This window comes from Methanoregula sp. PtaB.Bin085, from assembly GCF_002067035.1.
GTDB lineage: Archaea > Halobacteriota > Methanomicrobia > Methanomicrobiales > Methanospirillaceae > Methanoregula.
In genome coordinates, this window is the sequence record NZ_MVQB01000046.1 from 113865 (window position 1) to 169732 (window position 55868).

The 55868-nt window shown below is 58.0% G+C and carries 56 protein-coding genes and 2 tRNA genes (2 of these 58 cut by a window edge); 31 read left to right on the forward strand and 27 right to left on the reverse strand.

Annotation, left to right across the window (positions count from 1 at the left end; all coding sequences use genetic code 11):
* Positions 1–514, forward strand: the 3' portion of a protein-coding gene (locus A4E33_RS10235) for a hypothetical protein (RefSeq protein WP_292347843.1). It extends 242 nt beyond the left edge of the window; 514 of the gene's 756 nt are visible here — the last part of the coding sequence; its start codon lies beyond the left edge, outside the window; its stop codon occupies positions 512–514.
* A 143-nt stretch (positions 515–657) separates the two neighbouring features.
* Here the strand turns inward: A4E33_RS10235 and A4E33_RS10240 are convergent, their stop codons facing one another.
* From A4E33_RS10240 to A4E33_RS10260, 5 genes are all read right to left on the reverse strand, one after another.
* A complete protein-coding gene (locus A4E33_RS10240) occupies positions 658–2496 on the reverse strand; it encodes a threonine--tRNA ligase (protein WP_292347845.1) in 1839 nt (612 codons plus the stop codon).
* A 437-nt stretch (positions 2497–2933) separates the two neighbouring features.
* Positions 2934–3491 (reverse strand): dCTP deaminase, encoded by a 558-nt coding sequence (gene dcd, locus A4E33_RS10245; protein WP_292347846.1) that lies wholly within the window; start codon positions 3489–3491, stop codon positions 2934–2936.
* A 187-nt stretch (positions 3492–3678) separates the two neighbouring features.
* Positions 3679–4656, reverse strand: coding sequence for a hypothetical protein (locus A4E33_RS10250; protein ID WP_292347848.1), 978 nt, complete (start codon positions 4654–4656; stop codon positions 3679–3681).
* A gap of 287 nt (positions 4657–4943) precedes the next feature.
* The gene (locus A4E33_RS10255; RefSeq protein ID WP_292347850.1) at positions 4944–5702 is read right to left on the reverse strand and encodes an RNA methyltransferase; all 759 of its coding nucleotides are present in this window, start codon (positions 5700–5702) and stop codon (positions 4944–4946) included.
* Positions 5703–5708: 6 nt separating this feature from the next.
* Positions 5709–6395, reverse strand: a complete 687-nt coding sequence (locus tag A4E33_RS10260; protein WP_292347852.1) for a phosphoglycerol geranylgeranyltransferase — start codon at positions 6393–6395, stop codon at positions 5709–5711.
* Positions 6396–6610: 215 nt separating this feature from the next.
* Here A4E33_RS10260 and A4E33_RS10265 point away from each other — a divergent pair, with 215 nt between their 5' ends.
* Positions 6611–6994 (forward strand): response regulator, encoded by a 384-nt coding sequence (locus A4E33_RS10265; RefSeq protein WP_292347854.1) that lies wholly within the window; start codon positions 6611–6613, stop codon positions 6992–6994.
* 17 nt (positions 6995–7011) lie between these two features.
* On the opposite strand, the gene A4E33_RS10270 is transcribed toward A4E33_RS10265, so the two are convergent.
* Genes A4E33_RS10270 through A4E33_RS10290 form a run of 5 tightly spaced genes read right to left on the reverse strand, consistent with a single transcriptional unit; the run spans position 7012 to position 13882 of the window.
* The gene (locus tag A4E33_RS10270; protein WP_292347855.1) at positions 7012–9834 is read right to left on the reverse strand and encodes a DNA topoisomerase I; all 2823 of its coding nucleotides are present in this window, start codon (positions 9832–9834) and stop codon (positions 7012–7014) included.
* A 3-nt stretch (positions 9835–9837) separates the two neighbouring features.
* On the reverse strand, positions 9838–11292 hold the full coding sequence (gene gatB / locus A4E33_RS10275) for an Asp-tRNA(Asn)/Glu-tRNA(Gln) amidotransferase subunit GatB (protein ID WP_292347857.1): 1455 nt from the start codon (positions 11290–11292) through the stop codon (positions 9838–9840).
* 1 nt (position 11293) lies between these two features.
* Positions 11294–12592, reverse strand: coding sequence for an Asp-tRNA(Asn)/Glu-tRNA(Gln) amidotransferase subunit GatA (gatA, locus tag A4E33_RS10280; protein WP_292347859.1), 1299 nt, complete (start codon positions 12590–12592; stop codon positions 11294–11296).
* A complete protein-coding gene (gatC, locus tag A4E33_RS10285; RefSeq protein ID WP_292347861.1) occupies positions 12592–12861 on the reverse strand; it encodes an Asp-tRNA(Asn)/Glu-tRNA(Gln) amidotransferase subunit GatC in 270 nt (89 codons plus the stop codon). The genes gatA and gatC overlap by 1 nt, the downstream gene beginning before the upstream one ends.
* Complete coding sequence (locus A4E33_RS10290; RefSeq protein ID WP_363054210.1) at positions 12851–13882, reverse strand: asparagine synthase C-terminal domain-containing protein; 1032 nt, start codon at positions 13880–13882, stop codon at positions 12851–12853. The genes gatC and A4E33_RS10290 overlap by 11 nt, the downstream gene beginning before the upstream one ends.
* 113 nt (positions 13883–13995) lie before the next feature.
* On the opposite strand from A4E33_RS10290, the gene A4E33_RS10295 reads away from it, so the two are divergent.
* From A4E33_RS10295 to A4E33_RS10310, 4 genes are all read left to right on the forward strand, one after another.
* Positions 13996–14190: a hypothetical protein gene (locus A4E33_RS10295; RefSeq protein ID WP_292347862.1), complete on the forward strand. Its 195-nt coding sequence runs from the start codon at positions 13996–13998 to the stop codon at positions 14188–14190.
* An 86-nt stretch (positions 14191–14276) separates the two neighbouring features.
* Positions 14277–14477, forward strand: a complete 201-nt coding sequence (locus A4E33_RS10300; protein WP_292347864.1) for a hypothetical protein — start codon at positions 14277–14279, stop codon at positions 14475–14477.
* Positions 14478–14599: 122 nt separating this feature from the next.
* A tRNA-Leu gene (locus A4E33_RS10305) sits at positions 14600–14684 on the forward strand.
* A gap of 182 nt (positions 14685–14866) precedes the next feature.
* Complete coding sequence (locus tag A4E33_RS10310) at positions 14867–16312, forward strand: tetratricopeptide repeat protein (RefSeq protein ID WP_292347866.1); 1446 nt, start codon at positions 14867–14869, stop codon at positions 16310–16312.
* A 23-nt stretch (positions 16313–16335) separates the two neighbouring features.
* On the opposite strand, the gene A4E33_RS10315 is transcribed toward A4E33_RS10310, so the two are convergent.
* Together A4E33_RS10315 and A4E33_RS10320 are read right to left on the reverse strand one after the other, a co-directional pair.
* Entirely contained in the window at positions 16336–16575 is a 240-nt protein-coding gene (locus tag A4E33_RS10315) for a YwbE family protein (RefSeq protein ID WP_292347868.1), read from the reverse strand.
* A 60-nt stretch (positions 16576–16635) separates the two neighbouring features.
* A complete protein-coding gene (locus A4E33_RS10320; protein WP_292347870.1) occupies positions 16636–17361 on the reverse strand; it encodes a hypothetical protein in 726 nt (241 codons plus the stop codon).
* Positions 17362–17531: 170 nt separating this feature from the next.
* Between A4E33_RS10320 and pyrC the strand changes: the two genes are divergently transcribed.
* From pyrC to A4E33_RS10345, 5 genes are all read left to right on the forward strand, one after another.
* Entirely contained in the window at positions 17532–18797 is a 1266-nt protein-coding gene (gene pyrC, locus A4E33_RS10325) for a dihydroorotase (RefSeq protein WP_292347871.1), read from the forward strand.
* 303 nt (positions 18798–19100) lie between these two features.
* A complete protein-coding gene (locus A4E33_RS10330; RefSeq protein WP_292347873.1) occupies positions 19101–19415 on the forward strand; it encodes a DUF167 domain-containing protein in 315 nt (104 codons plus the stop codon).
* A 148-nt stretch (positions 19416–19563) separates the two neighbouring features.
* Entirely contained in the window at positions 19564–20793 is a 1230-nt protein-coding gene (gene dnaG / locus A4E33_RS10335) for a DNA primase DnaG (RefSeq protein WP_292347875.1), read from the forward strand.
* 216 nt (positions 20794–21009) lie between these two features.
* Entirely contained in the window at positions 21010–21291 is a 282-nt protein-coding gene (locus tag A4E33_RS10340) for a UPF0058 family protein (RefSeq protein WP_292347877.1), read from the forward strand.
* A 134-nt stretch (positions 21292–21425) separates the two neighbouring features.
* A complete protein-coding gene (locus tag A4E33_RS10345; RefSeq protein WP_292347879.1) occupies positions 21426–22361 on the forward strand; it encodes an ornithine cyclodeaminase family protein in 936 nt (311 codons plus the stop codon).
* 237 nt (positions 22362–22598) lie between these two features.
* On the opposite strand, the gene A4E33_RS10350 is transcribed toward A4E33_RS10345, so the two are convergent.
* The gene (locus tag A4E33_RS10350; protein ID WP_292347881.1) at positions 22599–22913 is read right to left on the reverse strand and encodes a hypothetical protein; all 315 of its coding nucleotides are present in this window, start codon (positions 22911–22913) and stop codon (positions 22599–22601) included.
* Entirely contained in the window at positions 22886–24349 is a 1464-nt protein-coding gene (tes, locus tag A4E33_RS10355) for a tetraether lipid synthase Tes (protein WP_292347883.1), read from the reverse strand. Before tes ends, A4E33_RS10350 begins: the two co-directional genes overlap by 28 nt.
* A 141-nt stretch (positions 24350–24490) precedes the next feature.
* Between tes and A4E33_RS10360 the strand changes: the two genes are divergently transcribed.
* From A4E33_RS10360 to argF, 4 genes are read left to right on the forward strand one after another with little or no spacing between them, the layout of a single operon-like run.
* Entirely contained in the window at positions 24491–24991 is a 501-nt protein-coding gene (locus A4E33_RS10360) for a CDP-2,3-bis-(O-geranylgeranyl)-sn-glycerol synthase (protein ID WP_292347884.1), read from the forward strand.
* On the forward strand, positions 24985–25509 hold the full coding sequence (gene pyrE / locus A4E33_RS10365) for an orotate phosphoribosyltransferase (RefSeq protein ID WP_292347886.1): 525 nt from the start codon (positions 24985–24987) through the stop codon (positions 25507–25509). The genes A4E33_RS10360 and pyrE overlap by 7 nt, the downstream gene beginning before the upstream one ends.
* A 24-nt stretch (positions 25510–25533) precedes the next feature.
* Positions 25534–26823, forward strand: a complete 1290-nt coding sequence (purD, locus tag A4E33_RS10370) for a phosphoribosylamine--glycine ligase (protein ID WP_292347973.1) — start codon at positions 25534–25536, stop codon at positions 26821–26823.
* Positions 26820–27731: an ornithine carbamoyltransferase gene (gene argF, locus A4E33_RS10375; RefSeq protein WP_292347888.1), complete on the forward strand. Its 912-nt coding sequence runs from the start codon at positions 26820–26822 to the stop codon at positions 27729–27731. The genes purD and argF overlap by 4 nt, the downstream gene beginning before the upstream one ends.
* Positions 27732–28089: 358 nt before the next feature.
* Here the strand turns inward: argF and A4E33_RS10380 are convergent, their stop codons facing one another.
* The gene (locus A4E33_RS10380; RefSeq protein WP_292347890.1) at positions 28090–28338 is read right to left on the reverse strand and encodes a hypothetical protein; all 249 of its coding nucleotides are present in this window, start codon (positions 28336–28338) and stop codon (positions 28090–28092) included.
* Positions 28339–28350: 12 nt separating this feature from the next.
* Positions 28351–29850, reverse strand: coding sequence for a methanogenesis marker 14 protein (locus A4E33_RS10385; RefSeq protein ID WP_292347892.1), 1500 nt, complete (start codon positions 29848–29850; stop codon positions 28351–28353).
* Positions 29851–30043: 193 nt separating this feature from the next.
* Here A4E33_RS10385 and A4E33_RS10390 point away from each other — a divergent pair, with 193 nt between their 5' ends.
* A complete protein-coding gene (locus A4E33_RS10390) occupies positions 30044–30448 on the forward strand; it encodes a pyridoxamine 5'-phosphate oxidase family protein (protein ID WP_292347893.1) in 405 nt (134 codons plus the stop codon).
* A gap of 4 nt (positions 30449–30452) precedes the next feature.
* Here A4E33_RS10390 and A4E33_RS10395 read toward each other — a convergent pair whose 3' ends face one another.
* From A4E33_RS10395 to carA, 4 genes are all read right to left on the reverse strand, one after another.
* Complete coding sequence (locus A4E33_RS10395) at positions 30453–31649, reverse strand: argininosuccinate synthase (RefSeq protein ID WP_292347895.1); 1197 nt, start codon at positions 31647–31649, stop codon at positions 30453–30455.
* A 184-nt stretch (positions 31650–31833) separates the two neighbouring features.
* On the reverse strand, positions 31834–32340 hold the full coding sequence (locus A4E33_RS10400) for a hypothetical protein (protein WP_292347897.1): 507 nt from the start codon (positions 32338–32340) through the stop codon (positions 31834–31836).
* Positions 32341–32479: 139 nt separating this feature from the next.
* Positions 32480–35647, reverse strand: a complete 3168-nt coding sequence (carB, locus tag A4E33_RS10405) for a carbamoyl-phosphate synthase large subunit (protein WP_292347899.1) — start codon at positions 35645–35647, stop codon at positions 32480–32482.
* Positions 35647–36702 (reverse strand): glutamine-hydrolyzing carbamoyl-phosphate synthase small subunit, encoded by a 1056-nt coding sequence (carA, locus tag A4E33_RS10410; RefSeq protein WP_292347901.1) that lies wholly within the window; start codon positions 36700–36702, stop codon positions 35647–35649. Before carA ends, carB begins: the two co-directional genes overlap by 1 nt.
* A 176-nt stretch (positions 36703–36878) precedes the next feature.
* Here carA and A4E33_RS10415 point away from each other — a divergent pair, with 176 nt between their 5' ends.
* The 4 genes from A4E33_RS10415 (at position 36879) to A4E33_RS10430 (ending at position 39001) form a co-directional block, all read left to right on the forward strand.
* On the forward strand, positions 36879–37376 hold the full coding sequence (locus A4E33_RS10415) for a ferritin-like domain-containing protein (protein ID WP_292347903.1): 498 nt from the start codon (positions 36879–36881) through the stop codon (positions 37374–37376).
* A 118-nt stretch (positions 37377–37494) separates the two neighbouring features.
* On the forward strand, positions 37495–37776 hold the full coding sequence (locus A4E33_RS10420) for a glutaredoxin family protein (protein WP_292347905.1): 282 nt from the start codon (positions 37495–37497) through the stop codon (positions 37774–37776).
* Entirely contained in the window at positions 37773–38300 is a 528-nt protein-coding gene (locus A4E33_RS10425; RefSeq protein ID WP_292347907.1) for a ferredoxin-thioredoxin reductase catalytic domain-containing protein, read from the forward strand. The genes A4E33_RS10420 and A4E33_RS10425 overlap by 4 nt, the downstream gene beginning before the upstream one ends.
* 362 nt (positions 38301–38662) lie before the next feature.
* Positions 38663–39001, forward strand: a complete 339-nt coding sequence (locus A4E33_RS10430) for a hypothetical protein (protein WP_292347909.1) — start codon at positions 38663–38665, stop codon at positions 38999–39001.
* Between the two features lie 9 nt (positions 39002–39010).
* Here the strand turns inward: A4E33_RS10430 and A4E33_RS10435 are convergent, their stop codons facing one another.
* Positions 39011–39592, reverse strand: a complete 582-nt coding sequence (locus A4E33_RS10435) for a carbonic anhydrase (protein ID WP_292347911.1) — start codon at positions 39590–39592, stop codon at positions 39011–39013.
* Between the two features lie 441 nt (positions 39593–40033).
* Between A4E33_RS10435 and A4E33_RS10440 the strand changes: the two genes are divergently transcribed.
* The 8 genes from A4E33_RS10440 (at position 40034) to A4E33_RS10475 (ending at position 48811) form a co-directional block, all read left to right on the forward strand.
* Positions 40034–40678 carry a GNAT family N-acetyltransferase gene (locus A4E33_RS10440; protein ID WP_292347913.1) on the forward strand — a complete coding sequence of 215 codons (645 nt, stop codon included), beginning with the start codon at positions 40034–40036 and terminating at the stop codon, positions 40676–40678.
* Between the two features lie 116 nt (positions 40679–40794).
* Complete coding sequence (locus A4E33_RS10445) at positions 40795–42735, forward strand: proton-conducting transporter membrane subunit (protein ID WP_292347915.1); 1941 nt, start codon at positions 40795–40797, stop codon at positions 42733–42735.
* A 1-nt stretch (position 42736) separates the two neighbouring features.
* Entirely contained in the window at positions 42737–43678 is a 942-nt protein-coding gene (locus A4E33_RS10450; RefSeq protein ID WP_292347917.1) for a respiratory chain complex I subunit 1 family protein, read from the forward strand.
* Entirely contained in the window at positions 43675–44367 is a 693-nt protein-coding gene (locus A4E33_RS10455) for a hydrogenase subunit (RefSeq protein WP_292347919.1), read from the forward strand. Before A4E33_RS10450 ends, A4E33_RS10455 begins: the two co-directional genes overlap by 4 nt.
* Complete coding sequence (locus A4E33_RS10460) at positions 44364–45845, forward strand: proton-conducting transporter membrane subunit (RefSeq protein WP_292347920.1); 1482 nt, start codon at positions 44364–44366, stop codon at positions 45843–45845. Before A4E33_RS10455 ends, A4E33_RS10460 begins: the two co-directional genes overlap by 4 nt.
* Complete coding sequence (locus tag A4E33_RS10465; protein ID WP_292347922.1) at positions 45845–47425, forward strand: NADH-quinone oxidoreductase subunit C; 1581 nt, start codon at positions 45845–45847, stop codon at positions 47423–47425. Before A4E33_RS10460 ends, A4E33_RS10465 begins: the two co-directional genes overlap by 1 nt.
* A gap of 9 nt (positions 47426–47434) precedes the next feature.
* The gene (locus A4E33_RS10470) at positions 47435–47968 is read left to right on the forward strand and encodes an NADH-quinone oxidoreductase subunit B family protein (RefSeq protein ID WP_292347924.1); all 534 of its coding nucleotides are present in this window, start codon (positions 47435–47437) and stop codon (positions 47966–47968) included.
* A gap of 57 nt (positions 47969–48025) precedes the next feature.
* Positions 48026–48811, forward strand: coding sequence for an alpha/beta fold hydrolase (locus A4E33_RS10475; RefSeq protein WP_292347925.1), 786 nt, complete (start codon positions 48026–48028; stop codon positions 48809–48811).
* 53 nt (positions 48812–48864) lie between these two features.
* Here the strand turns inward: A4E33_RS10475 and A4E33_RS10480 are convergent, their stop codons facing one another.
* Genes A4E33_RS10480 through A4E33_RS10490 form a run of 3 tightly spaced genes read right to left on the reverse strand, consistent with a single transcriptional unit; the run spans position 48865 to position 50586 of the window.
* Positions 48865–49377: a Mut7-C RNAse domain-containing protein gene (locus A4E33_RS10480; protein WP_292347928.1), complete on the reverse strand. Its 513-nt coding sequence runs from the start codon at positions 49375–49377 to the stop codon at positions 48865–48867.
* The gene (gene amrS, locus A4E33_RS10485; RefSeq protein WP_292347930.1) at positions 49343–50356 is read right to left on the reverse strand and encodes an AmmeMemoRadiSam system radical SAM enzyme; all 1014 of its coding nucleotides are present in this window, start codon (positions 50354–50356) and stop codon (positions 49343–49345) included. The genes A4E33_RS10480 and amrS overlap by 35 nt, the downstream gene beginning before the upstream one ends.
* 5 nt (positions 50357–50361) lie before the next feature.
* On the reverse strand, positions 50362–50586 hold the full coding sequence (locus A4E33_RS10490; RefSeq protein ID WP_292347932.1) for a hypothetical protein: 225 nt from the start codon (positions 50584–50586) through the stop codon (positions 50362–50364).
* A 20-nt stretch (positions 50587–50606) separates the two neighbouring features.
* On the opposite strand from A4E33_RS10490, the gene pyrH reads away from it, so the two are divergent.
* The 3 genes from pyrH (at position 50607) to nth (ending at position 52183) form a co-directional block, all read left to right on the forward strand.
* Positions 50607–51311 carry a UMP kinase gene (gene pyrH, locus A4E33_RS10495; RefSeq protein ID WP_292347934.1) on the forward strand — a complete coding sequence of 235 codons (705 nt, stop codon included), beginning with the start codon at positions 50607–50609 and terminating at the stop codon, positions 51309–51311.
* Positions 51312–51440: 129 nt separating this feature from the next.
* Positions 51441–51515: transfer RNA gene (locus A4E33_RS10500), tRNA-Pro, on the forward strand.
* An 8-nt stretch (positions 51516–51523) separates the two neighbouring features.
* Positions 51524–52183: an endonuclease III gene (nth, locus tag A4E33_RS10505; RefSeq protein WP_292347936.1), complete on the forward strand. Its 660-nt coding sequence runs from the start codon at positions 51524–51526 to the stop codon at positions 52181–52183.
* Positions 52184–52955: 772 nt separating this feature from the next.
* Here nth and A4E33_RS10510 read toward each other — a convergent pair.
* The 3 genes in view from A4E33_RS10510 to A4E33_RS10520 are tightly spaced (at most 57 nt apart) and all read right to left on the reverse strand, a layout consistent with a single transcriptional unit that may run on beyond the window.
* Positions 52956–53987 carry an inorganic phosphate transporter gene (locus tag A4E33_RS10510; protein ID WP_292347937.1) on the reverse strand — a complete coding sequence of 344 codons (1032 nt, stop codon included), beginning with the start codon at positions 53985–53987 and terminating at the stop codon, positions 52956–52958.
* A gap of 31 nt (positions 53988–54018) precedes the next feature.
* Positions 54019–54648 carry a DUF47 domain-containing protein gene (locus A4E33_RS10515; protein ID WP_292347938.1) on the reverse strand — a complete coding sequence of 210 codons (630 nt, stop codon included), beginning with the start codon at positions 54646–54648 and terminating at the stop codon, positions 54019–54021.
* Between the two features lie 57 nt (positions 54649–54705).
* On the reverse strand, positions 54706–55868 hold the 3' portion of the coding sequence (locus tag A4E33_RS10520; RefSeq protein ID WP_292347939.1) for an inorganic phosphate transporter. Its footprint extends 28 nt past the window's final position; the window shows 1163 of its 1191 coding nt (coding positions 29–1191); its start codon lies off the right edge, out of view; its stop codon occupies positions 54706–54708.

Below are 55868 nucleotides of genomic sequence, written 5' to 3' on the forward strand. Positions count from 1 at the left end.
TTATACCTTTTTTATTGCGAATAACAGCGGGATGAACGGCGAGCTTGATTCATACAGAATTCATAATTCAACGGAATTGCCTGTTCCTTCGGAAATCAAAAAATACGACATAGTCAGGATTGATACCAGATCGCTGGAAGAACAACTGAAATCCGGTAAGGAAATCACTCTCGTCCTGAAAGGAAAAGACTACCCGATGGAATTATCCCGGATCCCATCAGTAAACACGGCAAATTCTGATGATGATACCAGCATCGTAAGCTATCACGGTCATCTCAGGGGGACACAGAGTGATGTCATGCTCTTCGTAAGTCAGAATTATCTCAGTGGTTCTGTGTTACTGGGCGGCGAAACATACGGGATCGATTTCGTCTCAGGGAAAAAGGGCGGTGAGCCCGGTGAGAACCTCGCTGGATACCCATTGCACATCATCTATAATGAAAAAGATGTCGATTACCGGAATTTTTCAATCGATGCTCCGCCCCATTTTCCGCCGGCTGAATTCAAGCAGTAAAATGAGAATCTTCCGTAAATTCACGGTCTGATAAAAATAAATCCTGTTCTCCCGCTCTCATCGATTTACCCGGTTCCAGCTCCGGACTTCGATGGAAATTGAAACAGCCCTGCAGGGATAGCAGTCCGGAAAAAAAGAGATTTTCAGATATACCGCGCCTTCATCGAAAGCTTCCGCGGCGTGTACAGCGGCCGGAACGGCTTGCCCTCAACATCCTTCTTCACGGCAGTGATCAGTGCATCGACCGTCATCTGCTCCTTGAACGGCTTGTTGGGCTGCGATTTCTTCCGGACAGTGATGGTCAGCTTCTTCGAGCTCATCTCCTCGTCGCCGACAACCACCACGTACGGGACCCAGTCCATGCCGGCCTCGCGGACCTTCTTGCCCATGGTCTCGTTCCGGTCGTCCATGTCGCACCGGATATTTGCCGCGTTGATGGTCTTCACGAGATCTTCGGCAAACGCGAGGTGCTTCTCGGTGACCGGCACGACGCGGACCTGCGAGGGCGAGAGCCAGGTCGGGAGGGCGGGGACCGGCTGGGTGGAGATGTTCTCGAGGATGGCGCACAGCACGCGCTCGACGCTGCCCGTGGGCGAGCAGTGGAGGATGGGCGGGTGGACCGGGGTGCCGTCCTCCTTGTGGTATTTTATGTTGAACCGGGTCGAGCTCTCGACATCGATCTGGACGGTCGGGTTCTCGATCGGGCGCTTCTGGCCGTCGATGGCCGCAAGGTCGATCTTGGCAACCCAGTAGTGGACGCGGTCGGAGAGGATCTCAATCAGCATCGGGCAGTCGGAGTCCTTCACGATCTTCTTCACCCACGCTTCGTTCTGGGCATAGAAGTCCTTCGTGCACCGGAAGGCGGCAACGAGCTCGGTCTCGAAGTCCCTGCCGGTCTGCCAGCCCATCGCAAGCTGGTCCTCGAAGCACTTCAGGGCCTGCGGCATGTCGAGGCAGAGCGAGTGCATGTCGGGCATCGTGAACGCACGCAGGCGCTTGAGCCCGATGACCTCGCCCTTCTGCTCGTGCCGGAAGGAGTAGGTCGAGAGCTCGTACATCTTCATCGGCAGGTTGTTGGGCGAGATGTGCATGTCCCGCATGATCGAGAACATGCCGAAGCAGGCCGCGAACCGGAGCATCATATCGCGGTTGTTGGACTTGAAGCGATACTGCCGCTCGCCGAACTTGTCCGCGTGCTCGAAGATGGCCTTGTCGCCAAGATCATACATGACCGGAGTCTCGACCGGCGTACCGCCGTACTCGAGCACCATCCGGAGCACGTAGTCCGCGAGCAGGTCGCGGAGGAGCTTGCCCTTCGGCATCCAGCGCAGGCAGCCGACATCGGACGCGGGCTCGTAGTCCACGAGCTCCTTGCCCCGCATCAGTTCGACATGGGCAGGCTCGCCGCCGACCGGGGTCGCGATACCAAGCTCCTTCTTCACCAGGCACCCGAACGGGGAATCGTCGAGATACTCCTTGTAATCGTGCTTCTTGCCGTCCGGAGTGAGCACGAACCAGTCGTGGGTAACCTCCTTCTTTGCCGGCTTTGCCGCCCCTTCCTCACCACCCGGCACGATGGTCTTGGACAGCTCGGAGAGCGGGTGGCCCTTGCACGAGAGTTTGAATGCCTTGTACCAGCCGAACGGCGCACGCTTGACGGAAAGGCCGTCGGCCTCGAGCCCGGCCTTGAGCGAGTCGAGCACGGTGACGGCAGTCTTGGGCGACGCGAGATCGCTCGAGAGATGGGCGTACGGGTAGAGGAGGACCCTGTCCACGTTGACCTGCCCGGCGGTCTTTTTTATCTCCGCGATGCCCTGCAGGACAACGCCCTCAAGGTCTTCCTCATCGATCGATTCCACGGCACAGAAAACGGTGAGTGTCTCCTCGTCCCTGTCCGAGAGGACGGAACACTCCTCTGCCATCTTTGTCTTCTTTTTTGCTTCGTATTCGATGTAATCTGAATGAATGAGAAGAAGTCGCATGAATTCATCTCCGGTCCGGTAGGATCATCCGTATAAAATGGGTTTTTCTGCTATATTATAGTGGGTAATCTGTTCTGGCGGAGGAACAGTCGGATACAGATCGAGAAGAAGGAAAGAATGAGCAATAATTTCCCGAAAATTTAAAAAAATACGACTCCTCCTCGCCTCAGGGTTGCTCCGTTGGGAAAAATGTAAAAAACCCGTGGACTTATGAGCATACCCACCCCCTTCGGGGGTCGGTGCGACGCCTCGTCGGGTCGCGCTTGGGCAGATTACCAGGTCTCGTACTCATGAAGATACACGGTAATCGAAGCCGCCGCGGGGCGTCCTTTGGGGCGGCGGCCGTTCATCATAACCGGGGGTATGGGGGCATCAGCCCCCATCATTGAAAAATCAAGAAAGAATACGAAAAATAGTAGTTCCGGTCGAGTACCCGGTTATTCCTTCTTCTTGTTCGCGTGGTACCGGGAGAGCGTTGCCTGCTGCTGGTCCATGTATTTCGCATCGGCCTTACTGTAATACGGATTAACTGCCCGCTCGGTGGTGTAGAAGACGAGCTGGCCGATCGGCATGCCGGCATACACTTTCACCGGCCGGGTGTTGACATTGCACATCTCCAGCGTGATCGTGCCGCGGAACCCGGCATCGATCCAGCCACCGGTCTGGTGGAGCGTGACACCGAGCCGGGCGATGCTTGACTTGCCCTCGATGGTGGCGACAATGTTGTCCGGAAGCTCAATGCACTCCAGCGTCCGGGCGAGGACAAACGCGCCTGGCTGTATTACGAACTCGTCCGCCTCGGTCTCTTCGACACCGGTTGTGATCGATTTTTTATCGCGGGGATCGATGACCTTGTCCGAAGATTTGTACCAGATGAAGTGGTTGCCGAGCCGGATGTCGATGGAGTTCGGCTGCACCAGGCTTTTGTCGTACGGTTTGATTTTAATGTGCTCCCGTTCGATGCGGTCGAGGAGCTGCCAGTCAACGAGAATCATCGGCACATGTATGGGGTTTTTCAGGAGATAAGGGATTAGGTGCAATATCCAGGCTTTTTATCCGGTGTCTGATGAGGATTGACCCCCGCCGCCCCCGACGGGGCGCCCCCGCGGCGGGCAGATTACCGGTTTCCTCTGGCCGGCTTTTATATCTTCATTTCAGGCAGAAGAGATCTGGAAAACCCGTTCACTGCATCTTCGACGCGTATGTGTTGAGGTACACCGTCTCGACTTTGCGGATCTTCGCGATCTCAGCAACGATGAGGTACATGTGGATGATGGCAAGCTCGACATCGTCCCGCGAGAGCGGTTCGTACAGGCCGCGGAGGTTGTCGGCCGGGTGATCGGCCTTGGCAAAGATGTAACTCATCTCCGCCTCGATCATGGTGAGGAACGCGTCGCTTTTTGCGTTCTGCTCGAGATACGCAAAGATGCGGTTGAGGTACTGGTCCTGGCCGATCTTCCGCTCGCGTCCCTTCCGGTCCTTGTACTGGGATTCCTGCACGGGGACGACAGAGTCCGCGACTGCTGCAAGAATCTTCCGGACTGCGATCATGGCCTCGGAGAAGGACTCCGGGTTATAGAAGTCCAGCTGTTCGTTGATGGCAAGGAGTTCCTCGCCCACGCGGGGGCAGTGCTCGCGGATGAAGCGGTCAGCAGCCACCCGGGAATCCTCAAAAAGGCTCTCTGCATATTCCCCGACCGAGAGCGCGATGTTGACTTCGGTGACGTAGTTGTGGACCGCGGTCTTGAGCCGCTCGAAGTCGTTGAGCATTTCATGGTGCCGGTTCACAATCTGGATCTTCTGGGCATCCTGAGGCCCGAGTTTCTGGATGTTCTCCGGCAGTGTTGCCCGGATGTAGGACTCGAGCTGCGGCATACCGATGGGGCGGGGCTTGCGCATCCGGTCGTCGCGGAGGACCGGGCGATCGCTCGTGAAGTATTTCCGGCAGGTCCCGAGCTCCGCGGGATCGAAGACCGGGGGATAGCCGGTGATCTCGAAGTCAATCCACTTCTGGGCATCCGAATCGTGGAGGAGACGGGCGAGACGCTTGGTTTTCATCAGAATCTGCGATATCGGGAGCTGGTTCATCTCCAGATCTTCGAGAATAACGTCAGACAGTTCCTTTGCTGTCTTCAGGTTGGAAGTCCGCAGTTCCTCCATGCGCTTTGTAATAGTTATTCAGGGTATATTAAAAAGGGTGCGGCGATACATGGGAGGGACAATTTTTGTATGCTGCAGGTAATATTTCCCGCCAAAATAAAAAGATGCGGGCATTGACACTCCCGAATTATCCTTGTGATGAACGGCCACCGCCCCGAAGGGCGCCCCGCGGCGGCATTCAATTACCGGTTTCCTGAAACAGGAGATTGACCCGCAGTGCCCCGAAAAGGGCCTTGAGATGGGGAGCCACCATATATTGATTGGATTTTCATGAAAGGAAAGACCCGCTACTCCCTGTCTTCATCTACTCCGTCTTCCAGGTTCACCGCGCCCGTCCTGTCGCGGTCGAGCGAGGACGGGTCGATGTGCCACTCGCTCCGGCGCAGCAGGCCGTGGAGCGTACTCGCCTCCCGGCTCGTCAGGTTGCACCGGCCGAGAATGCGGCGGATGAGGATCATCGTGTTCTCGCGCTTGAACTTCGGGTGGTGGACGGTGTCGAGGTACCGGTCGATATGGTCGTACAGATACCTCATGTCGGTGGGTGATGCGAGCCGGAACGCGGGGAGCGGCAGGTCCGCAAGCTCGTAGCAGACAATGCCGACCGCGTGCGAGAGGTTCATGATCGGGTACTCCTCGTTCGTCGGGATGGTGCAGATCATGTCGCTGCGTTTCACCTCTTCGTTGTTGAGGCCCCAGTTCTCGCGCCCGAACAGGATCGAGACACGGCCGCCCGCGTCCTTCAGCCGTTCCCGAATCTCCCTGGGCGAATAGAATGGCATCCGCATGGAATGGCAGACCGACTTGCTCACGGTTCCCGTGGTCGCGATTACGATATTGCTCCGGGCAAAGACATCCCCGATGGTGCAGGTCTCGGCTGCGGCAAGCACGTCCTGCGCATGCGATGCCCGGGCTTTCGCTTCATTACCGAGCGGGCAGGGATCAACGAGCACAAGGCGTGTAAACCCGAAGTTCTTCATCACGCGGGCGCAGAACCCCACGTTTCCCTCGTAGATTGGGGCAACAAGGACGATGTCGATCTCGGGCATAAAAAATTACTGGATGGCGTCGACCGTTGCCTTCAGCACGGCAGCGCCCTGGTCGTACACCGCGTTCCCGACCACGATGGTGTCGGCATACCTGCTCATCTCGGCTGCCTTCTCCGCGGAGTTGATCCCGCCGCCGTAGTAGAGGACGGATTTGTCGAGCGCGTCCGATGCAGCCTTTACGATCGCAGGGTTGCCGTACGTGCCGCTGTATTCGATGTACACGATGGGGAAGTGGAAGTAGTGGTCGGCGACGGTGACATAGGCAGCGACCTCCTCTGCCTTCAGGTCACAGAGGGACTTGGTGACTTTGCCAACCGAGGAATTGGGATTGAGCACGATATAGGCCTCGGGCACGATGACGTCCCATGGGATCTTCCCTTTTGCCATCTGCACCCAAGCCCGGTGCTTCCCGACAAGCCATGTGACATCGGTGGTGTTCATCACGCTGGGCACGAAGACATAATCGATACCCTGCACCAGCACGGCCTCGGGGCCAGCGGGCTCCATCACGAGCGGCAGGCCGTAGGCCTTCACCTGTTTCTGGAGTTCCGCAAGGTTCTCCTGCGTCACGTTCAGGGTACCCGAGAGCATCAGGGCGTCGGTGCCGCTTGAGGCGATGGCCTCGATGTCGCCGGGCCTCAGCTGCTTGTCCGGATCGAGCTTGGTCACGTGCACCCAGTCTTTCCATTTCATCAGTATCACCAGATACGTGTGTCTTCCTTTCTCATAAACCGGTGGCATCAGCAGCACGGGGAGAAAAATTCCGCCAGCCGGAATCCGACCGGTGGTTCAGGGATTCTGGGAGAACGGCCCATTCCGGTGAGGACCGTTTTTCCGCGTTCCTGCAGGTACGACAGATATGTTTATAAATTTTAAAGATATTACAAAAAACATAATTCAATGAAATAATGGGGTGTGTATCATTGTCCGGAGCTTCGGTACTTATTGTTGAAGACGACGATATTCTCGCACGGGTGGAAGACTGGCGCCTGAAAAACCTCGGGTACATGGTCAGCGGAAGGGTCGCGACCGGTGCGGAGGCGATGGAGGTTGTCGTCAACAACCGGCCCGATGTAGTGCTCATGGATATCAACATCCGTGGAACCATGGACGGGATTGAAACGGCCCAGATGATCAAGAAAGGGTACGATATTCCCGTCATCTATATGAGTTCCCATCCCGATACCGTGACAGTCGAACGGGCGAAAGCCACAAAACCCGAAGGATTCATTGTCAAACCATTCCATGATGCCGATCTCCGGGTAGCAATCGAGCTGGCGCTGAAAAAATAGCATCCGTCATCCGGCCGTTACAGCTGGATGATCTCCTTCTTCTTTCTGAATATCGCCTGGAAGTCCCGGACCTTCTGCACGGGAATCCCTGTCTCCTTTGCCACCGCGGCAGGATCGGCGGCCGCGAGCGTTTTCCCGTCCGTGACGCCGGCAAGGATCAGTTTCCCGGCGATCTGCTCGGTTACCCCTTTGATGGTGAGGAGTTCCTTCCGCCCGCGTTCCGTCTGGGTTTTTGCAACCTTCTTCGGTGCCTGCTTTCCCAGGGCTTTGCATACCATCTCCACGTGTTTCTGTACCGTGCCAAGGGACATGCCCGTACGCTCGCTGAGCGTCTCTGGCTTCAGATCGCAGAATGCATCAGGCGTTATGAAACCGGCGGCGAGGTACTTCTTCAGGCTGACGGCGGGAATCCCCATCTCCCGCAGTACCTGTCCGTAGTAGACGCTCTTTGCCTCTGCCAGCACCTGTTCTGCCTCGGTATCGCCGATCCCGGCGGTCTTCAGGGCAGATACATCCGCTTTTGCAAGGCCTGCGAGTTCTGTGATGCCCTGCGCTTTCAGGCAGTCCATGATCTTTGCATAACTGCGGCCCTTGCGCGGGATGAGCCGGTCCCGCAGGAATTTCCGGCACTCCGACCGCTTGCGGAGCTTCTCGAGCATCGTGCCGGCATCGGCAACGACCTGTGCAGCTTCGGATACCATCAGGCCGAGCCGTTTCGCGAGATCCTCCGGTGTGCTGCGGGCGAGCTCCGCAACCGTGTAGATGTGCTGTTTCTGGAGTTTTTCAGAGAGCGCCGGTGTCATGGACGGCATCGCGGCAAGGGACTCCCTGTTGGACTCGATGTGGTGGCAGAGCGGGCAGCCGATGTCCCACGGGCGGGCGCCTTTCCGGACGAGCCGGACGAAGTTGAGGCCGTGTTTTTCGCAGATCTCGTCGATCCTGACTGCAAAGCCCCACTGGGCCATGGGAAGGCCGATGTTGAACGTGCACTCGGGATACCGCGAACAGCCGATGAACTGGGTGTTGCCCCGCATGTGCCTGATGGCGAGGGTGCCGCCGCAGACCGGGCATTTTCCGAGGTTCATCTCCTCGGCGGTACGGTTGCGGATGTCGTCGCCAATCACCTGCTCGTTTGCCTCGAGCTGGTCGAACGCCTTGTGCAGCATCTCGCGCGATTCCCTGATCACATCTTCCCGTGTCCTCTCGCTCTTCTTGATCTGTTGCATGTGGTCCTCGAGCGTCCGGGTCATGTCGGGCTTTGTCACGGTGTCGGCATGCTGCTCGAGCGACTCGGTCACAACCCTTCCGACAAGGGTGGGACGGAGCGGGTTACCTTCGACGTATTTGCGCGAGACGAGCTTTGCGATGACCTCGTGCCGGGTGCTTTTGGTGCCAAGCCCGAGTTCCTCCATCCGCTGGATCAGCTTGCTCTGTGTGTACCGGGCGGGTGGCTGGGTTTCCTTCTCGTCGAGGGTCACCTTCTTCACGGGCAGCTTCTCACCGGTCGCGAACGCGGGGAGGATAACTTCCTTTGCCTCGGAGAACGGGTATACCGCGTGCCAGCCGGGTTCGAGGAGCTGGCCTCCCGTCGTGGTGTACTCCTCGCCGCCGGCAACAAAGAGGATCTTCAGCGTCTTCCACTGAGCATCGGGAGCCAGGGTTGCGAGGAACCGGCGGAGCACAAGCTCGTAGATCCGGAACGCGTCATCGCCCAGCTGCTCGCGGGTGGCTGCACCGGTCGGGTGGATGGGGGGGTGGTCGGTGGTGGATTTCTTGCCGCGGGTTGGTTCCGCCCGGCGGTTCTTCTGGATCCATTCCACGTCCTTTCTGAACGGTGAAGAGAGCAGGGTTTTTAAAATACCGTTGATGTCGAGCGAAGCCGGGTACACGGTGTTGTCGGTCCTCGGGTACGAGATGAAACCGTTCATGTACAGGTCCTCGGCGATCCGCATGGCGTTGGCCGCGGAGAACCCGAGCCTTGCCGCTGCAACGATATAGGTCGTGGTGTCGAACGGCGAGGGGGCACGGTCCTGCTTGGTGCCTTCCCTGACCTCGGTGACAACGAGCGGATCCTTTGTCCGGTCGCGGGCAGCTTCTGCCTCCGCCTTGTCGTGGAACCGGCCGTGCGTGTGCCGGGCCTCGATCGTTTCGCCACGCTTCTCGGTCTCGAGGCCGAGCTGCCAGTACTTCTCCGGCACAAAGGCTTCGATCTCCTTCTCCCGGTCCACGATCATGGTGAGCGTGGGGCTCTGGACCCTGCCGACCGAGAGGATGTTTGCCCCGCCCCGCTTTGCAGCAAGCGAGATGAAGCGGGTGAGGGATGCGCCCCACATCAGGTCAATGGACTGCCGGGCCTCGCCCGCTGCCGCAAGCGCGAAGTCGAGTTCCGCGGTCTTTGAAAACGCGTGCCGGAGTTCCCCTTTCGTGATAGCCGAGAACCGGGCACGGTCGATTGGCACATTCTTATTGACGGCACGGATCAGCTCGTAGGCCTCCTTGCCGATCAGTTCCCCTTCTGTATCAAAGTCCGTTGCTATGGTGACGCGGTCGGCTTTCTTTGCCAGCTTCTGAAGGAGGGCGACGATCTTCTTCTCGGTCGGGACCTTGATGGTCTTTGCGTCGATGAGGCTCCGCGGAGTGTACTGCTCGCTCCGCCAGTTTGAATAGCCCGGCTCGAAGTCGATCTCGACAACATGGCCACGGAGACCGACCGTTGTCGTGTCCCCGTACGAGTACGTCGAGACACCGGCATCCCTGTGCTCGGTGATCTTCTTGCCCTCGCCAAGGATCTCCGCGATGCGCCGTGCCGAGATGTTCTTCTCCGCAACGATCAGGTGCATGGACTAGACTCCCCGCTTCTTCAGCGCTTCGGCAAGCATCGTGTTCAGGATCGCCGGGTCCGCCTTCCCCCGGGTCTTCTTCATGACCTGGCCGACGAGGAAGTTAAGGGCCTTGCCCTCGCCGTTCCGGTAATCTTCGAGTGCCTTCGGATTCTCATTGACTGCCTCTTCGATCGCGGCGATCAGGGCACCGTCGTCCCCCGCGGATTTGGTGAGCCCGAGGCGTTTCACGATCGCGTCCGGCGTTTCCGCAGCCTCCCCTTTGAGCCGCTGGTCGAGCATGACCCGCATGACCTCGACACCACTCTTGTCGGTGATGGTCCCTGCCTTCAGGAGCCGGACAAGGCCGGTCATGGCTGCCGGATCGACTCTGTCGAGGCTCATGTCCCGGTAGTTCAGTTCGCCGATCAGCGTGTCGGCGATCCAGGTTGCCGCAAGCGGGGAGAGTCCATGGGGATCCTCCCTCACAACCTGCTCGAAAAAGTTAGCCAGCTTCAGCTCGCCCGTCAGAGTCCGGGCATGGCTGAGCGAGCACCCGTACTGCTTCATGAACCGCTCGCGCCGGGCATCGGGAAGCTCGGGAAGGACGATGGAGTCAACCCACGACTTCACGCGGAGCGGGCGGAGGTCCGGTTCCGGGAAGTAGCGGTAATCGTGCTCCTGCTCCTTGGAGCGGGCCGACTGGGTGACTCCCCGCGCCTCGAGGTAATGGCGGGTTTCGCGGTCGATCTTCTGGCCGCGGCGGATCAGGTTCTTCTGCCGGGTGACCTCGAAGGTAAGCGCCTTCTCCACGCCCTTGTAGGAAGTGATGTTCTTGACCTCCACGCGCTCACTGCCTTTGATGGAGATGTTGGCATCGACACGGAGCGAACCTTCCTTCTCGGAATCGAAGACGCTGAGGTACTCCAGAGTGGCCCGGAGCTTGTTGAGGAACTTCCGCGCCTCCTTTGGTGAGCGCATGTCCGGTTCGGAGACAATCTCGATGAGCGGGATGCCCGCACGGTTGTAATCCACGAGCGAGTACTTCCCCCGCTCGGCGTTGCCCATATGGACAAGCCTGCCCGGGTCCTCCTCGACATGGATCCGCGTGAGCCGGACCTTCTTCTCGCCGCCCTCGTCGCTCTCGATCTCCAGGTAACCGCCTTCTGCGAGCGGCTTGTCGTACTGGGTGATCTGGTAGGCCTTGTCGAGATCAGGGTAGAAGTAGTTCTTGCGCGAGAACTCTGCCTCGTTCACGATCTCGCAGTTCAGCGCCTTCGCCACCTTCATCGCGTACTCGATCGCCTTTTTGTTCAGGGCCGGCATAGCGCCGGGGAGTCCGAGGCAGATCGGGCAGACATGGGTGTTGGGGCCGTCGTTCCGGTAATCGGTCGAGCACCCGCAGAAGAGCTTGCTCTTCGTGTCCAGCTGGCAGTGGACCTCGAGACCGACAATGACCTGCCCGTCAGGATCTGTCATATCAGTTCACCGCCTGCTCGTATGCGTACGCGACATCGACCACGCGCTCGTCCTCGAACATCCGGCCCATGATCTGGAGGCCGACCGGCATGCCCTGTGAGGTGCCGCACGGAACGGAGATGGACGGGATCCCGGCAAGATTGGCCGGCACCGTGAGGATGTCTGCGAGATACATGGAGAGCGGGTCGCTCTTCTCCTTCAGTTTAAACGCGATCGTCGGCATGGTCGGGCCGGCAATAACGTCCACGTCCCGGAAGATACGGTTGAAGTCCTCCCGGACATTCCTGCGGGCAACCTGCGCCTTGGCATAGTACTTCCCGTAGTACCCGCTCGAGAGCGCGAACGTGCCGAGCATGATCCGGCGCCGCACTTCGGCGCCGAACGCCGATCCCCGTACATCCTGGAAGGCATCGTGCCACGACTTTTTCCAGTCCGGTGCCGGGCCGTACCGTACGCCGTCAAAGCGGGCAAGGTTGGAGCTTGCCTCGCTCGTGCAGGTGACATAGTACGCGGCAAGGGCGTACTCCATGGAGGGGATGCTGCACGGGACGGTCGTTGCCCCGAGTTCCTCGAGCCGGCCAATCGCTTTCTTCACGACCGCAGCAACGTCCGGGTCAACACCCTTCCCGAAGTATTCCGCCGGGATGCCGATCTTCAGGCCTTTGATGTCGGCTTTGGGGGTGTGGTTGTACGGTTTGTTCTGGGAGGTGGAATCGTGGCGGTCGTAGCCCGCGATGACTCCCATGAGGGTGGAGACGTCGCTCACGGTCCTACCCAGCGGACCGATCTGCTCAAGCGAATTGGAGTACGCGATGAGGCCGTACCGGGAGACCCGGCCGTAACTTGGCTTCAGGCCGACAATCCCGCAGAACGCGGCCGGGCAGCGGATGGAGCCGCCGGTATCGGTTCCGAGCGCCACCTTCACCATGCCCGCAGCGACCGCGGCAGCGCTGCCGCCGCTTGAACCGCCGGGCACACGGGAGGTGTCGCGGGGGTTGAGGGTGGGCCCGAATGCGGAGTTCTCGGTTGTGGTGCCCATCCCGAACTCGTCAAGGTTGGTCTTGCCGGCAATGGTTGCACCGGCAGCCTTCAGGAGCCCGACAACGTGGGCATCGTAGGGGGGAACATAGCCTTTGAGGATCTTCGATGCGCAGGTCGTCTCGATCCCCCGGGTGGAGATATTGTCCTTCACGGCCACCATGACGCCGCTGAGTGTCCCGGATCCCTGTGGACCGGCGGTGGCGGTGGAGAGAAAGGCGTTGTAGCGGTCGTCCGGTTCGAATACGATCGTACCGGCCATCACATCACCCGCGGGGCCTTGATGAACCCGTCTTCCGTGTGGGGAGCATTCCGGAGCACCTCGTCCTGCGGGAGCGAAGGCTCGACCACGTCTTCGCGCAGGACATTGTAGAGGTCGCGCTCCCCCTGTCCGCTGCCCTCGACCCGGTCGAGGATATCGAAGTACTCCAGGATTGCATTGAACTGGTGCGTGAAGGTGCCCAGTTCTTCTGTGCGGATGCCGACATCGGCCAGTTCCGCGATATGCTGAACGTCTTTCTCAGTGACCATGTTCCACCCGTATGATCTGGTCTATGTAATCTTGCAGGGACGTTTTATAACCGTTTTTCCGGGCAAGCTTCCGGAGAACGCCCCATACCCCGCTCCCGTATTGCATGGCTTTCTTCTCCATCCACGCGAGATCCGGCGGAATGTGGCGCTCTGCGACCTTCCTTAACGGGATCTTCCGTCGGCCGCCCTGCACCTTCTCCTGCGCGGGGATGATCCGTGCAGCGCGCACAACGCGGAGGTCAAGGTACGGCATGGAGAGGTAGGTGCCATGCAGCGCTGCAACCGCCTGGTCGCGCCGGGCCTGCGCCTCGAGACCAAGGAAGTCCCGGGCGAGTTCCGCCTCAAGATCTTCCGATTCCTCATACCGTGCATAGCCGCCAAAGAGTTCATCCGCGCCCTGCCCGGTGAGGATCCTTGTGTACCCGTGTTCTCCCGCGAAGCGCGCAACGAAAAACTGGGTGAGGGCGATGCCGGTGTTAACCGGGTCCTTCTTCGGGATCGCTGCGACAACGCGGGGGAGCGCTGCTGCAACCTCCGCTTCCGTGATCGTGACACAGGTGCAGTCAAGGCCAAGGAGCCCGGCAGCATGACGCGCCTGCTTCAGGTCATGGGAGTTCTCCAGGCCAACGGCAACGCACTCCCGCCCGGCAAGCTTTGCCACGAGCGAGGAGTCCACTCCCCCCGAGAGGGCGGTAATCCCCTCATCGCTTCGCAGTGCCACAGCCGTGACGATTGCTTCCTCCAGCGATAGATCCGTCACCTCCGGGGAAATTGTGCCCTTTGTCACCCCGTTGCAGGCAAGTGCCCCCTTCGGCCCTGCGCCATTCAGGATCCCGAGGTGGTCGCGGGCAGTGCAGGTATCCCATGAAAGGGCAAACTCGCCGCCAAAGCGGAGGATCTCCTCCGGCCGGTCCCTGCATATCATAGAGATCTCATCGAAGGAAAGCCTGCGGCCTCCCAGTTCCACCCATCCCGAAAGTACAGGTTTCTCCATTGTCCCCCGCATGTTCTGTTCGTCCACACTCAGTGCCCCCCGCGTGAAAAAAAGGTATCGCTCCGGTCTTTCGGCTTCACCGGGAAGGATCAAAAGGTTTATTGACGAACCATCCAATCCATCCGGTAAGGTGTCTTGGCATGGATGACAATGTGCAGGTAATGCTGCTTGCAATGATCGCGGTGTGCATCGGCATACTCTTCTCCCAGCTGGGATCCGTGTCTGTCTTCATCGGTACAGTCGGTATCATGTTCATCATGGGGGCGTTCGTCATCGCGATCACTGCGTTCCTGCTGTTCCTGCGGGAATGGATCTTTGCCGGAGGAACGACCTGAACAGGGGAGTGTCTGAAAAGACTTCAGGGATTTCCGGACAATACGCTTAAGTACAATTCCGCCGTCCAATACAACAAGGATCATCCATGCAGGCTTCACTCGTTGCACTGGTTGCTGCACTCCTCGGCATTGTTCTCGAACGGTTCGGACAGGGGACACCGTACATCTCCCTCACGGGCACCGCGCTGATCATGGGAGCGTTCATCATCGCGATCACGTCGTTCCTCCTCTTCCTCAAGGAGCAGTTTTTCGGCAGGCCCGACGAGATTGTATGGAATGCCCGGTAACCCCCGGTCCCCCCAACGAAAATTTTCAGGGTCTTACTAAAGACGCCGTCCGCTCATCGGTTTCCTGCCGGAACCGGCCGGACGGATTCTTTTTTGTGATACAAGGGATAATAGTTTAGAGCGCGAGGGTAGGAAAGCCCGGCCAACTCCGACGGACTTAAGATCCGTTCCTGCAGAGGTTCATGCGTTCGAATCGCATCCCTCGCATTTCCTGAGACACAGATCCGAAAGAGGAGAAGAACGCATCAGCGTTCTTCGACCTGCGGAACTTCATCCGCTTCCGTTTACGTAAAAACCCCCTGCATCAGGCATCGCCTGTCATTTATAAAAAAGATAATTCTCCTGAAACTACCCTTTTATATTCCCGGCAGAACAGACAGACTAGTATCATGCCGGGAACCGCTCCCCCGTCCTTTGAGGAAGGCAAAACCCTGTTCGACAACCGGCAGTACGATGATGCAATCGAACGGTTCAGGAAGATCCTCAGGCAGGACCCGGCATGCTCCGGTGCCCATCACTATCTCGGCCGCTCGCTCCTGGAAAAACAGCTCGGGGATGAAGCAGTGGGAGAGTTCGTTGCCGCAATCCGGAGCAACCCTTCAGACGGGAATTCCCGCTACTGGCTTGCACAGATCCTCCTTGAACGGGGAAACGTTGCCGATGCCAGATCGCTGCTGTACGAAGCGATACGACTCGAGCCCGGCCTGCTGCACCACTTTACCGACACAATTACCTCATCCCTGATGAAGCAGTGCACCTTCGCCGAGACCGAAGATTTTTTGAAGAGCGCTGCCGCTATCCTTGCCGCAGTTCCTTCTGTCAAAGCAGGTTCGTCGGACCTGTCCCGTTCGCGTGCGCAGCTGATCGCAGCCCTTGGCGAGCTGTATTTCTCAAAAGGTCTGCTGAACGGGGCCATGCTCCAGTACCGGCAGGCAACGGAGATCTGCCCGGAAGAGCCCTCGTACCACGCGAAGCTTGCCGATATCTACTTCATCACGAACAATGACGAGGATTCGGTGACCGAGTACCGCACCGCGATTGCCCGGGACCCAAAGAATGCCGGCCTGCACAAGAGGCTTGGGGATGCACTGGTCAAGACCCGCCGGTTCATCGATGCCTTCAACGAGTACCGTGAGGCTGTCCGCCTCGAACCGGAGAACGAGTTTCTTCGGAAGGTCTTTTCCCAGTTCCGTACGCTCTTCATCGACAGCAGCGACAGCAGTGCACAGCACGAACCGGAAAAACCGGCGACCCTTCCCGTGATGCCGTCGATCGCGGACGAAACATTCCAGAAGATCATCCGCGGGGGCGAGAACGAGTTCGTGGAGTTCAAGTCCAGCGCCCTGTGGAGCAAGGCATTCTCAAAAGAGGATATCGGCGCAAGCGAATCGAGGGACGTCCATAAATACGGCCGGGACACATCGAAGATTGTCATTGCCAAGACCATCGCAGGATTCCTGAACACAGAGGGGGGGAACCTCGTTATCGGCATCCGGGAGAACAGGAGCGGTTCACCGAACGAGATCGTCGGCATTGAGAAGGACTATCCCCGGCTGAGAGACCCCTGCGCTGACGGGTACCGGCGCATGCTCATCGACGAGATCATCCGGAAATTCCTGCCGTCAGGTATATTCAACCATCTCGGAAGGTATATCCGGATCCATTTCATGAAAGCGGAGGACCACACCCTCTGCTGGCTCGAGATCAGGAAAGCGGACGATGCAGTCTTTGTAAAGATCCAGGACGACGAGCTCTTCTTTATCCGGATCGATGCCGAAACCCGGCAGATCACCGACAAGGCGCTGGTCGATTACGTGAGGAAACGGTTCCCGTAGTACGTTTAAAAAAAACCGTCCGTTCAGTGCCTTTCCTCAGATTCTTTGCTCCAGCTGTCAACCACAATCGCCGCCACCCTCCCGACGCGACCGTCTTCCAGCCGGACCTTGATCCCATGGGGGTGGGTGGCAGAACCGGTCAGGATCTCCTTTACCCTGCCCCGGGTCAGTTTTCCGCTGCGCTGGTCGGATTTCTGGACAATATCAACCAGCAGACCGGGCCTGATCGCATCCCGGCGTTTCCCGCTCCGTCCATCCGCCATACCTGATCTCGCCATCCTGAAAACCCCTACACCATAGTTGTTCAAAAAACAATCCGGGGTTCAGGAACGGATATAGGTCCCCGAGCCGCTCGTCAGCTCCCCGTCCATCGTTTCCCAGCCATGCTTTGTTCCCTTCATGCTGATGGTGACGTCCGCGTGGTACTCGTTCGAGGCCGGCTCGAGAACCTTCCAGCTGTTCCTGCCGGTGATTGCGGAAGTGATGGTCACCGTGGTATCGGAAGCCGTGCTGTACTCTGCATAAACGGCAGTTGTGTAGGAGAAGGATCGGGCCCTGCTGCCAAATCCCCGGGACCATGATGGCTGTTCTTTCAGATCCCGGACCGGCCGGAACAGCACACTGTTATTTACCGGATCGACCGTATCGATCGCGCCTTGTGACAGCGTTTCCGATGACAGGGATATCGTGAACGGATTGGCAGGTTTTGTTCCCTGCGGGGGGATGATGGCCGGGGCCGTGATCTTTACAAGAGTCGATTTCCCCGTGTCAAAGAGGGTTGTTTCCCAGCCGGACGGGATACCGGCAATCGTCCCGCTGCTGAAAGCGGCTGCCGTCGGTGAGTTCCCGGCCGTATCGACAGGCACAGGGACGAAGAGCGTGACGTTGTAAAGCGGAGCGTCTGTCGTCACCGTGCAGAGATAGGTATAGTTGCCCGAGAGGGTACTCCGGTACGCATAATCCGTAAAGGCGGAATAGCCCAGCATTGCTGTAACTGCCGCGAACACAATGATCAGGATTCCGAGGATGATTCCGAGCGTTCTGTCCATACCATGACCCGGGTGAAGGACCGGAACCCGGCCTGTCCCGGCCGGCCCTGCACTCACTCATCTCATTGACATATCCGGATTGAATACCTGCTGGTTCCCGGTTCTGGTCTTTTGCCGCGTGATCCGGCGCTTCCCATGTCTTTATGCATGAACAGGAAAAAGCAGGTACTATGGAAAAACCCCCATCCCTCGTGCTCCGGAATGTCAGCCTTCCGGACGGGCGTGTGGCCGATATCTCGACAGCTGGCGGGATCGTCACCCATGCCGGCGAAGGTGTCCCTTCTGACCGGGATATCGACTGCAACGGGATGTTCGTCCTGCCGGCAGCTGTCGACATGCATGTCCACATGAGGGGTGGTGCCCAGTCCGCAAAGGAGGACTGGGAGAGCGGGACAAAGAGCGCTCTTGCCGGCGGCGTGACCGTGGTTGTTGACCAGCCAAACACTGTTCCCCCGTTAACAACCCCTGAGGCGTTCCATGCGCGTGTCCTTGCCGCAAAGGAGTCAGCGTTCTGTACCTTCGCCGTCAACAGCGGGGTGACCCGCGACACGTCCCTTTCCGCCATGTGGAGCGCCGGGGCCATGGCGTTTGGCGAGATATTCTATGCCCCGTCCAGTTACGGCGAGGCAGTTACGCTGGAATACCTCTGTTCCGCGTTCGATCATATCCGGTCGCTTGGCGGACTGGCAACGATCCATGCGGAAGAGGTTGGGCCGGGCCCCGACACCACCCTCGAGTCCCATGCAGGATTACGGTCGCCCGAAGGGGAGCTGCGGGCAGTCCGGACGGTCCTGCAGGCCAATACGGCGGGGTGCCGTCTTCATTTCTGCCACATGAGTGCCGGGCCATCGGCCGGCGCAGCATCGCAGGGTGGGAGCGTGGAGGTAACGCCCCACCATCTCTTCCTGTCGCGTGAGATGTGTGATACCGCTGACACATTTGCAAAGGTGAACCCGCCGCTCAGGAGCGAACGGGAACGAAAGGAGCTCTTTGCACAATGGAACCGGATCGATGTCATCGCATCCGACCATGCACCCCACACCGTGGAGGAGAAACGGCAGCCGTTTGCTGACGCTCCTTCCGGTGTTCCCGGTGTCGAGACCATGGTCCCCCTTCTCCTTGCAGCGGTGCTTGAGAAGAAGATCAGCCTCCCGGACGTGATCGCGAAGACCAGCAGCAATCCTGCCGCGATCCTCAGGATCCCGCAGGCCGGTTTTGCACCGGGATCGCGTGCTGACTTTGCCCTGTACCCGAAGACAGCGGAGAAGATCGATGCCGGCAACCTGCACAGCAGGTGCGGGTGGACACCGTTCGAGGGCATGAAAGGGGTATTCCCCTCCCACGTCATCATGGACGGTACGGTCGTATTCGAGGACGGGGAGTTCTTCCGCACCGGCCCCGCATGGATACCGGGGGACGGGTACTTCCCCCGGTAACCTGACGGTCCCGTACCGGTATCCTCCCGTCCCCCGTTTTCATAGTCTTTCATCCCGTCATCGCCTCATCCCCAACTGCTAAATAATCGGACAACCGACTGACTGAGTGCCGATACATGCGCATCCATAGGTCCCCGGGAGATCGATTGACAAGCGTCTGGATATGATCCATGGGACAACCCGGATGCGCGACAGGCAGCTGCCCGGCAAGGGTTTAAACACCGGTGAAGGACGGCATCATGCCACTGGTGATCCGTGTGCGTTATTGCCGGGCAACATTCCTTTTCATCTACGGAGCGAACAATGCCTGACCTTTCCGCTGCAGTGACCGGGGAGCAGCAGGGCGTTGTCATCGCACTTGATGTATCAGCTGGTGCAAAAGCCGATCTTTTTCCCGCCGGATACAACGAATGGCGCCGGAGCATCGGGTGCCGGGTGTCCGCTCCCGCAGTTGAGGGCCGGGCGAACAAGGCAATCGTAAAACTCGTGGCCGCGACGCTGGGTGTCCCCGCATCCTCTGTCTCGATCCTGTCAGGCGCGACATCATCGCAGAAACGGGTGCTGGTTGCCGGGCTGAGCCGGGAACAGGTGCTTGGGCGGCTTTCACCCGAACACTAAGTTCCTGTCCCTGCGACCAGTCACTTCACCGCTTCTGCCCGACATGTATGGTATAAGGCACGGCTTTAAGTATACCGAGGAGATATATAATTTTTGTACCTATGATCACGCTTCACATGCTTTGCATGATACATGGGGGTGCGTTTACGTGTATTCACCGGATACTACCAAGTACCTTATTCACATCAGCCTCACTGCAGAGGGGGTGGTCGAGAAACCTGACGTAGTCGGGGCCATATTCGGCCAGACTGAAGGGTTGCTCGGCGAAGACCTCGACCTCCGGGATCTCCAGAGGACGGGGCGTGTCGGACGTATCGACGTCCAGATAACCAGCAGGAAAGGCGAAACAACGGGCGAGATCCTGATCTCATCGTCCCTTGACCGGGCGGAAACGGCGATCCTTGCGGCATCGCTCGAGACCATCGACCGCGTGGGGCCCTGCGTTGCCCACGTCACGGTTGCCTCCATCGAGGACATTCGTGTCAGCAAGCGGAAAAAGATCGTCGAGCGGGCCAAGGAAATCCTTATCGACCGGTTCGAGGACGGGGCCATCGATTCCGATGAGCTGCTTGACGACGTCCGCCAGAGCCTGCGGATTGAGAAGATCGGGTCGATCGGGGAGGAGAAGGCACCGGCGGGACCCAATGTCCTGGAGTCCGATGCGATAATCGTCGTCGAGGGGCGTGCCGATGTCCTGAACCTCCTGCGGTATGGCATCAAGAATGCGGTGGCGGTCGAGGGGACGAATATCCCGAAAACGGTTATCGACCTGTGCGAGAAGAAGACCGTGACGGCATTCTTCGACGGCGACCGTGGCGGGGAGCTGATCCTGCGGGAGCTCCTGCAGGTCGCGGATATCGATTTCGTTGCCTTCTCCCCCCGGGGGAAGAGTGTGGAGGACATGACCCGGAAAGAGGTCATCAAGACGCTCCGCAACAAGGTGCCGGTCGAGTACGTGCGCGACCAGTATTTCGAGGACTCGGCAGAACTCCCTTTGGAGCTCAGGGCGGCCCGGGCTGCAGCGGATGAAGGGGACGGGACGGAGAAGAAGATCCGGCCAGCATCCCAGAAACGCCAGAGGGAGCCCGGGAAAGGGCCCGTGACCATCAGGGACCATGCCGATGACATCAGGGGGCAGGGTCTTGCGCGGTTCCTTGCCGAGGATCTCACGGTGATAAAAGAGCTGCGTTCCGATGAGGTCGAGAAGGCCATCGATACCCTGGACACCGTACCGGGCGGCCTGGTGGTTGATCGCGCGGTTGACCAGAAACTGCTCGACCGCCTTGTCTGGAAAGGGCTCTCCTTTGTGGCGGCGCGCGATTTCAAGGGTATCATCAAGCGCCCGCTCTCCATCCGGCTCATGAAGACGGGGTCGTGAGAGGGCGGGATCTCTTTTCTTTTCCAGGGTTCTCCGACTTCCGGCTGGTTTATCAGAGCCGGATGGATGAGAAGGATTCAGCAGAGTTCTTTGACCCCCCGCACATCGAAGATTACCTGCGGTAATCTTCTCATCCCTGAAGTTCTGAAGAACCTCCCGGATACACAAATTTATTTATGCTGCTCAATTCCATTCCTCAGTCCGGGAGTTTGATGTATGCATAAGGACGAACTAATCAACCTTCACCAGATGCTGTCCGAAGTGAAAGATTACTTCGAAGAGATCAATCCTGACCTCAAGTTCTCCCAGTATACCGCACTGAAGATCACACCTTCCCAGCAGCACAAGAGCAAGATGGAGCATAAGTACGCGATCTTTGTGCTTGGCACCGAGATTGCCAATGCCATGAAGGACGTGGACTACACATCATCGAGCAGGATCTCGGCACGGATGAAGGAGCTTGCCGACAAGACATTGAAAGAGATGGACACCCAGTAATCCGCCTTGCACCGAACCATGGCGTAGAGGACCCTTCCTGTTTTATCGTACGTTCTGACATACGGTCTTTTCCCGTTTCACCCCGCTTCGCAGGGTTCGATACCTTCAAGACCGATGAGCATGGATCTTCGCTCATGCAATATCTCACCGATACCGATATGGGTCTCGACCTGTCGGAGGTAAACATGAGCGTGGAATCGGCATTCGCTGACCACGGGAGGGGTCTTGTCCAGATGCCGCCGAAAGTCTACATCACCCTGCCGGAGGGGGATTTCCGCACGATGCCTGCGTACCTCCCTTCGCTCTCAATCGCGGGAGTCAAGATTGTCAATGTCCACCCGAACAATCCACCCCGGGGTCTGCCGACGGTCATGGCCCTCACCATCATTCTCGATCTTGCAACCGGCCAGCCGGTAGCGGTGATAAACGCAACACGGCTTACGGATATGAGGACCGGTGCGGCCGGTGCAGTTGCAGCAAAGTACCTGAGTGCAAAGAAGGAGATCGTGCTCGGTGTGATCGGGACCGGGCGGCAGGCGGAGGCGCAGGTGGCGGCCATCTCCCGGGAGCTGAAGATCACGGAGATACGGGTCCACGGACGGAACCCGGTGCATGTCAGGAAGTTCGCCGATCGCTTCATGGAGTTCCCGTGCCATGCAATGACCCCCGAGAAAGCCTGCGACTGCGATGTGCTGGTGACCACGACACCTTCGACGGCACCGGTTGTAAAGAGCGAGTGGATTCATGAAGGTACCCATATCAATGCAATCGGTGCCGATGCGCCAGGCAAGGAGGAGCTCGACCCGGTCCTGCTCCGGCGGGCACAGGTTTTTGTTGACGATCCTGCACAGGCAATCCATTCGGGTGAGATTAACGTACCGATCAGCAAGGGGCTGTACCGGACAGAAGAGATTGCCGGGACGCTGGGCGAGGTCGTGATCGGGAAGAAGAAGCGGTTGTCCCCAAATGCGATTACCATCTTCGATTCCACGGGCCTTGCCATCCAGGATCTTGCCATTGCGAAGATCGCGATGCAGCACGGCCGGAAGTTCGAGCTGCCGTTCCCCTGAGTGTGTCAGGCAATGAGCAGGGAGGTCCGGCTGATACCCCCTACCCTGAATTTTTTTCAAATCATCAAACCCCCCTCCATCCGGCTGAAAATTTTTCAATCGACCCCTCAGCCCCTGTCCGGATTTTTTCAGTCGGGATCCGATTGAACGGCCGGAGCAGTCACGACGGAGAACCGGAAAAGTTGTAAAGTACGCTCTTAGTTAGTCAAGTACGTACCCGGCAATCAAGAGCGTACTTTACAACATTTTTTCGCGATGAAATTTTTTTACAGCGTTGTTGTGTTCAAAATGTGATTGAGTAGTTCCCCGAAGCAAAAAATTGTTTACCAAAACAATGATGGGGGCTGATGCCCCCAAACCCCCGGTTGCGATGAACGGCCGCCGCCCCGAAGGGCGCCCCGCGGCGGCTTTAATATCGGTTTCCCGGGCCTGCACTTGCCCCGCCGTGCGGCCACAGACAAAGTATACGGTATAAACAGGTGTTTTCACAAAAGAGTGATAGTGGAATTTTTTTAAAATAATTGTTACTTCGCCTTCGCGAACTTCTTCCACACCTGCTCGCGGTACACCGGCCCGCTGTTGTAGGTGCAGAATGGGATGAGTTTCCCGTCGGGCGTGGCATAGTGGATACAGCAGCGGCTGACCCGGTCGAGATCGTAGTTGTACCGGTCCATGAAATGCATGGTACCGATAAAGAGCGCATTCCAGTGGAACTCCCGCAGAGCCTCGAAGTTCTGGCCGATCAGGGTCTTGCCGATGATCTTCCAGAACTCGGTTGTTGCAGCCTGCTCCCCCTCCTTCACCGAGTCGTGCATGTTCTTGACACCCTCGAGAAGCGTCTTGTATTTGTTGATGGTGCCGCCCTGCCTGAGCTGGCCTGCCATCTGCTCAATCGTTTCGAAGAACTTCTCCACGTTCACCATCCGGTTGACGGGAACGATGCCGTCTTCCTGTACGAAGATATACGTTGCCGCCCCGCAGTGCTGGTGGGCGGTGAACCGCACCTGGGGCTTGCCGGTATACGCCTCGACAAGGTCGGAGAACGGCAGGACGCAGGGTACCGGATAGAAATCCTCCTTTTTCAGGATGCCGCCCATCTGTGCCTCAATCCTGTCCAGAACGTCAGGGATTGTGATCCGGGACTTTTTAAGGTCATCGTCGCTCGCAGCCCCTGTGAACGCCACCGGCTGGAAGTTCACGCCCCGGATAGTCCTCACGTTGCCTGCCGCAAACCGGATGATGTCACCGATCTCGTGGTCGTTTCGGCCCTTGATCACGGTCGGGACGAGAACGGTACCGAGGCGGACTTTTTCCAGGTTCCCGATTGCCTGCAGGTGTTTTTTCAGAAACGGGTTGGTCTCCCGCGATACCCCGTCGAAATGGAGATAGACGGTATTCAGCCCCGTTGCCTTGAGTTCCTCGGTGTATGACTGGCTGGCTGCAATCCTGATACCGTTTGTGGCGATCTGGACCTGCTTGAATCCCAGCGCCTTCGCTTCCCTGATAATTTCGAAGAGATCGTCCCGCATTGTGGGTTCGCCACCGGAGAACTGAACGGCCGGGGCAGGCACGGGCTTTTCCGATCTCAGGAGTTTCAGCATACTGACGACTTCGTCAAAGTCCGGCTCGTATACAAACCCGCAGGCGCGGGCATTGGCAAAACAGAAGTCGCAGTCAAGGTTGCACCGGTTGGTGAGGTCAATATTTGCAAGGAGCGTCTGGGAATGGTGGTTGTTGCACAGGCCGCATGCAGCCGGACATGTGTCAGCCGTGACGCGGGTAACCTGGGGGTTGGCGATCCCGTTCCCGACAACGTTATACCGGTCGAACCGGTGATAGAGTGCGGCATCCGACCAGTAAATATTCCGGAATGTTCCGTGCTCGGGGCAGTGCTGCGTCAGCCAGATCTTCCCCCCCTCTTCTTCAACTTCCGCATCGACAACGGTCTTGCATGCAGGACAAAGGCTGCGGGTCCGTTTTATCAGCATCGATGACCACCCACGGATGATACAAAATAACGATATTGAGTAACCTTAATGTTTCTATCTGCTCTTTATTACAGGTATTGGGAGTGCTTTGTTATTAGCATTGAGTTCATCACAACTCCCCTGATATGGGCGTTCTGGATCATGCTGCCCGCGTACGTCCCGAATCCGGTGGCGGCCCTCTTTGGCGGGGGTACCCCGATCGATCTCGGGAAAACATATTCAGACGGCAGGAGAATCTTTGGCGACGGCAAGACATGGCGCGGGCTCGTGGCCGGGATCGCGTCCGGGATCATCACCGGGCTTGTCCTGATCTGGGCCGCCGGCCGGTTCCCAGCCGCCGGCCTTCCCCCCCATACGCTCCTCTCGGTCATCCTTCTTGCAACGGGGGCACTCCTGGGAGATCTCGTCAAGAGTTTCTTCAAACGCAGGTTCAACCGGGAGCGGGGATCGAAATGGCCGGTTGCGGACCAGTATGATCTCGTTGCGGGGGCATTCCTTCTCCTTCTCATCGGGGACCCGGGATGGCTCTTTGCTGTCGTTACGATCCCCGTGCTTATCGTTATCCTCATTATCACCCCGGTTCTGCACCGGGCAACCAATATCATCGGGTATGTCTTCAAAGTCAAGGAGGTTCCATGGTGACACCAACCCTTCAGGAACTGCTCGTCAGGTACAAGGCCATCGAATTCGGGGATTTTACCCTTGCGTCCGGTGCAAAGAGCACCTATTATATCGATGTGAAATCTGCGGTTACCCGCCCGGATCTCCTTGCTGTCGTTGCAAAAAAGGTTGTGCAGTCCTGCGACTTCGATGTGATTGCCGGCGTGGCGGTAGGCGGGGTACCTCTCGCCGTCGCCGTTTCGCTGGCATCGAAAAAACCCTACGCAATCATCCGCTCGTCGGGAAAAGACCATGGCAAGAAAGACCTTGTCATCGGCGAAGTCCGGGGAAAGAACGTCCTCCTGATCGAGGATGTCACGACATCGGGCGGATCTGCGTTATACGGGATCGAGACACTCCGGGCCGCGGGGGCCCGGGCCGACCGGGTCGTCACGGTCGTTGACCGGGAACAGGGTGCCGCACAGCACCTGCAGGAGCACGGCGTTTCGATCTTCCCGCTGGTCCGGGTCAGTGAGCTTGTACAAAGCAGAGGTTTTTAGGGCACACGTCCTATAGGTGGGATGATGAAGATACTGGTTGTCGGCGGGGGCGGACGGGAGCACGCGATAGCTGCCGCCCTCAGCCGGAACACCTCGACTGCCATCTATTCGGTCATGGCAAAGCGGAATCCCGGCATCGATGCCCTTGCAAAAAAAGTACTCCTCTGCAGGGAGACGGATGTCGGAACTGTCGTCGGTTTTGCACAGGGCAGCGGTGTGGAATATGCCTTCATCGGCCCGGAAGCCCCCCTCGAGGCCGGGATTGTCGATGCCCTCACGGCTGCCGGTATTCCGTGCATCGGCCCGACCCGGGCAGCAGCCCGGCTGGAGACCGACAAGGCGTTCTGCCGGGAGATGATGGATTCAAACCGGCTTGATGGCTGCCCGCTGTACCGGGTCTTCCACTCCGAAAGCGATGCTGTCCGGTTCATCGAAGGCTACGACGGTGATCTCGTGGTCAAGCCCATCGGCCTTACCGGGGGCAAAGGCGTCCGCATCATGGGCGAGCAGGTGGACCGCGCCGGTGCGATCGCGTATGCACGCTCGCTTGGCGGCAACGTCGTGCTGGAGGAACGCCTGCTGGGAGAGGAGTTCACGCTGCAGGCGTTTGTTGACGGGAAGCACCTCGTTCCGATGCCCCTTGTCCAGGACCACAAGCGGGCATTCGAGGGCGATACCGGCCCGAATACCGGGGGGATGGGATCGTACTCGATGCCGGACCACATGCTCCCGTTCGTTTCGAAGAAGGATTATTCCCGCGCGCTCGCAATCATGCAGTCGGTCGTGGCAGCGATGGATCGCATGGGAAGCCCTTACAGGGGCATCCTCTACGGTCAGTTCATGAACACCCTCCAGGGCCCCAGGGTGATTGAGTTCAATGCCCGGTTCGGCGATCCCGAGGCCATGAATGTCCTTTCCCTTCTCTCCTCTGACCTGACGGAGATCGTCTGCCGGATTGCCGAAGGAGCTCTCACACCATCATGCGCGACCTTCAAATCGCGGGCATCAGTCTGCAAGTACCTGGTGCCCAAAGGGTACCCGGATGCCCCGCACGCCGGCGATCCCATTACGATTCCGGAGAATCCCCGTGCCCTCCTGTATTACGCCAATGTCGAGAAGAACTCCGCGGGCAGCCTGAGCACCCTGACCTCACGGACGCTTGCCTACGTCGGGATCGGGGAGACGCTTGATGAAGCAGAGCACCATGCCGAGGAAGCCGCAGCCGGCGTGAAGGGCGAGGTGCGGTACCGGCGGGATATTGGCACACCCGCACTGCTTGAACGACGGATTACCCACATGAAGGAATTACGATGAAAAAAGACTTTATCTCTATCCTTGATATCAGCAAGGATGAACTCGAACGCATCATCACCGAAGCCGAGAAACTGAAACGGCAGAAAAAAGCCGGTGTTCCCCACGCGCTCCTGGCCGGAAAGACGCTCGCCATGATCTTTGAGAAGTCATCCACCCGCACCCATATCTCGTTCGAGGTCGGGATGAACGAACTGGGCGGCCACGCCCTCTTCCTCAATGCCCGGGACCTGCAGATCTGGCGGGGAGAGGAGATCCGGGACACTGCCCGTGCGGCCTCGCGGTACGTTTCGGCTATCATGATCCGGGCATACAAGCACAGCACGATCGAGGAATTCGCACAGTTTGCGACCATCCCGGTCATCAACGGGCTTTCGGATCTCGAACACCCATGCCAGCTGCTGGCTGACATCATGACCATGAAAGAGCACTTCGGTTCCCTGGGGGACCTGAAGGTGGCATGGGTCGGGGACGGGAACAATGTATGCAACTCCCTGATCCTGTCCACGGTCCTGACCGGCTCCAGCGTTACCGTTGCAACGCCGAAGGGTTATGAACCCGAGGACGCATTTGTCAGGAGGGCACGGGCCGAGGGGGGGAGCGTCACCCTTGTCAGGAAACCGGAAGATGCCGTGAAGGACGCTGACGTCATCGTCACCGATACATGGGTTTCCATGGGCGACGATGCCGAGAAAGACCAGCGGATGAAGGTATTCAAAAACTATACCGTGGACGGTCGGCTGATGCGCCTTGCATCCCCGGACGCACGGGTTTTGCACTGCCTCCCCGCCCACCGGGGCCAGGAGATCTCGGACGAGGTCATGGAAGGGGGTCAGAGCCTTGTCTGGGACGAGGCGGAGAACCGGCTCCATGCCCAGAAGGCACTGCTCGTGCGGCTGCTGAAGAAGTGAGAACAGATAATTGTTTTTCGTTTGTTCTGTCCTGTTAAAAAAAAACAGCCATTGAACCCAGATGGGGGCTGATGCCCCAATATCCCCTGAATGACAGGTGCCGCCGCCCCCGCGGTGGCGTTCCCGCGGCAGGTTTCACATTCTTTTTTCGGAACCGGTTATCTGCCCGGAGGAACATGGGAGGAACTCATGTGCGTACAACCGGTTATTGACGCCGTCGCGGGGCGCCTTTCGGGGCGGCGGCCGTTCATCGCAAGCGGGGGTATGGGGGTCTCAACCCCCATCATTGATTTTTAAAAGATTATACCGAACAGAAAATCGATTCCCTCTTTTTTTTAAAAAGGTGAAGAACAGGAGGTTATTTCTCGATAAATTTCCGGAGCTCGTCCTTCATGTATTTCTCGACTTCCTGAACGACCTCGAGTTTTCCCCTGAACGCGAGGAGGTTGCGTTCGTCACCTTCCATGTTGGCAAAGGAGAGTTTCTCCTTGCGCTCAACGACTTTCACCTTGAATTTTTTCGTGATATCGACAATGATCGTCTGCGGTACGCCTGGCGGGACGAGGACATCGTAGAGCTGCTCATCAGCGTTGTTTTTGTCGGTCATGATGCACCGGTATTACTTTCCTATTTTGATGCGCCGGCTCATAATACATGGGCCCCCGCGGACGCCCCCGATGGGATTCTTCGGCTTGCCAAGCGAGTTCATGCACCGCCCCATGAGCGCAGCGCCCCGGGCGAGCCCGTCGTCGACAAAGACAACGTGATTGACCGGGTCATCGAAGAGCTTGCGCTCTATGATGCCGTCAAGGATGTACTCCGGTTTCCTCCCGGAGATTGCAGCCCTGCCGGTGAAACCGATGGATGAGTTTTTGAACACGAGGTTCTGTTCGACTGCCACATCGATGAGGCGCAGCGCCATCCGGGCGCAGATCCGGTCCACGACCTCATTCAGCGTCGCAAGGTTGTAGCCCTTGTGGATCTCGGTCCCGATGGCAAGGAGATCCTCAAGCCTGCTGCTGTTCACGCCCACATCGCAGCCGATCATGGCTATGCCGGATTCCATTGCCAGCTTTGCATTGACCGGCACCCGGCCGAAACGATCGCGATCCGGAGGAACGATCCGGATATCGATCAGTTCATGGGCCCGGTTGACGAAATCGTCGATTACCCTGCGGTTCCCCCCGGAGAAAATACCGCCGCTTACGCTGTGCTCGCCAAAGATATCGAGTGCAGTCCCCGTTCGCGCCCTGACAAGGCCGGTCCCCCGCACGATCGCATCCGGGACTGCCCCGGCAAGCCCGCAGAAGTTCCCGACTGTCTTTGCAAACGGGTTGGGAGCGTCCTTGGCTACATCGCTTGTTATCCTTCCGTCAAGGGTTGTACCGAAGTCGATGGAGACACAGGGATTGCGGAAATCGACCGGTGTCCACTTGGCGCCTTCCTTGATCCCCGCCATGGCAAGCTCGCCTTCCATCTCGTTTGCCACCATCTCGACACCGGTCGATCCGACCGGCGGGATAACCCCCGCAACTGCTCCGACAAAGACGACCTTGTCGGCATAACTATACGGCTGGAGTTTCTCCGGCTGGTTCTCCTTGGACATCGGAGGAGTCATCTTCCGCGGCGGGACGCCGGCGATGAGGCATCCGTTTGCAAGAGCGATGACAAAGTCCCCCACCTGGTCCGGCGAATCCATCTCGGCAACGACACCAGTACTCCGTACGACGAAATCAAGTTCCTTTATAACATCAAGGTGGGCGTCGCGGTGGGCTTTTAAGAGGGTATCGCGGACAAGGTCGGTAACAGCCTCCCGGGTCAGCTCAGTTCCGTCCAGTGTTGCGCCAAAGACTGTTTCGCCGGGTTTCGGGGGCCGGATATCACGGCTCATGCTGACGGTCTTGTTGATGACATACGACATCCCGGTCTCGAGGTTGACGCCGGTGAGGATGCACTTCGTTGTCGTGTTCCCCATCTCGACGGATGCGACGATGAAATAGGGTTTGTTCTTGTACTCGGGGATATTCATACCGGGCCCGTGTATCAGGGATGGCGGCGGGGGACTTTCAACGATGTGGGGTTTGGGTTTGGTAAACCGTGAGAAAAAGCCCTGCAACATTATACCCGGATTGTACGTCTTGCAATCCTTAACGCTTTCTATTCATTCCGCGACTCCTTCCGTGGTTTCCCGTGCAGTCGGCGATCCCTTCCGACATTATTTCCGCGGAGGAACGGTGGCCTGCCATAAATACTATTATGAGGGGCAAGCTATGCAATGCTGCGGCGCGATATGCCGCAATGAGGTGATGGTGATGGTAACGCTGACCAGGGATATGAAAGACCTGTTTGCCAGAATAAAACTCTTTCCCGTTGCAACGGCGTCGAAAAAGGGGGTTCCCCATGTCACCCCGATCGCGTTCGTCTCCCTTGTCAGGGACGATACGATCTGGCTTGCAGACAATTACATGTCCAAGACTCTTGCGAATATCCGTGAGAATCCGTTCCTTGCCCTCTACCTGTACGACGCAGACAGCAAAAAGTGCTGCCAGATCCATGGCAGGGTTGAGGTGAAAACCACCGGTACGGACTACGAGGCAATGAAAAAGATGGTCCTGGATAAAAAGCCCGGTCTCCCGGCAAAATCGCTGCTCGTTATGACGATTACTGATGTATATGACTGCATGCCCGGCCCCGGGGCCGGAAAAAAGGTACTTTAATTTTTTATTTCCGTTTCTTCTCCTGCAGCTTCCTGACCATGCGGGCCTGGATGCCGAAGTACTGGGAGACGCCGATTGCATGGCACTGGTCGATTGATGCACTGTCAAAGGAGACCATTTCGCTTGAATAGACCGCACACGGGGAACTCCTGCCAAGAACCCGTACGGTTCCTTTGTAGAGTTCGAGGTCGACCTTTCCGTTCACCCGCTTCTGGGTAGTATCGATGAATGCGTTGAGGTCAGCATACAGCGGTTCGTACACCAGCCCCTTGTATGCAAGTTCGGACCACTTGTCATCAACCATCCTCTTGAAGACCAGCTCCTGCCGGGTGAGGACGAGGGCCTCGAGATCGCGGTGTGCGGCAAGGATGACGGTTGCGGCGGGGTGCTCGTAATTCTCCCGTGCCTTGAGTCCGAGGATGCGATCCTCGATCATGTCGTTGCGACCGATCCCGTGCTTTCCGGCAACCTGGTTCAGTTTCTGGATCAGTGCATACCCTTCCATCTTCTTCCCGTTGATCGCAACAGGGATTCCTGCCTTGAAGGTGAGTGACAGAATCTCTGGCTTTGCCGGGGCCTTCTCCGGTGAAACGGTCCAGAGGTAGATCTCCTCCGGGGGGTGGTATGCGGGATTCTCGAGTTCGCCTCCCTCGATGCTCCGGCTCCAGCAGTTCTCGTCCATGCTCCACGGCTTGTCCTTCTTCACCGGGACCGGTATTTTATGCTTCTTTGCATAATCGATCTCCCAGTCACGGGTAAGGTTCAGTTCCCGGATTGGTGCAACGACCTCAAGACCTGCCCCCCGGATGATGAAGTCGAACCGGAGCTGGTCGTTTCCCTTCCCTGTGCAGCCGTGGCCTATCGCTTTTGCGCCCTCTTTTCTGGCAATCTTCACGACCTCCTCAGCGATAAGGGGCCGGGCAAGGGATGTCCCCATCGGGTAGCCTTCGTACGACCCGTTGGCCTTAATCGCCGGGAAAATATGTTCCCTGACGAATTTCTCCCTGGCATCGATGGTATAATGGCGGTCAGCCAGTTTCTTTCCTTTCGCAGTCGCCACATCGATCTCTTCATCGCGCTGGCCGACATGCACCGCAACGGTCACGACACGGTCGAACCCGTACCGTTCCTTCAGGAGCGGGATGCAGATGGAGGTATCGAGGCCCCCGGAATACGCAAGAACGATTGTACCTTTTCCCATGATGGTTCTCCTCTTGGTTTTTCCTTTAGTACTAAGCGGTTGTGGCATATATGTTCAGGGTGAGAGAATGGCCCGCCAGATGCGGAACCGTTTCACCGGGGTCCTGAATCAGAACTTCCCGATATTCAAAGAACAAAAAATAGTTGTTCAGGCAATGGATCCTGAACCACCGGATATTGCCTGTTTACTTGGTGACGATAAGTTTACAGTCCATTTCCTGCTGGAAGACGGTCTTGTAGTCGTAGGCACCCTCTTTGTCGAAGATGACTTCCAGGGGTTTGCCGTATTCGACAGTCACGGTGTCCATACCGCCGAAGTAGGCGCCGGTCTGCATGTTGATTGCCTGGACGCCATGGGGCTTGAACTCGTCAGCGTTGACCCAGATAACCTTCGTTCCTTCCTTGACATAGACAATTGACGGATCGGGGGTGATCGTCAGGTCGTTGTTGAAGGTGAACGTGAATGTCGGCCGGGGTGTTGGGGTGGGGGTCGGCGTTGCATTCGGGGTTTCGTTAACGACAACCACGACAACTTCCGTGGTCGGGACTGTTGTCGGGGCAGCCGTCGTCACGACGGTTGTCGGAGCAGGCGTGGGAGTTGCTGTGGCCACGGGTGCTGCAGGCTGGGATGTGCATCCCGCGAGCAGGATCCCGACAAACAGGATTGCGAGAACAACAAAAAATTTCTTCATGCATCTTTTTTTGTTATTTCGGTATATAAGCATATTCAATTTTTTTGGCCCGGAATCACTGGATAAACGGTCCTGCAATCCCGGCCCGCGGATGGTTCCATGCCGGGAAAAAGGGTATTAATCGGGTTTTCCGTCGTAATTACTTCAGATAATGGCTGATTGGCTCAAGCGTCATCTTCTCGCGCTTCACTGCGTCAATGGCGAGCGCTGCTGCCCGCGCTGCCTGAAGGGTCGTAATATAGGGGATCTGGAAGTCCACTGCCGCACGCATGATCTGGTAGTGGTCCTCCCGCGATTTTTTATCCTGCGGGGTGTTGATGATGAGCCGGATCTCGCCGTGCCGCATCATGTCCAGGACATTGGGGGAGCCTTCCTGCACCTTGCGGACAAGGTTTGCTTCGATTCCGGCCTCGTGCAGGTAGTCGACCGTACCTTCCGTGCCGTACAGGATGAGCCCCAGATCCCGCAGTTTCCGCGCGATGGGGATGACATCATTTTTCTGCTCCATGTTGACCGAGATGAAGATGTTGCCCTTGAGCGGGAGCTCGTTGTCTGCCGAGATGCAGGCCTTGTAGAACGCAAGCCCGAAATCGTAGTCGATGCCCATGACCTCCCCGGTGCTCTTCATCTCGGGGCCGAGCATGGTGTCGACACCGGCAAGCTTGTTGAACGGAAGCAGGACTTCCTTGACGGCAACATGGTCTATCTCCCGTTCGCTGTACCCCAGATCTTTCAGCCTCCTGCCGATCATGACCTTTGCTGCAATCTTCGCTATGGGGATGCCGGTTGCTTTCGAGACAAAAGGCACTGTGCGGCTTGCCCGCGGGTTGGCCTCGAGGATGTAGACAATGTTGTCCTTGACTGCCATCTGGAGGTTGACGAGGCCGATGACTCCGAGTCCCAGTGCGAGTTTCCGGGTGTATTCCCTGACCGTATCGATGACCCCGGGCGGAAGGGACTGGGTGGGTATGACACAGGCCGAATCCCCCGAATGGATGCCGGCCTGCTCGATGTGTTCCATGATGCCGCCGATCAGGACCTCTTTGCCATCGCAGACAGCGTCGACATCCAGTTCGATCGCATTCTGGAGGTATGAGTCGATCAGGACCGGGTGGTTCCTGCTGACGCGGACTGCCTCCTTCATGTAGGTCTCGAGCTCGCGTTCGTCATGGACGATCTCCATGGCACGCCCCCCGAGGACATATGACGGGCGGACCAGGACGGGGTACCCGATCTGCTCAGCCTTCTTCTTTGCCTCTGCTTCCGAGTATGCCGAGGTATTGGCCGGGCAGGGGATCTTCAGTTTCTTTAAAAGGAGGCTGAACCGGTCGCGATCTTCGGCGATATCCATGGCATCAGGGCTCGTGCCGAGGATCCGGGTTTTCAGGCCGAGCCGTTGTATCTCCTGCTCGATGGGAACGGCAAGGTTGACGGCATTCTGGCCGCCGAACTGTACCATGACGCCGTAATAACCGTCTTTTTTCAGGATATTCACGACATCCTCGAGCTGCATGGGCTCGAAGAAGAGCCGGTCGGAGGTGTCGAAGTCCGTGGAGACGGTCTCCGGGTTGTTGTTGACGATGTGGACCTCGATGCCCTCTTCTTCCCTCAGGGCCTGGACGGCGTGGACGGTGCAGTAATCGAACTCGATGCCCTGCCCGATCCGGATCGGCCCGGATCCGAGGATGAGCACCTTCTTTGTGTCTGTTGGCACAATCTCGCAGACGGGTTCGCAGGTGGAATAGAAGTACGGCGTATTTGCCGGGAACTCGGCTGCGCAGGTGTCGACCATCTTGTAGGCGGGAGCCGGGACGATCCTCTCGATCTCCTCCGGTTTCCTGCCGGTGATCTGTACGATCTCTGCTGTAGAGAACCCGTACCGCTTCGCGCAGAGGATCTCGTCATCGCTGTCGGGGGCCGCTGCAAGGCGCTTCTCCATGTCCACGATATTTTTGATCTTTTCGAGGAAGAACGGGGTGATGGACGTGAGCTGGACGATTTCGTCAACGGTCATCCCCAGCCGGATGGCGTCAAACAGGCAGTGGAACCGCTCGTCCGTGGGCCTTGACAGGATCATACGGATCTCGCTCGGGCTGGTGTGGGTCTGGACATCGGTATCGAGCGACCGCTTGGCCTTCATGAACGCCTCCTCGATCGTCCTCCCGATAGCCATGACCTCACCGGTGCTCTTCATCGCGGTGGAGAGCGTCCGGTCGGCCCCCTTGAATTTGTCGAACGGCCAGCGGGGGACCTTGACCACGATGTAGTCGATGGCCGGCTCAAAGGATGCCGGGGTGCAGCCGGTTACGGTATTGGTGATCTCGTCGAGGCGGAGGCCGATGGCGATCTTGGCTGCCACCCGGGCGATCGGGTAACCGGTGGCTTTCGAGGCAAGTGCTGACGAACGCGATACGCGGGGGTTGACCTCGATGACACGGTAATCACCGTTCCGGAATGCGAACTGGATGTTGCATCCTCCCTGCACATCGAGCGCCCGGATAATCTTGATGGCGGCGCTGCGCATGGTCTGGAACTCGTCGTCGCGGAGCGTGAGGATCGGGGCGACGACAACACTCTCGCCAGTATGGATGCCCATCGGGTCAACGTTCTCCATACCGCAGATGATGATACAGGTGTCAGCGGAGTCACGCATGACCTCGAACTCGATCTCCTTCCAGCCGAGCACGCTCTCCTCGATCAGGACCTGGTGGATGCGGGAGCGGGAGAGCCCCAGTTCCACGATACGAAGGAGTTCTTCGCGGGTCCTGGCGATACCGCCTCCGGCACCACCGAGCGTGTACGCCGGGCGGACAACCGCGGGGAGACCTACTGCGTTGATCGCCTCTTCAATCTGGGTCAGGCTCGTCAGGATAATGCTCTTTGGTACCGGCTCACCGATCTCCATCATGAGGCTGCGGAACTTCTCCCGGTCCTCGCCTTTGTAGATCGCCTCGAGCGGGGTGCCGAGGATCTCGACATCTTTTAACGCCCCCTTCTCGGCGAGTTCCGCGGTCATGTTCAGGCCGGTCTGGCCGCCCATGCCGGAGAGGATGCCGTCGGGCTTCTCCTTCTCAATGATCTTTGCGATGATGTCTGACCGGAGGGGTTCGATATAGATTGTCTCCGCCATCCCGGGATCGGTCTGGATGGTAGCCGGATTCGAGTTGACCAGGACGACCTCGACGCCCTCCTCCCGCATTGCGCGGCATGCCTGAGACCCGGAAAAGTCGAACTCTGCAGCCTGCCCGATCTGGATCGGTCCTGACCCGATGATCAGGACTTTTCTGATGTGCGCCTTCTTGGGCATTATCCGATCCTCCTGAAGAGGCCGTCAAAATAGTGACATTCGGTATCCATTGGTCCGGCATGCGCTTCCGGATGGAACTGGACGCAGTTGATTCTCAAATCCTCGTTCTCGAATCCTTCAACAGTCCCGTCGTTTGCGTTCACGAACGTTACCTCGCAGCCTTCCGGCAGGGACTCGGCATCGACACAGAAGCCGTGGTTCTGGGTGGTGATGAAGATCCTCCCGTCCACGTACTTCACGGGCTGGTTGGCGCCCCGGTGCCCGAACTTGAGCTTGTAGGTGTCGCCTCCAAGGGCGAGGGCAGCGAGCTGGTTGCCCATGCAGATCCCGAAGATGGGCAGCTCCCCGATGCATTTCTTCAGGGTCGCGATGGCATCCTTTGCCTGTTTGGGATCCCCGGGACCGTTCGTGATGAAGAGGCAGTCGGGCTCGCACCCGAAGATTTCCTCATGGGTGACATTGTGGGGGAAGATATAGAGATCGCCTTTTCTCCGGGTCAGGCTGGTAATGATATTGGTCTTGAGGCCGAGGTCGATGATGGCAACCCGTTTTCCCTTGCCGGGGATGCGGTACGGTGCCTTGCACGACACGGACGGGATCAGGTCGCAGTCAGAGATGGAGGGAGCCTTCTTTGCAAGACGCACGGCATAGTCCCCATCATCGCTCCCGACTACGAGCGCCGCACGCATTGTACCGTGGACCCGGGTCTTGATGGTGAGGCTGCGGGTGTCCACGCCGGACATCCCGAGCAGTCTCTTCTGCTCAAAATAGTCCCGGACCGTCTGTTTCATATCGGGAACTTCGCAGATCTCGCGACAGACAGCCCCGAGGACCTTCACCCCCTGGCTCTGCATGTTCTGTACATCGGCACCGTAGTTCCCGATTGTCGGGAACGTGAACATCAGAATCTGGCCGGCATAACTGGGATCGGAGAGCGCCTCCATGTATCCCGTCATCAGGGTGTTGAAGACGAGTTCTCCAGAACATTCTCCCTCAACACCGAATCCGTCCCCCGTGACAAAAGAACCATCCTCAAGACCCAGAACCGCTTTCATGTTTCCATAGTAGATATGCCGGGTTGGTTATTAACGATAGTGCAGGAGGGCGATCCCGCACCATGTATCCGGCATTGCCCGCAGTCGCCGAAGGGGGTGCCTTTACGGATATGCATTTAAATGATCACCTCCATTACTGGATAGTAAGCAACCCGTATGGTACAGAGGTGAAAATCATGGGAACTCTAGGACGAAAGATTGTCGGAACTGACGTGAAAGATCTCCTGACCCAGCTCAACAAGGCCTTCTCCGATGAATGGCTTGCGTACTACCAGTACTGGATCGGCTCCAAGGTTGTCAAGGGCCCGAACAAGGAGGCAGTCATCGCGGAGCTGACGCTCCATGCAACGGAAGAACTGAACCATGCGACCCTCCTGACGACCCGTATCATCCAGCTCGGGGGGACTCCGGTAACAAAACCCCAGGACTGGTACAAGCTCACCAACTGCGGATACGATGCGCCGACCGACCCGTTCATCGTCAGGATCCTCGAACAGAACATCAAGGGTGAGCAGTGCGCTATCAAGACCTATAATGCCCTCCTGAAGAAGACCAGGGATAAGGATCCTGTCACCTATAACATGCTCCTCACCATCCTGTCGCAGGAAGTTGAGCACGAAGAAGACCTGCAGGCGCTCCTTGAGGATGTCAAGGTCATCATGATGAACAAGTGATGATCGGTCCGACGGATCGCGAATTCCTGTTTCTTTTTTCATCTGGTTTCCGGCCATTATCCCCGGATATAAATACTATCTGCCGCAATCACCTTTCATAGCAGAGGAACGGGTATTCATGGTACTGGAACATGTTGACGGGAAGAACAGGGGAACGGTTATGCTCTATGCACTCTCCACCTGCGGCTGGTGTGCAAAGACCAAGGATCTCCTGCGGGAGCTCGGGATAGCCTTTGATTATACCTATGTTGACCTTCTTGATGGCGAGGAACAAAACAAAGCAATGGACCAGGTCGAGAAGTTCAACCCGAGCGGATCTTTCCCCACGCTCGTCATCGACAACCGGAAGTCCATTGTCGGTTTCAGGGAAAGGGAGATCCGGGAGGCCTTCGGTACATGAGCCCCGTTGAAATCAGCGAAGGGGATATCGACCGGGCTTACGCCTCCCTGAAGAAGGATGCCGCAGAAGGCGGATACCGTATCACGCCCGATACGGAATTTGCCAGGAACCTGATCCGGGGCCTCCTGAAGAATGAGGTGCGGTACGGGTACCGCGCCTGCCCCTGCCGCCTTGCATCGGGGAAGAAAGACGAGGATCTCGATATTGTCTGCCCCTGCGATTACCGGGATGCGGATATCGAGGACCACGGTGCCTGCTACTGCGCCCTGTACGTGAACGAGGAGATCGCAGAAGGCCGACGGAAGGTATCACCCGTCCCGGAGAGGCGGCCTCCCCGTTCGCAGCGCGGTACGCCGGGGGCGCGGGCGGTACAGACTGTTTCAGCAGGCGCAACAGTCCTTGGAGGCCTTCCCCTCCCGGTCTGGCGCTGCAGGGTCTGCGGGTACCTCTGCGCACGCGAGCAGCCCCCGGGGATCTGCCCGGTCTGCAAGGCAAAGAAAGACCGGTTCGAGCGGTTCATCTGATTGTATCTCTCTCTAATTTCTCTCTTGAAAATTCGAAAAACGAGGGATCCTGGTCGAAGAACCCCCGTGAAAGAATATTATTGAAAAATATGAACATGCCCACCCCCTTCGCGAGTCGGTGCGATGCCTCGTCGGGTCGCGCCTGGGCAGGTTACCGGGTCCGGGAAACCGGTTAGGTATTCCTGACAGGTGATTCCGAGGTATCGCAAGCGCCCCCGCCCCCAACGGGGGCAGGGCTGGCGCAAGGGGGGGGAAATTATGTCTGGAAATGAAAAACCAGAGCGGCGTATTTCTCTCCACATAGTGTTCCCCCACCCCTCCATCCGATCCCTAAAAATACCCCTGTACCCAAGATCATGGGTATGACCGGTACCGTGACTGTCGAGATTGTCGGCCTGAAGACCTCGGAATGCTCCCCGTTTCCCTGCGACGAGAACCGCACCTGCGGCCTGACCGGCTGCTACCTGTCGGGGAAACTCGAGAACGCCGTTGCCGAGCTGAAGCAGGTGTTCGGCAGAGTGTATGGCAACCAGGTCGACGTACAGCTCACTCTTATCGACAACGGTGTGCCTGACCATATCCGGAAGATCATCGAGAAGGAATACCCCCCCCTGCCCATGGTACTCGTCAACGGGCGGCTGACCCGGATCGGTCGTATCTCTCTTGACCGGATAAAAAACGAGATTGAAAAGGAACTCTGATTGCCCTCTTCAGGCGATCTTCTTCAGTTCCCCGGTTGCAAGATCGTAATACAGGCCGTGGACCTCGACCCGTTTCTCATCCACGGCTTTTTTCAGGAGCGGGTACGTGAAGAGGTGTTCGATCTGGAGCCTCACATTCTCCTGTTCGATCATCCGGTAGCGCTCGTCGGCTTCCAGAACGGTTTTCGGCGGGCTGATCCTGCTGTCAACGCGTGTTTTTGCCTCGCGGGCATTGTTCAGCCAGAGCGGGATGTAGGAGTCCGTGCTCTCCTTGTCGAGGGCACGGATTGCACCGCAGTTGGAATGGCCGCAGATGACCACGTCTTTTACTTTCAGGTGGACCACGGCATATTCAAGGACCGTGGCGAAGTTCCAGTCGTGGACCGGCACGATGTTGCCGATATTGCGCTGGATGAAGAGTTCCCCGGCCTTTGCCTGGGTGATGTGCCCGGTCTGGAGGCGGGAGTCTGAGCATCCGATCCAGAGGGTTGTTGGGTGCTGGCTTGATGCCAGTTCCCGGTAATAGTCGATATTCGGGGTAAAATCCGTCTGCCTGAACTGATAGTTACCGAGCAACAGCTTGTCGATCACGAAAAACACACCTCTTACCTTGTGTTTGTGCGGGGATACACGACCGCACCCTGTATTCATCCTTGGATTCCGGTTCAAAAAACCTTTCGAAACGGTACCGGCAGCTGCGCCGTAAAGCCGGTATATGCCGGGCAGGATGCCGGGCCGGTCATCGGACGGGTATGCGCGCATAATTGAAAATGAGGCCATTTATGCTTTTTTTCATTGAATAGCGCCATTTTCAGCGGATTTTAAGATAATGGTTGCCAGAGATCTGGCGACAAACTCACGAATATTAATCGTAAGATGATTCCAGACACCTGCGATCACCAGTTTACTATATATGGATGAAGCAATAATCGTTGTAGATTGTCTTACAGACGAAGTATCATGCGATGATCTTCATGTGCTATGCAATCAGCCCTTTTCTGCTAATCCCGCGATGCCGGGCGGAGGTGCAGGATGCCGACCCTGTTCATCAATGCTGATGCCGAATCGGTAAACGAGGACCAGACACTCCTGACCCTCTATGCTCTGGCAGGTGAGGAGAGCGGGGGTTTTGTCACCTTCCGGCCGCATTTCATCCACGAGATCGGCAGGGCTTTCTTCCCTGACGGCACTGCCACAACTCCGGTTACAATAACCGGGGATGTTACCGTCCGGGAACTCACTCCCGCCGAGATGGTGCGGGCCGAACGCGAGCTCTGGATACATTACCACCAGCAGAAGGCGGACAGGGAACACGACCGGCTCTTTGCGGTCTTCACCGGCCCCAAGATCATCGGTGTTGCCCGGTGTGCACGGCATACCGACGGCCTCGAGGTTGACAGCGTCTACGTCCTCGAGGAGTACCGGCTTCATGGATATGCCCGCTCCGTCATGCGGCTCCTGATCGAGGAGTGCGGCCGGAACGAGACACTGTACATGCATTCAAAGACCGAACTGGTGGACTTCTACGGCAGTCTTGGCTTCTATGCAATCCGCGAGGCGGAGCTGCCAAAGACAATCCGCGACCGGTTCGATTTCTGCCTCGGGGAGCTCAAGGGCATTGACGTGTGTCCGATGAAGCGCGATCCCGGGTTCATCCCCAAACAGGAAAACACCTGAAACGACTATCATGGAACAATCCGAACTGACTGAATCTCATTACCGGTTCTCAACACCGGCTGGAAACCGCCGGCTGTTTCACGTTCCGGCATATTGCATGACCTGGACCTGATCGTATGTACACGGAAACGTTCCTTATTGCAGCGGCACTCTATGCAGCAGGATTTTCCATCCCGCTCATCTGGTGGTCCCGCGATCTGCGTGCGGTGAGGACACTCTCCCTGTCCTGCACCATCCTTGCATCGCTCCTCCTCGGTCTGGTTTCGGTCGCCGTTCTCGTCAGCGGGAATGTCATCACATTCATGATATACCGGCCGCTTGCTGAGATCTCCTTTGGTTTCTCCATCGACAGGCTCTCTGGATTCTTCCTCCTCGTCATTGCCGCGGTATCCGCACCGGTTGCCCTGTACGCGTCAGAATATTACGAACACCTTGAAGGAGGATCCAGGCGGAACCTTCTGGCAGGGTGCACGAACCTGTTCATCCTCGCGATGGTCCTCGTCGTGGCCTCGGCCGATATGCTTGGGTTTTTCTTCTTCTGGGAACTGATGGCGGCAGCATCGTTCCTGCTCGTCATGTACGAGTACGACAATCCCGGAACACGGAAGGCCGGTCTCTTCTATTTCATCATGACCCAGCTCTCGACCATGTTCGTTCTTTTCGGGATCATCGCTCTCTCATTCAGGGCAGGTTCGTTCAGATTTTCCGGTGTCGCTGTCCCCGCGGACCCGGTGGTCCTCGCAGCTTTCCTCTCCCTCTTTTTGGGATTCTCCATCAAGGCCGGCATCATACCGTTCCACAAGTGGCTCCCGTACGCCCACCCCGCGAGCCCGACACCGGTCTCGGCCCTCATGTCCGGCCTCATGCTCAAGATCGCCGTGTACGGGCTCGTGCGGTTCCTCCTAGATGTCTTCGCCCCGGATCTCTGGTGGGGCATCCTCATCCTGCTGGCAGGCGTGATCTCTGCAGTCCTCGGAGTCATCTATGCGCTCAAGGAGCACGATATCAAGGGCATGCTCGCGTACTCGAGCATCGAGAATATCGGTATCATCTTCATGGGGATCGGTCTCTTTGTCATCTTCTCGGCCGAGAGCCTCCCGCTCCTTGCCGGCATCAGCCTGCTTGCTGCGCTCTTCCACTCCCTGAACCATGCACTGTTCAAGAGCCTCCTTTTCCTGACGGCGGGTTCCGTGGTACATGCAACACATACCCGCGATATCGAACATATGGGCGGGCTTGCGTGCCATATGCCCGTGACCTCGGCCCTCTTCTTTACCGGCTCAGTTGCCATCGCTGCCCTCCCGCCCCTGAACGGGTTTGCCAGTGAACTGCTCCTCTTCATCGCCATCTTCACGTCCATCACCGTGGTTGATCCGCTCCTCAAGGTCCTCTTCCTTGTCTGCCTTGCCCTCTTTGCCCTGACAAGCGCCCTTGCCGCGGCCTGTTTTGTCAAGGCGTTCGGATCGGTTTTCCTTGCACTTCCCCGCTCCCCTGAAAGCGCCGGAGCTAAGGAAGTCCCGCGAATGATGCTTGCCGGCCCTGTGCTTCTCGCGCTTGCCTGCATCGTCCTCGGGCTGGGGGCGTACCAGCTCTTTGTCCTTGCCGGAATCTCCGTCCCGCTCCCCGACATGATGCTCGTCGGGCTCCTGCTTGCTGTCATGGCAGCTCTTACGTGGACAGCCCTGTATTTCACGGCATCCCGTGCCGAACGGATCAGCGAAACATGGGGCTGCGGAGTTCACCTCCAGGAACCTTCAGCCGAGTATACCGGGCACGGTTTCTCCGAGCCCCTCGACATCATCTTCTCGTCTATCTACCGGACCCGGATCAGGAACGAGCGCGTGTTCTTCGACCAGAAGAACAGCATCTTCCGCGAGGGGACAGCCGAGATTCGTCTCATGAAGGTCTTCGAGGAGTACCTGTACCTCCCGGCCGCCCGCTTCTCGCTCGCATCCGCTACCCGCATTGCCCGTTTCCAGAACGGCTGTCTCGACACGTACCTCCTGTATGTTTTTATCACCGTGATAGCGGTCATGGTTTTCCTGGGGTGGTCCTGAAATGGCACCGGATTTCGTCCTGTATATCATTTTCAATACCCTGTTTGTCCTTGCAGCAGCTCCCCTCTGGATCAGCGTGATAAAGAAGGTGAAGGCATGGACGCAGGGGCGGCAGGGACCGTCGGTCTTCCAGACCTATTATATGGTTGCCAAACTGCTCAGAAAGGAGGTGGTGTACTCCTCCACCTCATCGCGGATCACCCGCTTCACGCCCCTCGTGACGATGGCAGCGATACTCACGGCCGCCCTGTTCGTGCCCCTCATCTTCGTACCGGAGCCGGCAGGAGGGATCGGAAATATCATCCTTTTCCTCTACCTGCTCGCCCTTGCCCGCTTCTTCATGGCCCTTGCCGGCCTCGATGCCGGCAGCACCTTCGGTGGTATGGGCAGTTCACGGGAGATGAGCATCTCCGCCATTATCGAACCGACAACCATTATTGTCTTTGCCGCGCTGGCATTCGTGTTCAGGACCACAAACATCTTCGACATGTTCGCCCGTTCAGCGGCAACAGGGACCATCACGACTCCCATCCTCATCCTGATCGGGATCTCGCTCTTCATCATCCTTATCGTCGAGACATCGCGGATACCGGTCGATAACCCGGAGACGCACCTCGAGCTGACGATGATCCACGAGGGGATGATCCTCGAGCAGTCCGGCCGGAACCTCGCGCTCATGGAACTTGCAGCCGCCGTCAAGCTGACCGTTCTCATGGCGCTCCTCATCAATCTCATCGTCCCGTTCGGTCTCGCAACGACCCTGACTGCAACCGGCCTCCTCATTGCAGCCGTCCTCTTTGTCGTCAAAGGCACGATCCTTGCCGGCATAATCGGGCTCTTTGAGTCTTCCATGGCGAAGATGCGGTTCTTCCAGCTCCCAAGCCTGTTTGCCATGGCCTTCTTCTTCTCGGCCCTCATCATCATCATCGAGGTGTTTGCATGATCGATACAGCCCTCGTTCAGGGAATTATCCGGATCCTGCTGGTCTGCATCATCATCACGGCTGCGTACATCATCTCGACACGGAACCTTCTCTCGCTCGTCTCCATGTATTCGCTCCAGTCCGTGACGCTGGTCTGTCTTGCCCTGGCGCTCTGGGTCCTTGAATCTTCGCCGGTCCTTCTTGCGATCGCTGCTGTTTCACTGGTTTCAAAAGCAATTGTCATCCCCTACTTTATTGCGACGATTCAGGAGAAGATACGGATCAGGCGCGATATCGAGTTCCATTTCCTGAGCCCGACAACGTCCCTCCTCTTCTCCATGGCGCTCATGCTCGTAGTCTATACAGTGCTCTCACACATCCTGCGGGATATACCAGCCCGGGACAACCTCTTCTTCTTCGGGGCAGTCATCGGGATCTCGCTGATGCTGATGGGCATGATGGTGATGCTCTCCCGGAAGCGGGCGATCACCAAGGTACTGGGGTTCCTCTCGATGGAGAACGGCGTTCTGCTCTTCGGCATGTTCGTGACGGAGCTCCCGTTCATCATCGAATTTCTGATCATCATCGACCTGATCATCCTTGTGCTCCTGACCACGATCCTGACGGTCGGGATCGATTCGACCCTCGAGGACTACCATAAGCGTCTCCACAGATTCCGCCTCGTCGGTGGGACGGAGGAACGGCCATGATCCTGCTGGGCTATATCATGGCCGCGCTGGCGGCACTTGCTGCCATCGTCCTCTCGTCCACCCACCGCCGCATGAATGCAGCCTGCATTCTCCACGCGGCCCTGACCGTGGTCCTGACCGTGTATGTCCTGCTGTTCCAGCAGGTTCCGGTTGCATCGTTCCTCATCGGCAGCCATTTCTTCTTCATGGACCGCCTGGGCCTGTATGAAGTCCTTATAGCGTCGGTGATCTTCACCTGCGCGGCAGTCTATGCCGGGGGGTACGTGGAGAGCCTGCTCTCCAGCAAGGAGCTTGACCAGGGCAGCCTGAAACTGTTCTATTCTTCGTGGACCATGCTCCTGCTTGTCCTGGTGCTGGCATTCTTCTGCGACAACCTCGCCCTCTTCTGGATCTGCGCCGAGCTGACCACCATCCTGTCAGCCCTGCTTGTCGCGATCCTCTCGGCACGGGAGAACATCGATGCGGCGATCAAGTATATCTTCATCGCGTCGGCCTCCATGCTCTTCTCGTTTGTCGGGCTCATCTTCCTCTTCGAGACCTCCCGGACCGTGCTCGGGACCGGTACCCTGAACTGGACGGCACTCATGCAGCACGCGTCTGCTTTCCCGGCAGGTATGGCACTTGCCGCCTTTGCTCTGGTCTTCATGGGCTTTGCCGCAAAGTCCGGCATCTTCCCGTTCCATACCTGGCTTCCGGAGGCCCATGCAAAGGCCCCCTCGGCAGTGAGCGCTGTCCTCTCGGCGGTCCTGCTGAATGTTGGTATCTATGGCATCCTGCGGGTCTACGCCATCGTCCACCAGACAACGGCAGCGGCGACGATCGCCCCGCTCCTCGCCGTGTTCGGTTTTTTCACCGTCGGAATCGCCGCGTTCTCCATGCTGCCCCAGAAGAACCTCAAGAAACTGGTTGCATTCTCGAGTGTCGAGAACATGGGGCTCATCCTCATCGGGATCGCGGTCTCGACGCCCCTTGCCATCTTCTGGGTGCTGTTCCATATCATGGCGCATTCCCTGACCAAGGCATCGCTCTTCTTCTCGGCCGGCATCCTGCACCGGCAGTACCGGAGCAGGCTCTCGACCGATGCTGACGATGAGATCCGGGACGTGTTCCGGCTCCAGCCCCTTGCGGCGTGGGGTATTATCATCGGAGGGCTTGCCATCACCGGAATGCCCCTGTTTCCGGTCTTCTTCTCGAAACTCTTCATCCTGCGTGAGCTCGGGCAGGCATCGATGCCGGCGCTCTTCCTCCTGCTCGTTCTCCTGTTCGTCATCGCTTCGGCTCTCGGATACTTCGTCATTGCGGCCTTCTGCCGGGTCACCGAGGCAGGTGCCTCATCCGACATCGTGCCCTACGTAACCCCGCTGACCATGAAGATCCCGCTCGTCCTGCTCATCGGTCTCATCATCATCACCGGCGTTGTTTTCACCCGGGGAGAAACCGCGTTCTTTGAAGGGATCGTCCAGGAGCTGCGATTCTGATGACACAGACACCGTATGACGGAACCTGCGGGATCCGCGAACTGCTCGGTTTTACGATTACCGATGACCGGATAACCCGTGGCCCTGCCCATGAATATTCTGTCCGGGTGGATGAACAGGAGTACGTGCAGGCTGCAGAGAACCTTGCCCTCCACGACTTCGCTCTTGCCGCCCTTTTTGCCTGCGAAGAATTTTCAGGTCGGGGCCGGTATTCGATCTTCTCAGTTTTCGAGAGAAAACAGGACATCCTCATCCTTGTCCGGGATGTGGACGGACATGCCGTATCGATCGCCGGCCTGTTCCCGTCAGCATGCTGGTACGAACGGGAATGCCGGGACGGTTTCGGCATCACCTTCGACGGCGCATTCGACACGCGGCGGCTGCTCCTCCACGAGTGTTACCCCGACGGGTATCACCCGCTGAAAAAGGAGGTCCCCAACAGATCTCCGGAAATTGCAGGGGACTGGGGTCCGGAGCGCGAGTACCCCTTCAGGGTTGTCAATGGCGAGGGGGTGTACCAGGTCCCTGTCGGGCCCGTCCATGCCGGCATCATCGAGCCCGGGCATTTCCGGTTCAGCGTTATCGGCGAGACGATCTTCAATCTCGAGGTTCGTATGTTCTACAAGCACCGCGGGATCGAGAAACTGGCGGAGGGGCGGCTGCCTGCGGACTGCCTGCCCGTTGCTGAGGCTGTCAGCGGCGACGAATCCGTAGCGAACGCAACAGCCTTCTGCATGGCAGTGGAACAGGCATCGCAGATCGCGGTTCCCGGTCGTGCATGGTACCTGCGGACGATTCTGCTTGAACTGGAACGGATCGTCTCCCACCTCAGCGACCAGGCCGGGATGCTGGTGGATGTCGCGTTCCCGCTCGGGGCAAACCAGTTCTCGGTACTCCGGGAGGAAATCGTCCGGACCAGTGCCCGCCTGACCGGATCGCGGTTCATGCGGGGCAGGATCCGGATCGGCGGCGTATCGGAAGACATCAGCAGCGATACCCTCTCGGGGCTCGTTGTCTTCCTCACAGAGTTCAGGAAACGGTACCGGGTCGGGCTCAAGATCGTACTCTCGACCCCATCAGTCATTGATCGTTTCGCAACAACCGGTATCGTCAGGAAATCCCTGCTGCGGCCGCTGAATATCACCGGCCCGGTTGCCCGTGCTTCCGGCGGGAATAGCGATGTCCGGGTGAACCGCCCCTACGGCATCTATGACCAGTACACCCCCCGGATCCAGCCGCTCAGCGACGGGGATGTTCTTGCGCGGTTCACGGTCAAGGCATCGGAGATCATGGATTCGCTCGATCTCATCGAGCGGCTTGTCGCAGACATCCCCGGCGGAGAGACCTGCAGCAGCGATGCGGTCCGGGACGGGCACGCGCTCGCGGTCATAGAATCCCCCCGTGGCCAGAACCTCTGCTGGGTGAGGATCAGGGACGGCAGGATCGACCGGTACAAGGTCCGGACGGCATCGTTCTGCAACTGGCTTGCCATCGAGCACGCGGTGCAGGGAAATATCCTCGCGGATTTCCCGGTGATCAACAAGAGCATGAACCTGTCCTATGCAGGGACGGACCTGTGAGGGATGACGATGGTGAACGCACTGACCTGTCTTATCCGGAAAAAAGTGACCGGCGACTCCCCGGTGACCGATGAAGAAGTTGAAGCCATCGGCCGCGAACTCCGGTGCAGCATCGACAAGGTGTTCGGCCACAGCCTTGCGATCCGCGAGCTCGACACCGGCAGTGACAACGCGACCGAGATCGAGATCAATGCCCTGAACAACCCGTTCTACGACGTGGAACGGTTCGGCATCTCCTTTGTTGCATCCCCCCGCCACGCGGACGTGCTCCTGGTCACCGGTGCGGTCACCCATAACATGGCCCTTGCAGCCCGGAAAACATACGAAGCGATGCCAGCCCCACGGTTTGTTATTGCAGTCGGGGACGATGCCTGCACGGGCGGGATATATGCGGGGACATACGCTGTTCTCGGAGGTGCGGACAAACTCTTTCCCGTGGACCTGAAGATCCCCGGGAACCCCCCGTCCCCCAAAGAGATCCTTGCCGGCCTGCTCGCCCTGATGAAACGGGCGGAGGCAGACCGCAACCGGCGGTTTTTCTGATTCACCGGCGTTCCGCACGGGGCACCTTTATACCCCCGGAAAATAACCGGTTACCCTATGAGAACGGTCCGGAAATGGGGGCATGGACCCTATACCGTTGCAGTCATCCACGGCGGCCCGGGAGCGCCGGGCGAGATGGCGCCGGTTGCACGCGAACTCTCGGCCTTCACCGGTGTGATCGAGCCGTTCCAGACAGAGGTGACCCTTGACGGCCAGGTACAGGAGCTCCGCCAGGATCTTGAGCAGGATGCACAGGTACCGGCAGTTCTTGTCGGGTTCTCGTGGGGTGCTTTCCTGTCGTGGCTGACTGCCGCACGGTACCCTCACCTTGTGCGAAAACTGATTCTCGTCTCCAGCGCACCGTTCGAGGAATCCTATGCAGCGACCATAACGCGGACCCGGCTCGACCGCATGAATGCCGCAGAACGTATGGAAACAAAAAGCCTGATGGCGCAGATTGACGACCCGGACGTATCGGACAAGGATACGATCCTTGCACGGCTGTCCCTCCTCCTCGCCAAGGCAGATGCCTGTGACCCGATATCCTATGTTGACGAGACCTTCCACACTCAATCCGGTGTCTTCCGCGGTGTCTGGGACCAGGCGGGAGATCTGCGAAAGAAGGGTGTTTTACTCCAGATGGCGCATGCCATCCGGTGCCCGGTTGTTGCGATCCACGGGGATTATGACCCTCACCCGGCGAAGGGTGTGGAAGAGCCGCTCTCCCGTGCATGTCCGGATTTCCGGTTCTGCCTTCTGGAAAAGTGCGGCCACCGGCCCTGGATAGAACGGGAGGCATCGGACACCTTTTATGAGATCCTGATCCGGGAGATCAAGGAATGAATGGCAGCCCTGCAGTCTCCGATCCCTGCTGCCGTTTGATCTGACAGAGGATCTTATTCCCTGAGTTCCCGCTCCACCCGCTGCTCCAGCTGCCTCCCATGCGAGCCGTTCCAGTAGAGCCTTTTGCAGTGACGGCACCAGTAAAACGTGAGGTTCCGCCAGTCTTTCGGTGCATATTCGCATCTTTCGATCTCGCAGGTGTTGGCTTCCCGCAGCTCCGAATTGCACAGGGAGCACCTGCTCATCGTAATCCTCCGGACAACGAGGTGCTGGTCGATGAGCTGCTGCACCTGTTCCATCACGTTGTCCGATCTGATCAGGAGGGCCGATGCATCCCCGCGCCGGGCAAGTTCCGCATCCTTTGTCAGCAGCAGCCGGTGCTGCTCCTTTGCAAGGGCAAGGAGCCGTGTGTCTTCCCGGGGGTCCCCTTCGGCAAGGCCGTTCGCGCTTGTGGTGTCGTATCCCATGAACCGGAGGTACCGGGTCAGTGTCCCGAGCATACGGTCGGTGATGAACTTCTGTTCCGTGGGCTTATGGGACATGACGCACGACCTCGATCGTCTCACCGCATTTCCTGCACTGCTGCCCGTCAAGATCCACGAACCGGCTGGCAAACCCCCGGCGTTCGATGAGTGTTGAGCCGCAGGAAGGACAATAGGTATTCTCGTACTGCGGGATCCAGACATTACCGGTATAGGGATATCTGAGGCCGAGCTCCTTTGCCCGCTTGTAGATCTTTTCCAGGACCGCAGGCGGTGTTGCCGGGCGGTCCGTCATCTTGTAGTCGGGATGGAATGCCGAGAAATGCATCGGCGTTGCCGGGCCGAGGTACTCGATCACCCAGCGGATCAATGCGGAGATCTCGTCCATGCTGTCGTTCAGGCCCGGTATGACCAGCGTGACCGTCTCAATATGCATCCCCAGCTCGCGGGCAAGGACAGCAGAGTCCAGCACCGGCTGGAGCCGGGCCCTGCAGACCTTTTTGTAAAAATCGTCGGAGAATGACTTGATGTCCACCCGGAACGCGCCAAGCATGGGGGCAAGCTCCTTCAGGGCTTCATCGGTGATGTACCCGTTGGTCACGTAGATAGTACCGAGACCGCGCTTTTTTGCCAGAGTTCCCATGTCGAGCGCATACTCGTGCCAGATCGTCGGTTCGTTGTACGTCCACGAGATGCTTGCACACCCCCCGGCAACAGCCCGCCGGACCCCCTCTTCCGGCGGGAGATCCCGCAGTCGTGCCCCCGCCAGGGTTGCCCGGGAGATATGCCAGTTCTGGCAGTGCTCGCAGTGGAAGTTGCACCCGATCCCCCCGAGGGAATAGGAGAGGGTGCCGGGAAGGTAGTGAAAGAGAGGTTTCTTCTCGATCGGATCGATTGCCTCTGCGCTGATCCTGCCGTACGTTTCAGCAAACAGGGTGCCATGACTGTTGCCGCGGACCCCGCAGATCCCGTGCTTTCCGTCCTTTATCGTGCAGCGGTGATTGCAGAGCGAGCAGGTCACTGAGCCGTCGTCATTCTTCCGGTACTGGCGTGCCTCGTGCATATATGTTATCGTTCCTTTGTATGGGAACGGACAGGCCGTTTGTGCAGCCGTTCATCGCGTTCCACGTTCTTCATCCCTTCTGGTGAATCGACCTCGAGAACGAACGATCCCCGGTACCCGCAGTCCTTGCAGACATAGATGGAACCGACATATCCGCCAGCTTCAGGAAAGATTTCCTGGCTCTTGCATTTCGGGCAGTAGAACATACCAAAGAACTCTTTATGGTGCATCCACTACAAAAACTAGTGCAATGAAGAAGGTTGTTATCTCGCTTGGCGGTTCGATCCTCATCCCGACCCTTGAGAAGCATACGGTGAAGGAGTATGTGCCGGTCCTGCGGAAGATTGCAAAACAGCACCGCCTCTTTGTCGTTGTCGGCGGTGGCGGCGAAGCCCGGCGGTATATCAGCATCATGCGCGACCTTGGAATCGATGAAGGTACTTCTGACGAGATCGGTATCCTGATCACGCGCCTCAACGCAACCATGCTGATCGCGGCCCTCGGCGAGGATGCATACCCGAAGGTTGCCGAGTCCCATGCCGAGGCGAAGAAGTTTGCCGAGACGGGCAAGATCGTCGTGATGGGCGGGATCACCCCCGGGCAGACGACCGATGCGGTGGCAGCAGTGCTCGCGGAACGGGTCGGGGCATCGGTCTTCATCAACGCGACATCGGTCGACGGTATTTATTCGGCAGACCCGAAGAAGGACCCGGGTGCGAAGCGGTTCGATGCAATGACCCCGAAGAAACTGCTCGAGATCGTGGGTGGGACCGCGCTTGGCGCCGGTTCCAACAACGTGCTCGACATTGTTGCTGCCCGGGTTGTGGAGCGGAGCGGAATCCCGCTGGTAGTGCTGGATGGGCGCAACCCGAAGAACCTTGAGGATGCAATCCTGAAGGGGAAGTACCGGGGCACCGTTGTCTCGGACGTAAAGAAGAAACCGCTGCCGGTGTAATATTTCTTACAGGGAGGGGTCCCTCATACGTACACCGATACGTTATCTCCCAATGTCCCCAATAACACGCGGCTGCAGCCGGTCAACACCATCACCTATTTTTAGATTCCGCCCCAACTATCATGGCACGGGGCAGTAGGGTAGCCTGGTCCATCCTAGAGCGTTTGGGACGCTTTGACGGCGGTTCGAATCCGCCCTGCCCCATTGGAACCATGAGAAAACAGGACGCTGCACGGATCTATGCCGCCCTGCTGAAACGGTATCCCAATGCCCGTGAACCGCCGGAAGCGGTCTGCCGGGGAACTCCGTTCGAGGTGCTCATCCTCACCATTCTCTCTGCCCAGACAACGGACAAAGCTGTTCTGAAGGTGAAAAAACCGCTCTTTTCACGATACCCGACACCGGAGACACTCTCGAAAGCGCAACAGTCCGACGTCGAGAAGATCATCCACAGCCTCGGCTACTATCATGCAAAAGCAAAAAACATCATCGCTGCATCGCAGGCCCTGCTCGATGAGTTTGGCGGCAGGGTACCGGGAACGATGGAGGACCTCCTCACGATACCGGGCGTCGGGAGGAAAACGGCAAATATCGTCCTCTACCACGCGCTCGGGAAGAACGAGGGGATCGCGGTCGATACCCATGTCCGCAGGCTTGCGCAGCGGATCGGCTTCTCCGATACCGATACCGTGGAGATCATCGAGCGGGACCTCATGGCACTGTTCCCGAAGAAGGACTGGGGCGACCTGACCGACGTCCTGATCGCCCACGGGAGGACGACCTGCGATGCGAAGAAACCGCTCTGCTCTGCATGTGTCATTTCCCGGGACTGCCGGTGGTTCCGTGAGAAAGTCTCCGACCAGATCTCCTGATCGAAACATCTCACTGCTGTGTGATTCACGCACGTCCCTTTGTATACTGAACAGGGAGGCAGCATTCATGAATTGTACCCCTCTGTCGAACCGGGCAGGAACATCCGACGCAACCGCTCGCACGAATTGCCTGACCTGGTAGTATTGCGGGGACCGGAGGGTTGGGACAGACTGCAAAAAGGGGGGAGGGGATACCCCCTCCCCCCCCTCTATGACCCTGCCCATGGCTGCACAGGAGTTATCGTCGTCAACTCTGCATCCGGCTGTTGTCAGACAGGGGGGATACCCCCCACCCCCTCACCCCCCATGCCGGGGGGTCACCCCCTTCAGAAAAAAAACTGGCCGGGGGGCAGGGGGTACCTCCCCCCCTCCCAAAAACGGCAGATTCCTGCATCCGGCCTGTAACCTGCATGGCGGTTCCGACGGAGGTTCTTGACGTGTCGGACGCACGGATTCGGTAACGGTATTCTTTTGGGAAGGATGGCAGGGGGGTACCCCCCTGCCCCCTCTCCCGGGGGAGTGGGGGGGTCACCCCCCTCCCGGAGAAAAATCAGAGGGGGGGATGGGGGTACCTCCCCCGCTCTTGCAGTTTTGTCGGTATTCCGATAATGCTCCCGATGGACCGGAATTGCTTTGTACGATCAATTCTGGAACGCAAAGTGAATTTGGATCATCCCCGGTATAAGGGAATCCCTTGTTGAAGCGCCGGATACTAAACGCGATTCTTCAGGAATACCGGTTTTTTGATGAAAACAGTCATTCACAGATACCGTCAGTACCCGACGATTACGCGCACAACGGCAAACGAGGCATAGCCGATTGCGGCGCTGATCGGGATCGTAAGGATCCATGCCCACATGATGTTCCGGGCAACGCCCCACTTCACCGTGCTCGAACCCATGGTTGTGCCGACTCCCATGATGGATGTGCAGATGATGTGGGTCGTGCTCACAGGTATCCCCGCGATCGATGCCCCGAGAATTGTCGTTGCACCCGCGGTCTCTGCTGCAAACCCGTGGACCGGGCGCAGCCTGGTGATCTTGTATCCCATGGTCTTCACGATCCTCCAGCCGCCCGACAGCGTGCCGAGTGCGATTGCCGTATAGGAAACAAGCACCACCCACATGGGGACCGGAAGGTGGTTGGGATCCACCGATGCCCCGAAATACCCGATGGAAAAAAGGAGCGGGAGAATGATCCCCATCGTCTTCTGTGCATCGTTTGTGCCGTGACTGAAGCTGTACGCTGCCGCTGAACAGAGCTGAAGTCTTTTGAAGTAAATCTCCGCAGACTGCTTGTTCGCCATCCGCGTCAGCCAGAGAACCGCTGCCATGAAGAGGAATCCGCAGATGAGCCCGATGACCGGTGAAACGAACATGAACGTCACGACAAGGATTATCGTCTCCATCTTGATGGCTGCAAGTCCGGCAGCGGAGATGCCGGCGCCTGCAAGACCGCCGATCAGTGCGTGGGAGGAAGATGTTGGCAGGCCGAAGAACCAGGTTATCAGGTTCCAAAGAATCGCACCCAGGAGTGCACTGAGGATGATATAAGGGACAACGGCAGTCTGGACAACGTCAAGGTGTATGATCTTGCTCACCGTGCTTGCTACAGCAACACCGAATCCGAAGGCGGCGATGAAGTTGAAGAATGCCGCGAAGAAGACCGCATTCCGTGGCGAGAGAACCTTGGTCGAAACAACGGTCGAGATGGAATTGGCCGAATCGTGGAATCCGTTCGTGAAGTCAAAGACAAGCGCTATTCCGATGATGACGATAATGAGTTCCCATGTCGCTTCGATCATGCTGTCATCTCACCGGATCCCAGGAAGACCGTCACGAGTGCCGGATCGCAATATCGGACAGCACGTTTGCCACGTCCTCGCAATAGTCCGTTGCGCTCTCAAGATGTTCGTAAATATCCTTGTATTTGATAATAGCAATAGCGTCGGTTGTCCTGAACAGGTCGGTGACTGCATGGGCGAGGACGTCGTCGGCAAGGTTCTCGAGCCGGTTCACCTCGATACAACGCTCTTCCACGTAGCGCGGGTCCTTGATCGATCGGATGCCTTTGACCGCGCTCTCGATCTCCACGGTGGACATGTGGATGAGTTTTGCCAGTTCGATCATGTGCGAATCGGTGCTGCTGATGCCGTAATAGAACATCTTCTCGGTTGCTCCGTCGATATAGTCCAGCACCTCGTCCATTGCTGAAGCGAGGCGGGAGATCTCCTCGGGATCGAGCGGCGTGATGAACGTGCTGTTCAGCTGTTCGTAGATGTCATGGGTGATCTGGTCTCCCTTATGCTCGAGCTTCTCAATCTCGTGGCGCTTCTCCTTGACATTGGTGAAATCCTCGGTCAGCGCCACGAGCTGCCATGCCGCCTCCTTCACAATGCCGGCCTGCTTCTCGAACATGTCGAAAAAAACCTTGTCCTGCGGTATCAGCAATTCCCGGAGACCCATAACAAACCCACCGGTAATCAGCAGCAGGTCATAAAAACATAGCGAAATTGCGTCCGGCTACAGGAGCACGAGAAATAAATCCACGGTGTAATACATGACAAATGCAACGACAACCGCAAGAGGGATGGTGATGATCCATGCCGTCACCATCTCCTGCACGACCCTCCACTGGACGGCGCTCTTCCCCCGTGTCGCTCCTACGCCGACAATCGCGCCGTTGATGGAATGCGTTGAAGAGACCGGTATCCCCCAGTGCGTCACTGCGGCGAGGATCGCGCTGCTTGCCGTTGCTGCGCAGAATCCCTGGTACGGGCGGATCTTCGTGATCTCCCGTGCCATCTTGTCCACGACCCGCCACCCCCCGAAACAGGTGCCAAGGCCGATGGCAATCGCCGATGAGAGGAGAACCCAGTCGGGCACGGCAAACGTGAGGAGGAACCCGGATGAGACCAGCAGTGCCGTGATCACCCCGACCGCATGCTGGCCGTCGTTGGCACCATGGGCTGTCGCCTGGATGAGGCACGCGAGCACGTGCAGGGGCTGGAAGATCCTCCGCATCCGGTTCCTCCGGGAATGGCGGAAGAGGTGGGAGACGATGACATCGAAGACGAAAGCGCCCACCATGCCGATAACAGGCGAAATGAAGATGAAGAGGACGATGGCCAGAAGCCCGCTCAGCTGCACAAGGCCAAGGAGCATCATTATGGGGATGACCAGCGATGCCCCGCAGAGGGCGCCGAGCATCGCCCCGAATCGTGCGTCCTCGTGGAACGATGCCGTGAAAAGGCCGAGGGCGATTGCCCCGATCACCGCGCCGGCGATACCGTACACCACGACTTCAGTGACGCTCCCCCACGAGGGCATGATGATGACGGAGAGGCCGGCGACTGCCATCCCGGCACCGAGCAGGCCGCCCACCATCGCGTGGCTGCTCGAGATCGGGATGCCGGAACGGGTGGCGACAAAGACGAGCATGATTGCTGTACCCATGGCAACGGTGATGGAAAGGGGAGTCAGGCCGGCATGACCGATGACGGCGGTCCCGATGGTGGCGGCAACTGCCGTGGTGAAAAGGTACGGACCGGCAAGGTTGCAGAGCGCGGTCAGGAGCACAGCCTTTGCAGGGGAGAGCGCCTTCGTTGCGACAACGGTGGCAATCGAATGCGATGCATCGTTGAGGCCGTTGACGAAGTTCAGGGCAAGAGCGAGGATGATACCGA

Excerpts from the sequence above, each read along its gene's own strand:
- A4E33_RS10440 (WP_292347913.1), top strand. The coding sequence starts at position 40,034 with ATGCCGACCCTGTTCATCAATGCTGATGCCGAATCGGTAAACGAGGAC.
- A4E33_RS10445 (WP_292347915.1), top strand. The coding sequence starts at position 40,795 with ATGTACACGGAAACGTTCCTTATTGCAGCGGCACTCTATGCAGCAGGA.
- A4E33_RS10475 (WP_292347925.1), top strand. The coding sequence starts at position 48,026 with ATGAGAACGGTCCGGAAATGGGGGCATGGACCCTATACCGTTGCAGTC.
- gatB (WP_292347857.1), bottom strand. The coding sequence starts at position 11,292 with ATGACAGATCCTGACGGGCAGGTCATTGTCGGTCTCGAGGTCCACTGC.
- A4E33_RS10360 (WP_292347884.1), top strand. The coding sequence starts at position 24,491 with ATGCTGCCCGCGTACGTCCCGAATCCGGTGGCGGCCCTCTTTGGCGGG.
- A4E33_RS10385 (WP_292347892.1), bottom strand. The coding sequence starts at position 29,850 with ATGTTGCAGGGCTTTTTCTCACGGTTTACCAAACCCAAACCCCACATC.
- A4E33_RS10295 (WP_292347862.1), top strand. The coding sequence starts at position 13,996 with ATGGATGACAATGTGCAGGTAATGCTGCTTGCAATGATCGCGGTGTGC.
- A4E33_RS10315 (WP_292347868.1), bottom strand. The coding sequence starts at position 16,575 with ATGGCGGATGGACGGAGCGGGAAACGCCGGGATGCGATCAGGCCCGGT.
- A4E33_RS10300 (WP_292347864.1), top strand. The coding sequence starts at position 14,277 with ATGCAGGCTTCACTCGTTGCACTGGTTGCTGCACTCCTCGGCATTGTT.
- A4E33_RS10425 (WP_292347907.1), top strand. The coding sequence starts at position 37,773 with ATGAGCCCCGTTGAAATCAGCGAAGGGGATATCGACCGGGCTTACGCC.
- A4E33_RS10310 (WP_292347866.1), top strand. The coding sequence starts at position 14,867 with ATGCCGGGAACCGCTCCCCCGTCCTTTGAGGAAGGCAAAACCCTGTTC.
- A4E33_RS10400 (WP_292347897.1), bottom strand. The coding sequence starts at position 32,340 with ATGAAGAAATTTTTTGTTGTTCTCGCAATCCTGTTTGTCGGGATCCTG.
- A4E33_RS10470 (WP_292347924.1), top strand. The coding sequence starts at position 47,435 with ATGGTGAACGCACTGACCTGTCTTATCCGGAAAAAAGTGACCGGCGAC.
- A4E33_RS10320 (WP_292347870.1), bottom strand. The coding sequence starts at position 17,361 with ATGGACAGAACGCTCGGAATCATCCTCGGAATCCTGATCATTGTGTTC.
- A4E33_RS10465 (WP_292347922.1), top strand. The coding sequence starts at position 45,845 with ATGACACAGACACCGTATGACGGAACCTGCGGGATCCGCGAACTGCTC.
- A4E33_RS10395 (WP_292347895.1), bottom strand. The coding sequence starts at position 31,649 with ATGGGAAAAGGTACAATCGTTCTTGCGTATTCCGGGGGCCTCGATACC.
- carA (WP_292347901.1), bottom strand. The coding sequence starts at position 36,702 with ATGAAAGCGGTTCTGGGTCTTGAGGATGGTTCTTTTGTCACGGGGGAC.
- A4E33_RS10460 (WP_292347920.1), top strand. The coding sequence starts at position 44,364 with ATGATCCTGCTGGGCTATATCATGGCCGCGCTGGCGGCACTTGCTGCC.
- A4E33_RS10430 (WP_292347909.1), top strand. The coding sequence starts at position 38,663 with ATGACCGGTACCGTGACTGTCGAGATTGTCGGCCTGAAGACCTCGGAA.
- dcd (WP_292347846.1), bottom strand. The coding sequence starts at position 3,491 with ATGATTCTCGTTGACTGGCAGCTCCTCGACCGCATCGAACGGGAGCAC.
- A4E33_RS10450 (WP_292347917.1), top strand. The coding sequence starts at position 42,737 with ATGGCACCGGATTTCGTCCTGTATATCATTTTCAATACCCTGTTTGTC.
- A4E33_RS10415 (WP_292347903.1), top strand. The coding sequence starts at position 36,879 with ATGGGAACTCTAGGACGAAAGATTGTCGGAACTGACGTGAAAGATCTC.
- A4E33_RS10455 (WP_292347919.1), top strand. The coding sequence starts at position 43,675 with ATGATCGATACAGCCCTCGTTCAGGGAATTATCCGGATCCTGCTGGTC.
- pyrH (WP_292347934.1), top strand. The coding sequence starts at position 50,607 with ATGAAGAAGGTTGTTATCTCGCTTGGCGGTTCGATCCTCATCCCGACC.
- A4E33_RS10345 (WP_292347879.1), top strand. The coding sequence starts at position 21,426 with ATGCAATATCTCACCGATACCGATATGGGTCTCGACCTGTCGGAGGTA.
- A4E33_RS10260 (WP_292347852.1), bottom strand. The coding sequence starts at position 6,395 with ATGAAATGGAAAGACTGGGTGCACGTGACCAAGCTCGATCCGGACAAG.
- A4E33_RS10390 (WP_292347893.1), top strand. The coding sequence starts at position 30,044 with ATGGTAACGCTGACCAGGGATATGAAAGACCTGTTTGCCAGAATAAAA.
- A4E33_RS10515 (WP_292347938.1), bottom strand. The coding sequence starts at position 54,648 with ATGGGTCTCCGGGAATTGCTGATACCGCAGGACAAGGTTTTTTTCGAC.
- amrS (WP_292347930.1), bottom strand. The coding sequence starts at position 50,356 with ATGCACGAGGCACGCCAGTACCGGAAGAATGACGACGGCTCAGTGACC.
- A4E33_RS10250 (WP_292347848.1), bottom strand. The coding sequence starts at position 4,656 with ATGGAGGAACTGCGGACTTCCAACCTGAAGACAGCAAAGGAACTGTCT.
- A4E33_RS10510 (WP_292347937.1), bottom strand. The coding sequence starts at position 53,987 with ATGATCGAAGCGACATGGGAACTCATTATCGTCATCATCGGAATAGCG.
- A4E33_RS10330 (WP_292347873.1), top strand. The coding sequence starts at position 19,101 with ATGCCTGACCTTTCCGCTGCAGTGACCGGGGAGCAGCAGGGCGTTGTC.
- A4E33_RS10340 (WP_292347877.1), top strand. The coding sequence starts at position 21,010 with ATGCATAAGGACGAACTAATCAACCTTCACCAGATGCTGTCCGAAGTG.
- A4E33_RS10420 (WP_292347905.1), top strand. The coding sequence starts at position 37,495 with ATGGTACTGGAACATGTTGACGGGAAGAACAGGGGAACGGTTATGCTC.
- A4E33_RS10240 (WP_292347845.1), bottom strand. The coding sequence starts at position 2,496 with ATGCGACTTCTTCTCATTCATTCAGATTACATCGAATACGAAGCAAAA.
- gatC (WP_292347861.1), bottom strand. The coding sequence starts at position 12,861 with ATGGTCACTGAGAAAGACGTTCAGCATATCGCGGAACTGGCCGATGTC.
- pyrC (WP_292347871.1), top strand. The coding sequence starts at position 17,532 with ATGGAAAAACCCCCATCCCTCGTGCTCCGGAATGTCAGCCTTCCGGAC.
- A4E33_RS10270 (WP_292347855.1), bottom strand. The coding sequence starts at position 9,834 with ATGCACCTGATCGTTGCGGAGAAGAACATCTCGGCACGGCGCATCGCG.
- A4E33_RS10255 (WP_292347850.1), bottom strand. The coding sequence starts at position 5,702 with ATGCCCGAGATCGACATCGTCCTTGTTGCCCCAATCTACGAGGGAAAC.
- pyrE (WP_292347886.1), top strand. The coding sequence starts at position 24,985 with ATGGTGACACCAACCCTTCAGGAACTGCTCGTCAGGTACAAGGCCATC.
- tes (WP_292347883.1), bottom strand. The coding sequence starts at position 24,349 with ATGCTGATAAAACGGACCCGCAGCCTTTGTCCTGCATGCAAGACCGTT.
- A4E33_RS10490 (WP_292347932.1), bottom strand. The coding sequence starts at position 50,586 with ATGCACCATAAAGAGTTCTTTGGTATGTTCTACTGCCCGAAATGCAAG.
- gatA (WP_292347859.1), bottom strand. The coding sequence starts at position 12,592 with ATGGCCGGTACGATCGTATTCGAACCGGACGACCGCTACAACGCCTTT.
- purD (WP_292347973.1), top strand. The coding sequence starts at position 25,534 with ATGAAGATACTGGTTGTCGGCGGGGGCGGACGGGAGCACGCGATAGCT.
- nth (WP_292347936.1), top strand. The coding sequence starts at position 51,524 with ATGAGAAAACAGGACGCTGCACGGATCTATGCCGCCCTGCTGAAACGG.
- argF (WP_292347888.1), top strand. The coding sequence starts at position 26,820 with ATGAAAAAAGACTTTATCTCTATCCTTGATATCAGCAAGGATGAACTC.
- A4E33_RS10265 (WP_292347854.1), top strand. The coding sequence starts at position 6,611 with ATGGGGTGTGTATCATTGTCCGGAGCTTCGGTACTTATTGTTGAAGAC.
- carB (WP_292347899.1), bottom strand. The coding sequence starts at position 35,647 with ATGCCCAAGAAGGCGCACATCAGAAAAGTCCTGATCATCGGGTCAGGA.
- A4E33_RS10380 (WP_292347890.1), bottom strand. The coding sequence starts at position 28,338 with ATGACCGACAAAAACAACGCTGATGAGCAGCTCTACGATGTCCTCGTC.